Origin of the sequence: Flavobacterium sp. Leaf359, assembly GCF_001423985.1 — a bacterium.
Lineage (GTDB): Bacteria > Bacteroidota > Bacteroidia > Flavobacteriales > Flavobacteriaceae > Flavobacterium > Flavobacterium lindanitolerans.
In genome coordinates, this window is the sequence record NZ_LMPW01000014.1 from 120898 (window position 1) to 178568 (window position 57671).

Genomic DNA, 57671 nt, shown 5'->3' on the forward strand with positions numbered 1-57671 from the left:
CCCTGCCGGAGCCCGCCTCATAGTCCTTCTTGGTGGCCTGCAGCACGTATTCCGTATCGCAGTCCACATCAAAGGAGACTTCTCCATTGGAATCGCTCTGTTTTGTGGCTATCACGTTCTTCCTTGCATCAAGGATCGACACGCCCGCACCCGGTAACGCACGTCCTGTCNACCCGTGCCGTTTTCGCAGATCACAGGGGTAGCGGTCGATATCGTCGCAGTTGGCGCATCGGTAACCTCGATGCTCACGCTGCCCGTCGCAGCCTGTCCGCAGAATGGCGCAACGGCTGAGTTAACACCAACAAGGGTATATGTATGCGTTCCTGCAGTAGGCAATACCTCAAGGATAATAGCCTCGCCTGTAGCGTCTAATATGACTTGGTCAGCCGTACTGTCTAATGTATAAGTAACTGTAGCTCCTGGTTCTCCGGTAACTCTTACCCTCGAAGGGCTGCCAAGACATACCTGGGTGTCTACCGGATGGATAGTTGCTGTAGGGTATGGCCTTACCGTGATGGTTACCGCAGAGGTCAGGTTGTCCTCGCACGGAGGAGTGCTGGTGGTCGATACCTTTACAAGCGTGTAGGTATAGGTACCCGGCGTAAGGGTTGTAGGTAGGCTTATGCTGCCATTGCCCGTTCCGTCAAGAGATACTGTCTGTGATGCTCCCGCTGGATCCGTGTAGGTCACTACCGTGTTAGGCGTTCCCTGAACATTGATTGTAAGAGCAGAACCTTCACAGATTGGCGTATTTGGCGTAGTAATATTAGCTGTTGGCAAACCTCCTACAGTTACAGTAGCCGATCCTGTTAATGGTTGCGTACAAGTAACTCCAGCAGTTGTTAGGGTAGCATCAACTAAAGTATAAGTGTATGGTGAATTTGCCGGAATAACAGCCGGTGTTGTGAAAGTATATACTCCGGTGTTTGTTCCTGTTCCGTCATCAACTAAAACAACAGATACTGTAGCTCCTGTATGGTCAGTATATTGAACGGTAGCTCCAGCTGTTCCTGTAATTGTAATAGTCGCTGTTGAATTTTCACAAATCTGTGCACTTCCGGATATAGTAGCTACAGGCGTAGGCACCAGACGTAAATCAAAGTAATACACATAATAGAATGTAGGATCCGCAATACTTTCTGCCCTAACATATACTCTATCTCCCGTAGTACCAGGATATGATGCTACTTCTGCAGGAGTAAGAGCTGTTGTAACGTCATCAGCATCAGCTTCAGACTCATGGAAAGTTATCGAGAAGTCAGCTGGAAGCGGGTTACCTGCTTCGGCTGCTATTGCAGCATTGATTGCAGGCAATTCATTATTTAAATTAAAATTTTCCTGAAAATCATTATTAACGTCGCACAAAATCATAGGTGCAATTTCCTGCGCATCACAATCTCTTATGATCAAATCAAAAGGAAGAATGTAAGAGCAGTTGGAAATAATATCACGTATTTTAATATATACCGTCTTGGTCATATCTGGCGCAGGTAGTGTATATAACACCGGTGCATCTGTATCAGAAGGATCATAAAACGCTGTATTTATAGGGTTTGCATCATTATTCGCATCCGTAAGATTTTCATAATAATCAATCTCAAAATCATACGGATTCAAATTGTCAGGCGGTCCGGGATCAATTGTACCGAGAACAACATCAGTATTAATACCTATATCAAAAACTCTAGGATTAGTATCAGTAGTACAATGCTTGATATTTTTTGGAGGATATCCTACAGGCTCCCCTACTTTTACAGTAGCACAGTCTGTTGCTGTTAGTGGTGGAATTACAGGATTACAACTTCCAAAAGTAGCTCTAACACAATAAGTAGTAGTTACCGCAGGAGCTACAGTCAAACTTGGACTCGTCCCAATTATTGTACCCGGATTACCCGCTTCATACCATTCATATGTAACCGGAACCAACGGACCGCTTGGAGTAAACCTCCATGCTTCCGATTGAGTATCCGGAACCTGCCATGTACCCGTATTTCTATTTGGGCTTGTTGGTGAATATGCTATAGATCCATCTGCATTTTGAATACCAAGCAAACCATTACCTCCATTCCAACCGGCACAAGATGTTCTCCTTCTTACATGAATTTCAATAATATTGGTAGATTCAAACAATACTATTTGATAAGATTGGTATCCTTGCGTACCAGGAGCACAAGCACCACCAAAAAGCGGCACGTCCTGCCAGTTGGCAACAAATGCCCTACATGGATAGGTACCTACCGTAAAATAGTTAATCGCGGTAGTCGAGGTAGGACCATTCGCGATATTCAAATCTTGCAACATCATGATTGCGCTTTTGTATGGTGGGCCATAACCCGGACCGGAAGGAATCGGCGCATTGAAAGCCCATCCACTGCCACTTTCAGCAGGCACCAAAAGACTCGGCCTATATAAACCTCCAGGAGAATCAGGATGACCCAGAATACTAAAAGTAACAACTCCATTATCCCCTATTAAACAATCACTATATTTTTGACCAAAATAACAAAAGTTAAAAGGTACTGTTTGTTTTCCTCTTAGCGGTACAATTGCCGACCATTTGTCATCCGAAGTAATACTTGTTACATCGTTGACATTATCAGGACTTCTCCATACGAAAGGAGTCTGAGAAATGGTATAACTTGTAGTCTGTCTAGGAACACTGTTAACAGGCGGCGCAGCCGTAATAGTCCTTGTATCGCCTACGTTACAGATAGGCAATGGGGTGTTCGCATTTACGCTGACACAGCCTAAATCCTGGCCGTAACTATTTGTTAACAATAAAGCAAATAAGAATAATAAAAGATAATTCTTTTTCATTTTTAGATTATTTTGAGGAGCGAAATTTACATAAATTTAAGAAATAATTATCTTAAATTTTGAAAATTTTTAAATTTAACATCTATAGAATTTCTTTGCTATTTATTATTTATCTTTGCAGTCTTTAATACGTACTTACCATAATATATAATTTTCAATGACAAATAACGAAGATTTTCTAGACGAAATTGGAGATAACCATATTGCCACAAATGCAAAAAATCCTTTAAGAAGCGATGCCTTTGATATTACAGACGACCAAAAGATCGAGCTTATAAAAAAAGACGTAGAAAACATTCTCCTAACATTGGGGATGGACCTTACTGACGACAGTCTAAAAGGCACACCTAACCGCGTTGCCAAGATGTTTGTTAAGGAGATTTTTGGCGGTCTGAATCCGGCAAAAAAACCTAACGCTTCAACATTCATCAACAATTACAAATACGGCGAAATGCTGGTAGAAAAAAACATCACGGTGTATTCTACTTGCGAGCATCACCTGTTGCCAATTATAGGGAGAGCCCATGTTGCCTATATTTCTAACGGAAAAGTAGTTGGTCTTTCCAAAATGAACCGTATCGTTGAGTATTTTGCAAAACGTCCGCAGGTTCAGGAGCGCCTGACCATGCAGATTGTTCAGGAATTACAAAAAGTACTGAATACGGAAGATGTTGCCTGTGTAATTGATGCCAAGCACCTTTGTGTAAATTCCAGAGGAATAAAGGATATCGAAAGCAGCACCGTTACTTCAGAATTTGGAGGTAAATTTAAAAACGAGGCTACAAGACGAGAATTCCTAGATTATATTAAATTTGACACTCAGTTTTAAGCGACTAATCAAAATAGGCCTTACCCGCTTTAGTCCTGAATTTTAAAATCGACAACCTATGCCATTGTACCAGACTCAAAATCTAAAAATATACAATTCTCTCTCCGGAGAAAAAGAAGTTTTCGTTCCCCTCCATGAGGGCAATGTAGGAATGTATGTTTGCGGACCAACAGTTTACAGCAATGTACATTTAGGAAACGTAAGAACGTTCATGTCATTTGATGTCGTTTTCAGGTACCTGCTTCATCTTGGCTACAAAGTAAGATATGTACGCAATATTACCGATGTGGGACATGTTGTAGATGATGAGGATGAAGGCGAAGATAAGATTGCAAAAAAAGCCCGTGTTGAAAAGCTTGAGCCTATGGAAATTGTACAGCGTTATACTGTTGATTTTCATGAAATTTTAAAGGAGTTTAATTTCCTTCCACCCAGCATAGAACCTACTGCTACAGGCCATATTATTGAGCAAATCGAGATCATCAAAAAGATTATCGAAAATGGCATTGGTTATGTTTCCAATGGCTCTGTTTATTTTGATGTTCAGAAATTTAACAAGACCCATAATTATGGAAAACTGAGCGGCAGAAACATAGAGGACATGATTGCCAATACACGTGAGCTTGACGGACAATCCGACAAACGAAATCCGCAGGATTTTGCCCTATGGAAAAGAGCAGAACCGGAACATATTATGCGATGGCCTTCTCCATGGAGTGATGGTTTCCCAGGCTGGCATTTGGAATGTACTGCAATGAGCACAAAATATCTGGGTAATCACTTTGATATTCACGGTGGCGGAATGGACCTTAAATTCCCACACCACGAATGTGAGATCGCACAAAATGAAGCCTGCACCGGACAAGCTCCTGTAAATTATTGGATGCACGCCAATATGCTTACACTAAATGGCAAAAAAATGGCCAAGTCTACCGGAAACAACATATTGCCAAGAGAAATCTATGCCGGCGGCAGTCCTTTTTTAAGCAAGAAATATGCTCCTTCCGTAGCACGCTTTTTCATGTTGCAGGCACATTACAGAAGTAATCTTGACTTTACAGATGATGCAATCGCAGCCTCTGAAAAAGGCTTTGTAAGATTAATGGATGCTTATGACACGATAAACGAAATCATTCCTTCTGAAAAATCATCGCTTGATATTCAGGCATGGATCGATGCCTGCTATGACGCCATGAACGATGATTTCAATACTCCAATATTAATAGCACAGCTTTTCGAAGCAGTTCGCTATATCAATTTATTAAAAGAAAATAAGGAAACGATTACTTCGGAGGATCTGAAACTATTTAGCAAAACCATTGAAAATTTCTTATTTGATGTTTTAGGACTGACCAACGAAAAATCACTTGAAAATAATGACAAGCTAGACAGTGTTGTCAACATGCTTATAGGCATGCGAAATGAAGCAAGAGCCAATAAGGATTTTGCATTGTCTGACAAGATCAGGGACCAGCTTACCAATCTGGGAATTAATCTCAAAGACGGAAAAGAAGGAACAACATTCTCTATAAACTAACAAATGATGATGAAGCTATTAAGCTTCATCATTTTTTTTAACAGCACTATTGTGAGCCTGAAAAAGCTACTTACCGCTCCTTTTATTCTGCTGATCCGGTTTTATCAGGGCGGTATCTCCCCTTTTCTGCCTTCTTCCTGCCGTTATCAGCCAACATGTTCTCAATACACGATAGAGGCACTGCAAAAGCATGGCTTGTTTAAAGGTGGTTATTTGGGAATCCGCAGAATCCTAAGCTGTAATCCGTGGGGCGGAAAAGGCTACGACCCTGTTCCTGAAAAAGTCTGCAAGCATAAACATTAACGCCTTTTTTTGATTCGATTAAAATCAAATCTTTATTTTTACGGCTAAATTCAGAACTTTAAAATTATGACTACAGCTCTAAACATTGTTTGGAATCCATCAGAAGGCATTGACTTAGGTTTTTTCGTAATACGTTATTACAGCCTGATGTTTGTAATTGCCTTTGTATTAGGATGGTATTTGATGAAAAAGATATATTTGCGAGAAGGCGAATCGATTGAAAAATTAGACACGCTTTTCATCTATACTTTTTTCGCCACATTAATAGGAGCCCGCTTAGGCCATGTCATTTTTTACCAGTCAAAGTTGTTCCGCGAAGATTTCTGGAGTGTCTTTCTTCCATTCAAAACGAAACCACATTTTGAATTTACCGGTTTTTCCGGGTTGGCCAGTCACGGAGCCGCGATAGCAATAATCATTACAATGTATTTTTACAGCAAGAATGTTATCAATCGCCCTCTTTTATGGATTTTGGACCGTATTGTAATTCCTGTGGCCTCTGGCGCCATTTTTGTCAGACTTGGAAACTTTTTCAATTCTGAGATCGTAGGACACAAAACGACTTCTCCCCTTGGAATTAAATTTTTACGGGACAGTATTAAACCTGACGTGGCAATGATTGAAACCAAAACCAACAATGTCAATGATGCATATCACCAAATCGCAACGAATCCGGAATATGCAGCAATATTGCAGCAGGTTGCTCCAAAACACCCGGCACAGCTATATGAAGCGGTTGGCTATGTGATTGTTTTCTTCATCTTATTTTTCTCTTACTGGAAAACACAGGCGAGAGAAAAATCCGGATATCTTTTCGGGCTATTTTTAGTCTTGTTATGGACTGTACGCTTCCTGGTTGAATTCGTAAAAGAAAGCCAGGGCGGAATCGAGGAATCTCTGGGTCTTTTCTCAACAGGACAATGGCTAAGTATTCCTTTTATACTTGCAGGCCTGTATTTTATCTTTACTGCAGAGAAAAAGGTAAATTCTTTATAGCAAATTACTCATCAAATATAGAAAGGGCCATACGGCCCTTTTTTATTGGTTTTTATAAACCTTCAAACTTGCACAACCAAATTTATCAATTTAAAACGAAAAGAACTCTTAAAAAGGCTAATTCACAAACCGAACGCCTTATATATTATTTTCAAATTCAATACCCAGAACAACATATTTGCGTCATGCGCCTTTGCGGGAAAACAGCTTCTCGCAAAGGCGCTAAGACGCTAAGTTTATGAGGAGCGAACCCATGGAGTAAACCTTTCTATCTGCTCTATTCCAACAGATTTTCGGAACTATACAAACAAAAAAAAACCCGACGTATCGGGCTTTTTTTATTTATCTACTGAAAACGTATTATTTGTTCTCAACATTATTGTGCATATCTTCAATTCTCTTGTGTTCAGCATCAGAAATCGAATCACAAAGAACCGGTGTTGCAATGAACAATGATGAGTATGTTCCTACGATAATACCCACAAGCATTGCGAATATAAATCCACGGATAGATTCACCTCCAAAGATAAACATGATAAGCAATACTAAAATCATTGTCAACGACGTGTTTAATGTTCTTGACATTGTAGTATTAACCGAACGGTTTACGATATCATTGAAGCTACCTTTTGTTTTACCTGCAAGGTATTCACGAATCCTGTCGAAAACGATTACCGTATCGTTCATCGAGTAACCGATTACGGTTAGGATAGCCGCAATAAAGTGCTGGTCCATTTCCATGTGGAAAGGCATGAATTTATAACATAATGAATAGATACCTAAAACAAAGATAACGTCGTGCGCTACAGCAGCAATCGCACCTAAGCTGTACTGCCATTTTCTGAAACTAATCATCAGGTAAAGGAATACGATTCCCATAGCTCCCAATACTGCCCAGAATGAGTTCGTTTTAATATCTTTTGCAACAGCAGGACCTACTTTAGAAGAAGATACGATACCTATGGTTTTTCCATCATATGCATTTACGAATTTTTCATAAGTCAAATCCGGTCCGTAATATTTCTTAAGGTTGTCAAACAACATTTTGTTTACTTCCACATCAGCATCAGAGCTTGGGTCATCAATCTTATATTTAGTAACAATTTTAAGCTGTTCTTTATCACCTAATACTTTTGCCTGAACAACTCCGTCAAATACTTTAGTAAGTTCGTCAGATACTTCAGACGCTTCTACCGGCTTTTCAAATCGGATTTGGAAAGTACGACCTCCTTTGAAATCTACACCTTCATCAAGTCCGTTGATAAAGAATGAAGCAACGCTCACGATAACAACACAGCTTGAGAAAATGTAAGTGATTTTCTTTTTACCCAAGAAATCATAATTAAAGTTTGTAAACCAGTTTTTAGACATTGATGTTACGAATGTCAGGTTGTTCTTTCTGGAAATACTCCACTCTAACAAGATTCTCGTAATAAAGATTGATGTAAATAACGACGTGAAGATACCTATCAACAATGTAGTTGCGAAACCTTTGATTGGTCCTGTTCCAAAAATGAATAATACGGCTCCAGTCAAAACGTGAGTCACGTTCGCATCTGTAATAGAAGACATCGCCCCTCTCCAGCTGAAAGAAACTTTTACTGCCTCTTCCAGTGTTTTGCCCATTCGCAATTCTTCTTTTGCTCGCTCGTAAATGATAATGTTAGCATCTACTGCTGTACCCATTGTCAAAACGATACCTGCAATACCAGGCAATGTCAGGATTGCACCAATACTAGCCAAAATACCAAATAGGAAAAGTAAGTTTACTGCCAATGCAATGTTTGCAAACCAACCTGATTTTCCATAGTATACAACCATCCAAAGCGATACCAGTAATAATCCAACTAAAGCTGAAGTAATACCATTATCAATTGCTTCTTGTCCTAATGACGGACCAACAGCATCAAACTGAACGATATCTGCAGAAGCTGGCAATTTACCTGCTCTAAGAATGTTTGCTAAGTCTTTTGTTTCAGAAATATCAAAGTTTCCTGTAATTTGAGAAATACCCCCTGTGATAGCACCACTTGTTACTCCAGGAGCAGAATATACTACGTCATCCAATACGATAGCGATGAATCCTTTTTCAGTGTATGCTTTTCCTGTAAGAGCTTCCCAATCTTTGGCACCTTTGCTGTTCATGATCATTTCTACAGAAGGCTTACCCATCTGGTCGAATTTATCACTTGCGTCAGTTACAACACCTCCGCTCATTGCCGGAGTGTTTTGTCTGTTACCTTTTAATGCGTATAATTCTAAAACCTCTACTTTTTTAGAGTTAGGAGTTTTTGTAGGATCAACAATCTGTTGTTTTAATACATTTATAGATTGAGGCTTGCTCCAAACAAATTTAGCATAACGCTGCTCGCCTGTTAGAAGTGATTTCACTTCCGGCATTTTCAAATACCCATTAATTTTTGCAGTATCTTTCGGAGAATAGTATCCTAAGATAGGACCTTGTCCGTAAGCAGTCATTTTATCAAACAAAGGATTGTTTCCTTTTACTGCAGTAGAATCTTTAGAAGCATCTGTCAACAGATTTCCAAGAGTATCGTTGGCTGTTTTAGGAGTTTCTTTAGTATTGATTTCTTTTTCGGTTTTCTTAAGAACTTCATTAGTAGCCATTAAGAAATTACCCATTTCTTCTATTTTGTACGTTTCCCAGAATTCAAGTTGGGCTGTACTTTGTAATAATTTTTTGATACGGTCAACATCTTTCGCACCCGGAAGTTCAACCAGAATTCTTCCTGACTCACCAAGCATCTGTATGTTTGGCTGAACTACACCAAATTTATCGATACGCTCAGTCAACACTCTAAATGCACTTTCAACAGATTCTTTAACTTTTCTCTTGATAATGGTTTTCACCTGTGCATCAGACATATTGAAGTTAACCTCTTCAAGATTACGGTGTGCAAAAACTTCAGGATCTGCTAATTTTACCGCTCCTTTAGACTCTTCATCAAATGCGATAAAAAAGGCATCGATATAATCCTGATTACCTTGTTGATTTTTATCAGCATTCTCCAAAGCTTTATTGAAAACCGGGTTCTTTGTGTGGTTAGCCAAAGTTTTCAAAACGTCTTTTACAGAAATTTGCAAAATCACATTGATACCACCTTCAAGGTCAAGTCCTTTGTTGATTTGCTTATCAGAAACTTCTTTGTAAGTAAATTTTGTAAAGCCAAGGTTGTAAACATTTTCCTTGCTGATTGAATCAAGATACTTTACTTCTTTTTTCTCATCTCCGTTAGCAAAGGCTTTTGCATCACTCTTAACGCGGTTGGCGACAAATGTGAATGATAGTTGGTAAATACTTACCAATGCAAATAAAATTGCAAAAAATTTAACGAGTCCTCTATTCTGCATTATTACTAAAAATTAATTAAATTTCTTATTCTTGGTGTGTTTAAACAGATAAAACAGACTAAATCAAGCAGTTATCAGACAATAACAACAAAACTTGACTTATTCCCTTTTTTTTAAAACGAGCAAATATATAATTAACCAAAAGATTAACCAATTAATTTGCTAATTATATCATAAAAAAAAGACTGCAAGAAGCAGTCTCTTAATTTATAAGGCAGGAATTACGCCAAAACCGACTTCAAATCGGCATTCATATTTCTTACCGCATCGGCACTTTTAGCCAACAATGCTTTTTCTTTTTCATCCAGGTTGATGGAAAGAATTTCTTCCACACCATTTTTACCTATAATACAAGGAACACCCAAACAAATATCATTTTGCCCATATTCTCCTTCAAGGAATACTGAGCAGGCAATCATTTTCTTCTGGTCATTCAGTATACTGTCAACCAAATAGGCCACAGAAGCACCCGGCGCATACCATGCAGATGTTCCTAAAAGCCCTGTCAATGTAGCACCACCAACCATAGTATCTGCCGCCACTTTATCCAACGCTTCCTGCGAAAGGAATTCAGAAACAGGAATACCATTATAAGATGCCAAACGAGTTAACGGAATCATAGTCGTATCACCGTGTCCGCCAATTACCATAGCCGAAACATCATTAGACGGTTTGTCTAACGCTTTTGACAGGTAGTATCTGAAACGTGAACTATCCAAAGCACCTCCCATTCCGATGATTCTGTTTTTCGGAAGTCCGGTAGCTTTTAAAGTCAAGTAGGTCATTGTATCCATTGGATTTGAAACTACAACTACAATGGTGTTTGGAGAATATTTCAAAACATTTTCTGCAACCGATTTAACGATTCCAGCATTAATTCCGATTAATTCCTCTCTTGTCATTCCCGGTTTTCTAGGAATACCAGAAGTGATTACTACAACATCACTGTTGGCAGTTTTAGAATAATCATTGGTTACTCCGGAAACTTTTGTATTAAATCCTGTATTTGTAGCGCACTGCATGATGTCCATTGCCTTACCTTCTGCAAATCCTTCTTTAATATCTAATAAAACTACCTCACTGGCAATTCCTCTGTAAGCAATCACGTCAGCGCAGGTTGCGCCCACATTTCCGGCACCTACTATTGTAACTTTCATAATAATTGTATTTGTTTATTTGTTGTTGTTTATTTCAGAGTATTAGGCATCGATATTAGCATAGGCCGCATTCTTCTCGATGAATTCACGACGAGGCGGTACCTCATCACCCATCAACATAGAGAAAATACGATCTGCTTCTGCAAGGCTATCAATCGTTACCTGACGTAAAGTTCTGAATTCCGGATTTAGGGTTGTTTCCCACAATTGCTCCGCATTCATCTCTCCAAGACCTTTATATCGCTGCACGCTGGAACCACCACCCATTCTTTCCGTAATTTCATCACGTTGTGCGTCGTTCCATGCATATTCTTTTTTGTTTCCTTTCTTTACCATATATAAAGGAGGTGTCGCGATGTAAACGTGTCCGTTCTCAATCAGCTCCTTCATAAATCTAAAGAAGAAGGTTAATATTAAGGTAGAAATGTGAGAACCGTCGACATCGGCATCACACATGATTACTACTTTATGGTATCTTAATTTTTCAATATTCAAAGCCTTCGAATCTTCGGCCGTTCCTATAGTTACCCCAAGAGCCGTGAAAATGTTTCGGATTTCCTCATTTTCAAAAACTTTATGGTGCATCGCTTTTTCAACGTTCAGGATTTTACCACGCAACGGAAGAATAGCCTGGAAATTTCTGTCACGACCTTGTTTTGCAGTTCCACCCGCAGAATCTCCCTCAACAAGGAAAACTTCACATTTTGCCGGATCCTGTTCTGAACAGTCGGATAATTTACCCGGTAATCCGCCACCGCCCATAACGGTTTTTCTTTGCACCATTTCACGCGCTTTTTTAGCAGCGTGACGCGCTTGTGCGGCCAAAATAACTTTCTGGACGATTACTCTTGCATCATTTGGGTTTTCTTCCAGATAGGCTTCAATCATATCGCCTACGGCCTGGCTCACCGGAGAAACTACTTCTCTGTTACCCAATTTCGTTTTGGTCTGTCCTTCAAATTGAGGCTCTGAAACTTTTACGGAAATAATAGCCGTAAGACCTTCACGGAAATCGTCTCCCGTGATTTCAAATTTCAATTTTTCCAAAAGACCGGAAGCATCGGCATATTTTTTAAGCGAACGGGTCAAACCGGTTCTGAAACCTTGCAAATGCGTTCCTCCTTCGTGAGTATTGATATTATTTACATAAGAGAATATATTCTCCGAGTAGCTGGTATTGTATATCAAAGCAACTTCCACAGGTATTTCACCTTTTTCGCTTTCCATGCTGATTACATGTGAAATGATAGGCTCACGGTTGCCGTCTAAGAAACGGATGTATTCTTTAAGACCTTCATCTGAATGGAAAACTTCGCTCAGGAACTCTCCTTTTTCATCTTTTACTCTTCTGTCTGTAAACGTAATCGTGATCCCTTTGTTCAGGAATGAAAGCTCACGCATACGGGCAGAAAGGGTGTCATATGAAAATTCTGTTGTTTGCGTAAAAATAGTATCGTCCGGATAAAACGTCTGTCTTGTTCCACGTTTTTCCGTCTCCCCGATTTGTTTTACCGGATAAAGCGCTTTTCCTCTTTCATATTCCTGCTCATAAATTTTTCCATCGCGGAAAACGGTAGATTTCATATGATTGGACAAGGCGTTTACAACAGAAACACCTACCCCGTGCAAACCTCCGGAAACTTTATAGGAATCTTTATCGAATTTACCTCCGGCACCAATTTTAGTCATTACAACCTCAAGTGCGGAAACGCCTTCTTTTTTATGAATATCCACAGGAATTCCACGCCCGTTATCTTCAACGGTTACGGAATTATCTTCATTAATGGTAACGGATATAGTGTCGCAATGGCCACCCATTGCCTCATCGATTGAGTTATCGACAACTTCATAAACTAAGTGGTGCAAACCTCTTACACCTACATCTCCAATATACATCGACGGACGCATTCTTACGTGCTCCATCCCTTCTAATGCTTGAATACTATCGGCTGAATAATTGCTCTTCTTGATTTCTTCGCTCATATATAATCTGTCTAAAAAGGTATTTTTTTGTTTAACGAACAAATATATAAAAACAGGAGTGATAATCAGCCACAAAAGGAGATTTTAGCACTTAAGTTATCAACATTTTTAAGGTTTGGCCATTTATTTTTCAACATAAAGCAGGCCTTTTTAAAAAAGCAAAAAGCGCCACCCTAAAGTGAACGCTTTTGCAACAAACAAACTAAACTTTTATTTTTAAATCAGGCTACAGCACCGGTTTTTGATATCGCCGTATCCGCCTGTATGTGGGCCGCATTTGCCCTGCCACTAGGGTCTAAGTTTTCCTGCCATTTCGGTATCCATTTCCTCACGGTCTGTGCCGCACTTAACTGCGGAAAATGCTTATGGAAAATATCGCGGTAGAAGTAGGCTTCTTTCGTTACCGGTGTATTGTATGTAAAACGCTCGGCAGCCTGTTCCATTTGCAAATCTGTAACCCGGGAAGAGCAGTACTCTATCAAGGTGTCAATCCAGCTATAGCCTACTCCATCTGAAAACTGTTCTTTTTGCCTCCATAATACTTCTTGTGGCAGGTAAGGATTTTCAGGCGTGTCAAATGCCTTTCTCAGGATGTATTTTTCAACTCCGTCATATGTTTTTGGCTGCTTTTCTTCCGGACGGATACTGATTGCCAAATCCAGAAATGCCTTATCTAAAAACGGAACTCTTGCTTCCAGCCCATGTGCCATTGTTGACTTATCAGCACGCAGCAAATCGGCAGTAAACAGTTTCTGTACTCTTTCAATAGTTTCCTTTTGAAAATCTTCTGTTGATGGTGCATTTCTGAAATAAAGATAGCCTCCAAAAATCTCGTCGGCTCCTTCTCCAGACAGTACTACTTTCACACCCATATCTGTAATCGCTTTCGAAAGAAAATACATTGGCGTGCTGGCCCGTATCGAGGTTACATCATAAGTTTCCAGATGCCAGATTAGCTTATCCAGAATTTCAATTCCCTGCTCAATCGTAAAATAGATTTCATGGTGGTCTGTGCCTAAAAATTCAGCCACTTTTCGGGCTGCTTTTGCGTCAGGAGCTTCTGCATCCAATCCAATAGAAAAGGAACGCAATCCCTTACCTTTTTCCTTTAATAGTCGTGCCGCTATAGACGATGTTAACGATGAATCAAGCCCGCCGGAAAGCAATACTCCAATGGGCACATCACTCATTAGCCTTTTTCGTGTCGCCTCTGTCAAAGTTTCGCGAATTTTCACCAAATCCAACGCTTCCGTAGCTTTTTCATGGTCTTCATATTCTGGCCTGTAATACTTCACAAAGCCCGTTTTTTGCGTGTAATAATGTCCGGGAGGAAAAGTAGCGAATGTCTTGCACTGGTCTGCCATAGGCTTCATTTCTGAAGCAAAATAAATACGGCCTCTTTCATCAAGTCCATAATACAAAGGTTTCACTCCAACCGCATCTCTGCCTGCTATAAAATCATCACCATCAATGATGACAAAAGCGAAATCACCGTCCAGCATATTCAGAAAATCATATCCGAACTCCTCATACAGATGTACGATTACTTCCGAATCTGATTTGGTTCTAAAAGTATGGTGTTTCAATACCGTATCCCTAAGTTCCTGATGGTTGTAGATTTCACCATTATGAACCATATAGGCTGACCTGGTTCCTTTAATTGGCTGCCTTCCTGAATGGAGGTCAATAATAGATAAGCGTTCGTGGCTTAAGATATGTCCGTTTTCCGTCACATGCAGGTCACTTTCATCCGGTCCTCGATGCGACATTCTTTTGGAAAGCTGCCTTACTAATTCTTCGTCTTTTCCTTTTCCTATAATTGCTAATATCCCGCACATATCTTTACTTTTTAAATTCGTTTATTTTATTAAAGCAAATTTGTGGTTTTTGTTTCATTTATTAAACTATAAATTTGTTTTTAGTTACAAATTAAAATTAAAATAAAAACTTTTTAGCAATTATGAAATTTTATCCATCTGAAAACAGCCCATTTGGTTTATTTCATAAAAAAACCATCCGTTTGGATGGTGATTTAATTTCTTTTTTATTGGACTTCTTCTATCAGGTATTTTGTGCCGTTAATTTCAAAACTATAACCAACCTGCTGTCCCAGAAGCTTATTTCCTAATGGTGATTGCGGTGAGAGTGCAATAATATTTTTCCCTTCTATTTTAATTTTTGGAAGTGCTGCGCTCATGAACAATAAGATTCCGTTTGCTTTGACCACACTTCCCAAGGTAATTATTTTGGTTTCTTTTGAAGCATCAATCTTGTCAAGGACGCCTTTCTGCTCCAGAAATTCTTTTAGCTTGTGATTGAGTTTTTCCTGCTCCAGATGCATCATGGACAGTGCTGTTTCGTGTTTGTCTCCGGCAGAGCCCTTTGCATCATTTTGGGCATCATCTGTCAGGTTTGAAATCATATCCTGAAAGGCATCGATTTTATCCTGTACCAATTGCTTATAATAATTTAGTGTTTTTTCTTTGAGTGTCATTGGGTATTTTTTAGTCGCGGATAAAACAGATGACGCTGATTTTCGCTGATTTCTTTTTGGAATAAAAAAGCCTACAGGTAAATGCAGGCTTTTTGATATTTAAAATTGATTACTTTCTGCCATTCGTCCAGTCTTTAATTTTTTGATTGAAAGAGGAAAAGCCAAACATTTTAGAAACTAATCCTACAGGCATTCCAATAATTGTTCTCAAAAAATCTTTTGGATTTCGTTTATAGTCTTGATAATATCCAAAATAAAAATAAGCAAAGACAAAAGCTATTATGAATATAATCAAAAGAACCTTTCCCATTAAAAATCAAATTTATAGCTTGCCCCCAACAAAACCTGGATTCCTTGTACAGGATAATTTAGCCATTTTTGATAATCCTGACTGGTGAGGTTATTTCCTTTTAGAAAAGCCGTAAGCCTGTCGTTGTATTTATATCCTACATGCATATTCAAATCAAAATAGCTATCCAGGGTAACAGTTTCTAATTCGTTTCTCAACAGGGAAGTGTAGCTAAAAATATCTTTTCTTTCGCCTACAAAGAAAACGCTGGCTCCTGCATACCATTTTTCAGTAATATTGAAGTCAAGGTTTGCCGCTACCTGAAGTTCCGGAAGATTCCATGCTTCCGCCAATTCATCTGTCTTGTAGCTATTGAATGTTCCGTTTATGCCAAAAGAAACGTTTTTAGAAAAATCAGCCTTCAGCTCTCCAAAAAAGCTCATCGTCTTTACATTATCATATAAGACACTGAAGGAGTTCCCAAAAGCATAGCCTTCCTGATTTGGGTTTTCATTATTATATGGATTGCTGAGGAAAACAGCCTTTCCATCTTCATTTTTGTATGAACCTCTAATATTAAAGCTGACATTATTTGCTATTTTTCCTTTTAGACCAACATAGATATCATATTTCTGGTCGGTTGGAGCAATTGCCAGAGTTGGCGACACGAAAAAGTTTTCCTGTGTGAAATCACGGTATGAATTCTGCTTCAGGCTTCCTTCTGCTCCTGCATAAGCTATCATGACATCCCCTACGATTCTGTAGGTAGCCGTAATCTGCGGATAAACAAAGAATTTGTTATCGCTGTTTTCATTATCCATGCTATAAAAAAGCCCGGCTCCCAGGTTGACTGTCAGGTCATCTTGCTGGTATACAAAACTTGGCTGTATACCAATATTGGTAAAGCCATAATTAATAGCTGTTGTACCAAAATAATCTTTTTCAAAAGACCCGCCCAGATAATCCACTATGAAATTTGCATTAATCTTGTTTCCTGAAATTTCAAAACCAACAGTAGGTTTTACATAAAATCTGTTCTCTGAAGAACCGAAAGCATCAGAGAAATGGTTGAATTTCAGGCTTGCTTCTTTAAAGATACTTTCCTTGGCACTGATTCGGCCTCCCAAATAAATATTCTGGTAGGTTTGCTGCGGATCGATACTGTTTATAAGGTCTTGTCTGTCTTGCGGATCAGCCAGATCATTGGCAAAGTCATTTCGCAATCCGTACCAATTATATACCTGGTGCTGATAACCGGCATCTACATTCCAAGAAAAGTCTTTTTGCTGATTCCCATATGTCAGGTCAAGGGATGTATTATAGAATTTGTCATCCAGCAAAAGGTCATCAATACCTCCCTGCGAAGAAAGATGGCGAAGCATTCCTCCCACATATTCGTTACGGTTCAGGTTTTCGGTTACAAACAATTCCGCATTCAGCGTACCATAGTTTCCAACACCCAAAGTCGCATAATTCTTATATAACTTTTCTTGTTTTGCCTTGTCAACAGAAGCAGCCCTTCCTTTTGCCGGCGTAAAAGTAGAAGCTACCGGAAAGGAAAAGATGTTGTATTTGATTTCTTCCTTTTTTGTGTTGTCTTCGTCTTCCAATGGCGGTGTTTCTTTCACTTTAAAAGCATCAGAAATAGTTGGCGTATATGGCTTTACCACGTTTACAACTTCGGTTCCGATATTCTCATCCTTCTTTTGGGCAAAAACGCCTTGCAGGCCAGCGAAAAGAAATAATAAAGCAATCTTATATTGGGTTTTATGTGTCATATTACTTAAATTGTATTTAGAATGAGATGTGATTAATTCTGGATGGATGAGTTGCGTTTGGCTTCTTCTCCTTTAATAATATCCAATTCTTTTTGGGCTTCTTCAATAACGTCCGGATAATCCTTAAAATTTTTAAGGACGCTTTCCAAAATGTAATTTGCCTGGAAGCTGTCTTTTAGTCCGTAGAAATTTTTCGCCATTACAACCAGTCCTTTGGCTCCAAAATATTTATATCCGGAATAGTCTTTGGCCAATTTCTGTACGGCCGTATTTGATGCTTCAAATTTCCCGTCTTTATTTTTGAAATAGGCATCATAAAACAATGCTTCTGCTGCCAGTTCTCCCTTAGCAATGGTCTGCAATTTTGCATAGGCTGCTTTGGCTTTAACCTCGTCGTTGATTTTTATTGCAGAACGTGCGACTATAACCTGGGCATCACTTTTTACCCTGTCGTCTGTTTTCGCATTTGCCAAAACTTTTTCGGCATATACTACCGCATTAGCATAATCTTTTTGCTCATAATACGATTTCATGAGATTGGACTGGGCAAATGTTACGTTTTGCGGATAATCGGCCTCTGCTTCCAATCTTTTCAAAACCGGAACGGCTTTCGCATAATCCGCTTTTTTGAGCAAAATCTGAGACAGCCTTGCAAGTGATTGCTCTGTAAACTCATTTCTTGGTTTTGCAATTACAAATTCATAATTCGGGATGGCATTATTTTCCAAACCATCCGCAAAATAGGATTGTGCGAGATAGAAATTTGCTTTCAGAGAATTGATTCCGTTCGGGAATTTCGCTATATAACCGCTCAATGCTGCAATTGCGGGTTTGATGTTATTCTGAAGATATTGCTTTTCAGCCGCTCCGTATGTATCATTATCCAATTCTGCATCAGACACTTCAACAAAGTCCAGGGTTTTTACCCAGGTAGCATATTCGTCAACTTTTCCTTTATCCAGATAAATCAGCCTTGCTGTCGATACAGCTTCCAAAGCTTCCGGAGTATTTGGAAATTCGGCTACTACTTTTTTAAGTTTGGTTAATGCCTGATCGTCTTTTTCTGCATTATAATACACCAATCCCTGACGCAGGATAGCTTTTGATGTATAGGAACTTTCTCTGTATTCTGCAATCAATTTATCATAGGTCTGAATAGCGCTTTCGGTCTTTTTTTCTGCTACATAGGTGTTTCCTAACTCATAAAGGGCATCGTCACGAAGTTGTGATTTAGGGAAGTTCTTGATAAAGCTGTTGAGCTCTTCAATTTTCTTTTCGTTTCTGGCCACAAAACCATAGCTGATTGCTTTTTGATAAGCAGCATAATCTGCATCAACGCCTTTGATTTCAATAGCTTTGTTATAGGCCTCCATTGCCGGCCAGTATTTTGAAGAAACATAATAACTGTCACCCAAACGCAAATAGGCATCATTCAGACGAACCTTATCGTCTTTTGGACCTGAAATGTAGCTTTGGAAGTTGACTGCAGCCTGATCGTAATCTTTCAGCTTAAAATAGGCATAACCCAGGTTATAGTAAATGTTTTTATTCTCCGGCGTGTTTTTAGCTTCGGCATCACCTAAAAATTGTTTATAAGTAAGCACTGCTTCTTTAAAACTATCCAGAACATATTCTGTTTCTGCTTTCCAAAAAGTGGCACGGGCTGTGAATCTGGCGTTGCTTCTTTCTCCTAAAGATTTCTTAAACATGGCAAGCGCCTCCTGATAATTGCCATCCGTATACAATTCCAAACCTCTGTAAAAAGTAACTTTTTGATAGGCTTCTCTATTAGAAGCTTTATTTTTTTCCAATAATGTCAGCGCCTCTTTGTAGTTTTTTGAGGTGATGTAGGAGTTGATTAGAAGTGTTTCGATTTCTGACCTACTCGGATTGTTTGGATATTTTTCAATAAAACCTTTTAAAACGGCAGGAATGCTCTGGTAAGAGTTACCAATTTCGTAGCTGAGTTTGGCATAATTCAGATAGGCATCTTCCTGAATTTTTGCATCAAATGCCATTTCAGAAGCATTTTTAAAGGCATTCAGCGCTTGTTGCTTCCTGTCGGTTTTTAAGTAGCTTTCTCCTAAATGATAATAGGCATTCTGTGCTACAAAATCTTGTCCGTCAATAATTTTATTGAATTGTGAAATCGCATTTTCGTAGTCGTTTTGCTTGTAGTAAGCATATCCAAGCTGGTAAAAATCGGTATTATTCCATTTTCCTTTTTTCCCTTTGTATTCGTTCAGGTATGGAATTGCCTGATCGTATTTTTTTAAATTGAAATAGCTCTCTCCTATAATTTTGTTCAATTCCGATTTTTCCAAAGCATTTGATTTAGCCATCGCTGCTTTCCCCAATTCTATCGCCTTATCAAATTTGCCCAGTTTGAAATTCATGTCTGCCTGGAAGTAAGACATCTTCTCCTGATATTTTTCTTCACCGGAAACCTCATCAAATAATTTGGTGGCTTTGGTATAATCATCCGACTCATAGGCCATGAAACCCAAATAATACTTTGCCTGAGAACCGTATTCTTTTGAATTCAGCACCTGGTTGAAATAATTTGTAGCTTCTTTTTTATTTCCCGCTGTAAAAAAGGTGTAGCCTTTTTGGAAGTTATATCTTTCTCTGTCATTATTGCTTAACGAACCTTCGTCAACCTTGTCAAACCATTTGAGTGATTGCGGATATTTACCCTGCTCAAAGTAATAATGCGCCACTTCAATATAGGCCTGATTTTGCTTGGTGCTGGTCGGATAGTCTTCTACGAAACTTTCCATCATCTGATCAGCATTAGCCTGATTCAGGCGGATAGCGCAGTTCGCTATATAGTAAGCACAATCCGCTTCGATATCCGAATTCTTATTGCTGTTGTCAGCTTTTACTTTTTCGAAAATAATCTGGGCAGCCTGATACTGCTTGTCGTTATAAAGCGAAACGGCTTTATTGTATTCCGTTAAATCGTTGGTATAAATTGCTGTCTGCTGAGCAAAAACCGGAGCGGTCCCTATAAATGAAAACAACAGAAATAACCTTGAAAGTCTGTGCATTTTTAATGGTTTTGTTTAATATCCAAATATATCAAATTCTTAAGTTTATAACGGAAGCTCTTTTGTGTTTATTGTAAACATCTTTTTTAACATTTGAAGTTTTATGCTATTGCGGTTTGGGAACATTGAAACTCAAAAGAATACAAACTGACAGAAATTAAAAACAACGATTTGCAATTTAATTTTGATAAAGCACGTTAACTTATTACTTTTACAACATAAACAAGATTACTATGTCGCAACCTGTGCTTTTTTTAAGAAACGTAAATATCTATCAGGAGAAAAACCTCATTTTATCGAACGTAAATATTGAAGTGAAACACGGTGAATTCCTTTATATTATTGGAAAAACCGGTTCCGGAAAAAGCAGCTTCATGAAAACCCTATATGCCGATCTTCCGCTTACGGAAGGACAAGGAAGCATTGTAGACTATGACCTGGCGACACTTAAAGAAAAGAACATTCCTTACCTGAGACGTAAAATTGGTATTGTATTCCAGGATTTCAAATTGCTTCCTGACCGAAACGTACAGGAAAATATGATTTTTGTTTTGAAAGCCACAGGCTGGACAGACAAACAGGAGATGCAGGTTAAGATAGAAGAAGTTTTGGAAAAAGTGGGCATGAAGAACTTTGCTAATAAAATGCCGCATCAGCTATCCGGAGGAGAGCAGCAGCGAATTGCGATTGCAAGAGCCTTGCTGAATGACCCGGAAATTATTCTGGCAGATGAGCCAACCGGAAACCTTGATCCGCAAACCAGTGTTGAAGTTATGGATGTATTGCGAAAAATCAATGCAAACGGAAAGACAATCATCATGGCAACACACGATTATGCCCTTTTGATGAAATTCCCTTCCAAAACATTGAAATGTGATAGCGGTTCTGTTTTTGAAGTGGTTCAAAGAACAGTTTAACGGTTTAGGCTATCTAAAATTCCGGATAAGATTTGGGCATTTGTCCTATCATTTAAATATTCTTCCAGTACTGCTTTTTTCTTTTCGCCATCCAAATATGGTTGCGATTTCAGGAAATTAATAAGTGAAATTAATTTCTCTTTTGAATCTGTTTTTATGCAGAAATCCGAGACGATTTCATCATCAATAATATTCTCATTGATAATACAGAAACGGCTCCTGAATAAAGAATTCAGCAATTTAAGCTTGGTACCCGACCTCTGAAAAGAAAGGATTAGATTAATATGTGCCTCGCCCAAAAGCTGTTTCAGCATTTCGAAATCTTTTAAAAATACAAATTCTATATTTTGGGTATTTCCAATCAGTCTCCTTACCATTTTTTCTTTTGATCCTGAGGCTATTACAAGCTTACAATCCAAATCCTTAAAAACCTCGATAAGATATTTCACAACCTTTCGATTGTCGGAAGTCCTTAAATCTCCATGATAAAAAGCATATTTGCCAAATCCTTCTATAATTTCAACTTTTTCATTGCCATGGAAGACGGGAATATAGGATGAGTTGTGGAATCTTGAATTGACATAGTCATTTTCAAACCTGGAAAGCGCCAGAACCTTGTCAAAGTGTTGTAATTTCTTTTCATATGATTCGTACTTTTTGCTTTCCAGAAAATACAAGGCCTTTTTAATCAGATTGTTTTCACTTAAAGCAATTCCCTTGAAATAGTCCTGTTCCAGATTATGCAACCGGACAACTTTCACCCTATTTTTCAATAGGTTATCTTCAAAACAATATGCCGTTTTTAGGCCTTCGTATAAAATAGGGGCATTATTTTTTTTCAGGTTATTTAAAAGTTCCCTGTTGTTTCTGGAAAGTACAGAAAACGGGGTTTTTGAAAAGAAATAAAATGGATTGTGTGAGTTTTTATAGAAATATACTTCTGAAACAATGGCGTCCAATTCCGGGCTTTGTTCAGGCACAGAATTTACAAAACAGTGCAGATAAATCGCATAGCCAATCTCATGCAGTGCTTTTATCTTATAAAAAACTTCGATGGCACCTCCATAATTGGGAGGAAACGGATTGTCAAAGCTAACTATATGAAGTTCTTTTTTCTGCATAGATAAAAACAAAAATACAGTTTTTAGGCTTATTTCAATAAAAAAAGTACTTTTGACAAAAACCTCATAACTTCTTTAAGAATGCCTTTTTTTTCCGTCATCATACCTTTATACAACAAGGAAAACAGCATTAGAAATACGTTAAGCAGCTTATTAGCGCAAACGTTTAGCGATTTTGAGGTTATTCTGGTAAATGACGGTTCTACAGATAATAGTGAAGCAAGAGCCTTAGAAATCAGCGATACCAGAATCCGTTTGTTTACTACAAAAAACCAAGGCGTTTCTAAAGCACGAAACTACGGGATAACAAAAGCTTCCGGCACTTTGGTTGCTTTCCTTGATGCTGATGATTATTGGTTTCCTAACCATTTAGAGCAATTGTCCAATCTGTATAAGATGTTCCCGGAATGTGGCCTTTACTGCACCAACTATGAGCGTTTTTTTAATGCTGACAAAGTGATAAAGCCAAAACATATTGACATTCCTTCCCATCCTTGGCAGGGAATTGTAAAGGATTTTTTTAAGTCGAGCTATATTGACAGGATAGCCTGGACTTCGGCAGTTGCCGTTCCAAGAACCATCTTGAATGAAATTGGAGGATTTAAAACCACAATTACGTTAGGTGCCGGAGAAGATACAGATTTATGGATTCGCCTTGCCTTGCAATATGATGTGGCTTTTGATAATGAAATTTCCTCCAGACACGTGCTTGATGCGGAAAACAGGATTTCGTTGGAAAAAACACTAAAGCGTTCCTATGCGAGACTGGATGAATTTCAGGAAGAAGAGAAACAAAACCCGTCATTAAAGAAATACCTCGACCTTCACAGAGTTTTTTTTGCCATACAGCATAAACTGGCCGGCAATATGAAAACTTACAATTTCTATATGCAATCTGTTGACAAGACCAATATTCCCTTAAAAGCTAAATTGGTAATGGCGATGCCTGTTTTTGTTGCCCGAAAATTCTATGCTTTTAAAAAATATCTTGAGCGCAAAAATATTCTGGTGTCAATTTATGACTGATTTACATATTCTATAAATTGGTCGAATTCCCTGATATAGTCCTCTTCCTGATAGACTTCTGAAGCAATAACAAGGCATACGGCACCAGACGAAAAATTCCCTAATTCTCTCCATGTTGTTGGTTTTATCAGAAGTCCTTTATCGGGTTTGTTAAGTGTAACCACTTGTTTTTCCTTACCGTCACTCAACATTACATCAAAACTTCCTGATAGCGGAATCAATAATTGCATTAATGTTTTGTGTGCGTGACCGCCCCTGTAGGAACTGCTGGGAACATCGAACAGGTAATAAACACGCTTAATTTCAAAAGGAACAACCTCATTTTCAATAACGGCTATGTTTCCCCTGTAATCTTCTATTTTAGGAATTTCAATAATTTCAATATTCATTACCTATTTTATTTTTAAATATTCAAGCCATTCGGCACCTATTTTTTCTACCGAAAAGCGTTCTATGCTTTCAAAGGCATTCTCTCTGCAAGTTGCACGTAATGTCTCATTTTCATTCATTTCATCCATTGCCTTGACAAGGGCATCGAAATTCTGGTCTTCTACCAAAAGTCCATTTTTGCCATTTTCAATCAATTCTCGCGGTCCGGACTTGCAATCAAAGGCCACTACAGGCACACCGCAGGCTAATGATTCTGTTATAATATTGGGCAATCCTTCATTTTTACTTGCCAGAATAGCAAATCGTGCCGATTTCATATACTGAAACGGATTGTTCTGGAAATCCAAAAATACTACCTTGTCTTCAAGTTTTTCAGATTGTGCTACGTTTTGTAAATATTCTTTTTGCGGACCATCTCCAAGCAATACTAACCTGATGTTTTGGGAAGGAAGCCTCGAGGCCGCATATGCCCGAATCAGCTTATCAAATTGCTTATTATTATCGAAAACCATTCGGCCAGCCGCAAAAACATATTCGAAATTCAAATTTATCCTTTCTTTTGACAAGGATACAATTTTATCAATTTCAAGCGGATTATAGATTGTTTTCAAATTTTTATAACCGTATTTGTTCCTGACTTTCTCCTCTATTTCTTTCGATACGCAAACAATTCCATAGGCATTCGAAAAGATATTTTTTGCTAAAAAATTATTTTTAGGGAAATACCAATCCGTATTATAGCTATGAATCATGGGTATATACGGTGCTTTGTAAGCAAATTTCGTTATCAGGAATTCCTTAATCTGGTTGTTTCTGGTTCTTACGTCGATTATATAATCAAATTTATTCTCTTTGATATATCTTTTCAGTATCAGAAACCGCTTCAGATTATTCCATATCCCGTTTCCCTTATCTTTCAGTTTGCCCAGATTTAGTAATTCTCCCGAGAAATCATAAGTCACCTCATCTAAGATTACAATATTATGTACCTCTATATTTTTGCTGGAAAAAAAATTTGACAAAATAGCATGAATCTTTTGCGCGCCACCATTTGAAAGAGTAATTCCTATCAAACATATTTTGGTTTGATGCATCTGTTGCTACTTTTTTAATTATTTTTGAAACAAATATAAACAATTATGAGGATTCTACTCGTTGGAGAATTCAGCCGGTTACACAATTCATTAAAGGAAGGACTTACTGCTTTAGGACATGAAGTGCATATTGTGGGTACCGGAGATGATTTTAAAAGATATCCTGTTGATTTTCCAATTTCTTCAACATTAGTAGCTTCCAACTCCTTACTCCGCTTCTGTAACAGGATTACCCGAAAATTGTTTCGGCTGGACCTTGAAGCCTATGAAAGAGCTTATCGGTTTCGAAAACTACTGCCAATACTAAAAGGTTATGATGTTGTTCAGCTGATTAATTCCAATGCTATAGAAACCTATCCCAAATTGGCGCTAAGGCTTTATGAAAAGCTATTTGCCCAAAACTCAAAAAAATTTCTTTTGATTTGCGGAGACGAGACTCCAATTGTTGATGTCTTACTGAAAAATAATTTGAAATATTCTGTACTCACACCTTATTTCAACAATCCAGCCACCAACAAAAAGTACTATAATTATACGTTGAATTATACCAACAACGAGCAGCGTAAGCTTTTTGATTTTGTACAAACAAATTGCGACGGACTGTTAGTATCCGACCTTGATTATAAAATCCCGATGGAACAGACAGGATTCGATTTCACATTCATTCCTAATCCGATAAATACCGATAAGCTTGAATTTATTCCGATGGAAATCCCATCCAGGATTGTTATTTTTCATGGAGTCAACAAGTATAGCGCTGTCAAAAAAGGAAGTTCTGTTTTTTTAGAGGCACTATCCAAAATAGAATTAAAATATGGGAATAAGGTCGAAATCAGAATTGTCAATAGTCTGCCGTATGACGAGTACCAAAAACACATACGTTCGGCCCATATTATTCTCGACCAGATTTATGCTTTCGACCAGGGTTATAATGCTTTAGAAGCAATGGCATTAGGAAAAGTTGTTTTTACAGGAGCTGAAACAGAGTTTCAGGAATATTATAAACTAACGGATACTGTGGCTATTAATGCTTTGCCTGATGTTGAATCTATAGTACAACAGCTTTCGTTTTTGATTGAAAACCCGGAAGAATTGACTTTGATTGGAAAAAGGGCTCGCCAATTCATTGAAAAAGAACACCATTTTGTCAAAATCGCTGAAATATATACCGAAAGCTGGAATACAACTAACCATTAATTCATGAAAACAATTCAGGCCAATAGCATCTATCGTCTTTTATTCTTTCTTATCCTTGCTGTATATTGTCTTTTCACGGCAAGGTATGGTTTTGAAACATGGGATACGGGGTATATTCCGGGTTACTCCTGGCGAATTGCTAACGGACAGGATGTTTATAAAGATTTTGTATATAAAGCCCCACCGTCGACACTATATTTTCAAGCCATTTTTATTAAAATACTTCCTGAAATTGGCCAATTTTATTTTATAAAAGTCACAAACTATTTGTTGTTTGCTTTACAGGTAGTTCTGGCTGTCAAAAGTTTTACCAATTTTTATCCGCAGCAAATAAAGTTCAACAAATGGGCTTTAATGATACTTGGTCTTGTCATTTCCTTATTAAACTTTACCGCCTATCCATGGCCTACAACAGACGGTCTGTTTTTCTCCGTCATTGCATTGTATATTCTTTCTTTAAGTAAAAAATCAAGCAACCTTCAGCTCTTGGCAATTGCCCTCTTTTGCGTATTATCCTCGCTTACAAAACAGTCCTTTTATTTGATTCCCTTTGGGTTTCTGTTTGCTATAACCTGCTTGCAAGGCATTAAAAAAGGCCTGTTTTTCTTTTTGTATCTGGTTCTTTTTTTACTGCTTTTCCTCTCGTGGGTGGCTTATACCTCTTCGCTACATGAATTTTTAGAGCAGACAACCGGAGAAACTCTTTTTAAGGATCTTCTTTATTCCGGTTTTCTGGATTATATAATTACTTATCCCAGAATCTCTGTTTTTATTCCTTTGCTTATTGTATGCGCTTTTTTATTGTTTTACTTCCCAAAACAGAAACCCCTGACGATTCCAGGATATTTAGAAAACCTGTCAATTGTTTTACTCGTTTTCTCTTTTTCCTTATGCTTTTTCAGAGATTTTTTAATCGCTTCCAGAATTGCAATGCTTTCAACTGTTTTGGCCGTAATCAGTAAGATAATAAAAGATTGGAAGCGTTTTTACTATTTCATCCCCATTCTACTAGTGCTTTTGATTGCCTGGAGCTGTTCTATAAGCATGGGCTATAATTACCCTATCTTCTTCTCGACCGGAATAATCCTTTCAATTACCATTTTATTTGCAGAAGAATTAGGCAAAGTATACAACCAAAAGCTTTTTATCTTTACAGGAAGTATCATTTTAGTATTGGCCTACTCTTCAAATCTAAGACCGTATAGAGAAAAACCCGTTTCAGAATTAAATTATTCGCTTACAGAGGTTTCGCCAAAATTAAAGTATCTGATGACCAATAAAGACACTGGTGAAAAATTGCTCGACCTTAAATCCTTAATCAAAAAATACGGCAATAACTATATTGTAACCCCGAGCTTCCCTATGGCCTATTACGTTTTTAATACCCAAAGCGTACTACCTGCTGATTGGCTTAAAAATAATGAGATAAATAGAAATCCTGAACATATTTTAAAGATTGCTGCAAAAAAGGAAAATTTTATTTTTTTCGAAAAAAGCTTTTTGGAAGGTGAAGAATTTATGTTTGAGAATAGAGAAGATTTTAGCGTAATAGCTATGTATATCTACCGAAATTTCAAAAAGACAGATGAAACAGAGCATTTTATCATCTACAACACTCAAGAAAAAAATGAAATATACCCAACCATAGCAAGGAAATCAGTTCATTAAAAATACTTCCTTTTTTATATTGTAATGGAAGCATATTTTAGAATCCGAAATTAAAAAATAATTTATTTAGATATTTTAATCCTGGCAGTAAAACCGATGCTTCATTTTAATTTTGAAATAAACTCCCAATACCAAAAAATAGAACGCATACGTAAAAGCATTGGCTTTAACAATACCTTCAATACCATAGAAGTCAATAAAAAGGATACTGGACACATATAAAACTCCCAAAGACATGAGTTCTGTTACGATAAAAGCCAATGTCATTTTTTTTGCAAAAAATTCATACCCTAAAATCATCGAAGCTACTTTGAAGGTATCGCCTATAAGTTGCCATTGAAATAAGTCTTCAACCGGTAAAAACTCTTTTGTAAACAGTAATTTAACAATAAAGTCTCTAAGGATATAAATAATTGCAGCGACAAAAATAAAAAGCGGCAAAATTGTTTTGTAGTAGCTGTAAAACACTTTTTTAGTTTCGTGATTGTTGACAGCCATTATAAGTTTTGGAAGGAAATAAACTGTTAGCAATGTTGAAATAAACAACAGATAGTTGGAAGAAATCCTTTCCATTGCAGACCAGTATCCGGCTTGTTCTTCTCCTAACTTTTCAATGACATTATTTCTTATGTTCAGATAAACCAACGGACCAAAGAATCCTGACACAAAAGCCATCAATGAAAATGAAGACAGGTTTCTGATAACGTCAAAATCGAAGTAACGGAAATGGATATATTCCCGCACATTCATCAGTGACCTGAAGTACAAATAGGCAACTATCAAAAGTAGTGCAGGTGTGGCTGCAATCGAAATCAGGGCTCCGGCAATATTCAGCTTCCATATCAGAATCACGGAAATGAGCAATCCGATGATATTTCCAAAAATAGCAATGTAAATTACCTTATGAAATTTCCCGAAACCATTCAGAATGCTTGTAAAAAAAACATTCATCACATAAAACGGAATAGAAATCGCCAGAATTGAAATGACAAAATCATAATTATTTCGCTCTCCGAAAACCTGGTTGTTCCAAAAATTACTAAAGATAAAAAGAGCCAGAGCAAAGAGTACAGAAGACACTAATAAGGCTATAAAAACAGTAGAAATTACTCTTTTCAACCGGTCTTCATCATCTTTGTTTTCAGCAGTATATTTTACAATTCCGTTCTGAAAACCCAAAGTAGTTATTGTTTCGATGGACGAAAAAAAGTTTCGCATATTGCCTACCAGGGCCATGCCCGGAGCTCCTAAAAAAACAGCAACAACCTTTGACGACACTATGCCTATCAGAAGCTTTATGATTACGCTGATACTGTTCAAAGAAGTTACCTTGAATAGCGAAGACCCTACTATTTTCTTTACAGAAACCAATTAGAATTTATTAATTATTTCAATTACATAGCTTACCTCCTCCTCTGTCATTACCGGACTTATAGGTAGACTTAAAGCCTCACGATGGATTTTTTCCGTAATTGGAAATGACAAATCACCCATATAAGAAAGTGCTTTTTGCTGGTGTGGCGGCGTTGGGTAATGAATCAGGGTTTGGATGGTATTGGCGGACAAATATTCCTGTAATTCTTCCCTGTTTGCAGTCCTGATTACAAAAAGATGAAAAACATGGTTTTGCGTACCATCAAAGAAAGGCAGTTTTATCTTATCATTCTTAATTTCTGCCAGATAACGTTCCGCTATTTTTTTCCTTACCGCATTTTCTGTATCCAGATTTGGCAGTTTAACGCTCAAAAAAGCAGCCTGTAATTCATCCAGACGTGAATTTATACCAATATAGTCATGGACATATTTTTTTTCGGAACCATAATTACGGATTGCAAAAATCATCTTTGCCAACGCATCATCGTTTGTTGTGATGGCTCCCGCATCGCCTAAAGCCCCGAGGTTCTTTCCCGGATAGAAACTAAATGCAGCGGCATCGCCCCAGTTTCCTGATTTTTTAGAATGCAGAACAGCACCATGACTTTGAGCGGCATCTTCTATCACAAGCAAATTGTTTTGTTTTGCCAGCGTATTAATTTCGCTCATTGGAGCCAATTGTCCGTAAAGATGAACGGGCAGAATCGCTTTTGTTTTAGATGTAATGGCTTTTTCTACGGTGTTAGGGTCCAGATTGTACGTCTCCAAATCGGGTTCAACCAACACGGGTATCAGGTCTGCCTGAAGCACAGCCAAAATACTGGCGATGTAGGTGTTTGCCGGAATGATTACTTCATCTCCTTTATGGAGTTTTCCTAATTGTATATAGGCTTTAAGAATCAGTACCAAAGCATCCAGTCCGTTTCCAACGCCAATGCAATATTTTGTGCCGCAATAGTGGGCAAAATTAGTTTCAAATGCCTTGATTTCATCACCTAGAATATACCAGCCCTTATCCATGACAGTTTTCATCTTATCTTGAAAAGCCTGTTCATAAGGCTGATTTACTTTCTTTAAATCCAGAAATTTTATCATATCAAAACATTTTCTAGCTTGTCATAATTGGAAGTAGCGATTTCATAAAAATCTTGCGTAAGTGTCCTGGCACCAAAACTCTCTTTCCAGAAAATAAGGCCTTCGTTAAGTTTTCGTCCGTTTTCCTCATTTGAAATACCAAAATCAAAAAATCTTTTATCCTTAAACACTTCAAGAATCAAATGGCTGTATAGAAAATCAAGTGAACCCAGTTCATTTTTTTCATTTTGACCAGAAACATATTGAGGATGTGCAACATTTTTAGAAATAAAAATGGTAGTTCCGGCAACTATCTTTCCTTCAAAATACACATTAAAATGTCGGATATTCTCCGGAAATAAGCGATGGAGTTTTTCAATTTCTTCAACCGTATGAACCGGTTTGGCATCATGTTTTGCAGAAATGTTCGGAATAAGAATTTCATCCCAGAATAGCCTGAAATCAGGCTCTTCTTTTATGGTCAATCCTAATTGTTGTCCTCTGCGTACACAAGCTCTTCTGGCACGGGAAATCTTATGCGGTCTCGAATTATCAATAACAGATAAGGCGTCTCTTCTTGTCAGTTTTGCATCTGCCAAGAACAGGGCATAATTAAGTTCGTCTGAAGGATAGTCAAAATAAATAGACGGCATCATCTTAAAATGGAGTTTCTGTATTCCAGCAGCTTGAAGATATTGCATTATATTTTTTACAATAAGGAGCATCATGGACTGTTTCAATTTTACATCACAGACTATACCTCCATAAGTGAGCCCCTGGTGCGAGAAAACGGTATCTCCCACTACATTTGCCGGCAACACCGCAATCCAGTTTTCACCATCTAAAACCACAAGGGAATAGTCACGAAACCTGTCACTATGATATTCCATAAAATCTCTATGGAACAAAAAGGTAGCATTTTTGGCATTAGCCACAAAAGCATTCCAATTAAGATAGTCTTCTGCTTGATATTTCCTGACAGTATAGTTTCTCACGGCTTGTTTTTATGCTTTGGAAAAGTACTAATTTTTTAGATATGATTGAACCATTCGTTAAAGCTAATTTTATTTTGTTAACATACTCTATTGTAAATAAATAGTATCTTTATATCTTTCAATTGATTATCGGGTGAATCTAAAACTACAAATTAGAAATTTTGTTGTCCTTTTCTTTTTTTCCTGTGCCGCCTTTGCACAGGATGTAGCTTTATTCAGGCAATTCAACGGACGTTATGATTTTACTATCATTGGAAATACATTAAACACCTCCGAGAACAATCTCAATAATTTTTGCACCATCACCACCTCTTCGTCCGCAACCCTAAACATGGGAGCTAACGACGAGATTGAAAAAGCATATCTGTATTGGGCAGGTTCGGGAACCGGCGACTGGAACGTGGTTTTAAATGGTGTTCCCATTACTTCTGAAAGAAACTTCGCCTACTTCCAGAACGACCTTGACTATTTCTGTGCCTTTACAGATGTTACCTCTCAAATACTTTCTACAGGAAACGGAAACTATACCCTGTCTGATTTAGATGTATCTCCCTTTTTAGATGCGAACCATTACTGCAACAATCGTACGAATTTTGCAGGTTGGGCAATTGTAATCGTTTATAAAAATGAAAGCTTTCCGCTGAACCAAATCAATGTATATGATGGTCTGCAAGGTGTTTCAAGAACACAAAATCACCTGACATTAACACTAAATAGCCTGAATGTAATTGACAATGCCGGTTCAAAAATAGGCTTTATTGCCTGGGAAGGTGACGTAAATTTGCCTACCGCAGGATTTACAGAGTCTTTAAAAATCAATGGACACATACTAAGCAATGCCTTAAATCCTGCCAATAATGCATTTAACGGCACTAATTCTTTTACCAATTCCAGAACCCTGTACAATATGGACCTGGATGTATATGAAATCCAGAATTACATTCAGATTAATGATGAATCTGTAGAAATCCAGCTAACATCGGAACAGGATTTTGTAATGATAAGCACTATCCTTACCAAACTGAACAATCAGCTTCCCGATGCCACTATTTCTATAGACAATGTAGCACTGGAATGCAATTCGCGAAGGATTATGGTTGATTATACCGTATATAATCTTGACAGTACAAATCCTTTAATGGCCGAAGTTCCAATTGCAATTTATGCAGACGGAAACCTGATTGAGCAAACCCTGACTGTTCCGCCAATTCCTATTGGCGGCAGCTATAGCGATACTATTTTTCTGACCATACCTGATGAAATTCCAAATGATTTCACTTTAAAATTTGTAGTTGATGATACCGGAAACGGTACCGGAATTGTGACCGAATTAGACGAAATGAACAATGAATTTTCCGTTTCGATTTCTATGCTGGTTTCGCCGGAATTTAATCTGCTTGATAAAATATTGGCCTGTAATGAAGGGCTAAAAAAAGGCACTTTCGATTTTTCACATTACGAAGAAATTGTAAAAGTTGACCCAGACCATATTGTTCATTTTTTTAATTCCCAAGAAGAAGCACAGGCAAACCAAAACCCAATTCCTAACACAAACCATTATGTTGCTTCTTCTACACCAAAAGAAATCTTTGTTAGGATAGAAGATGAAAACTGCTACAGCATTACTTCCTTTTTACTGGACACTAAAAACTGCCCTCCAACAGTTTATAACGCCGTAACGGCTAATGACGACGGGTGGAATGATTTTTTCTTTATAAGAGGACTGAGAGATATATTTGTAAACTTCAAGCTTTCTATTTACAACCGTTGGGGTACTTTGGTCTGGACGGGAAATAACGATACTGAAAACTGGTATGGCCAGGCAACCAAAGGCATCCAAATTGGCGGAAATGACCTTCCGGATGGCACTTATTATTATGTACTTGACCTCAACGACCCTGATTATAAAACACCGCTGACAGGGTATGTATACCTGACAAGATAATTTAGTTTTGCTTTAATGCCGGAAGATACCATTTGAATTTAACAGCCAGAAGTCGTAGCGAAATCATCACGCAGGAAGTAATTACATAAAGGATGTCATTATCCAGATTCCAATGTTTGAGGATAAAAAATAAAATCCCGCCAACAATACAAATCGTGGCATAAATCTCCCTTCTGAAGATTACGGGTATTTCATTACAAAGAATATCTCTTGTTACACCTCCAAAACAAGCCGTCATCGTTCCCAAAGCAATACAGATTATCGGATGAAGATTCGTATCCAATCCCTTTTCAAGTCCGATGAGCGTAAAAACGCCCAATCCTATCGTATCAAACAAAAACAATGAGGTTCGCAGCCTGTCGAGTTTCTTTCTGAAAATGATGGCGAGGAAATAACCTGCTATAATAAAGTAGACATAATTCAAATCACGCATCCATCCCACAGGAGTACGGCCTATTAGCGTATCTCTTAAAGTTCCCCCACCAACAGCTGTCACAAATGCGATAATAAAAACTCCAAAAGGGTCGAGCCTTTTATTCATTGCCGTTAAAGCGCCGGAAAGCGCAAAAGCCATAGTTCCAATTATATCTAAAAGATAAAACATGTGTAGTTTGTGAATTTTTGGATTTGGGATTTATGATTTATGATTTATGATGTGAGATTTATGATTTTTGACTTTCGACTTTTGACCTTCGACTTTCGACTTCCAACTTTCGACTAACCACTATCAACTATTCGCTACATTTTCTGCGTATAGTAATTATAATCTTTTAAAATCGTTTTAATGAAATCTTCATCATTACCTGACTGGTTTCTGATTCCTGTAACATCTTCGATTTTTGTCTTCAATCGCGTAATCATATGATAATCTTTGTTTGCCCTTGCGCTATTAAAAGTTTCTTTAATAATTCGGGCGTCGTTGTCGCTTAATTTTATAACCAGAGGATAAGTGGGTACATAGCTGACATCAATTTCTTCCAAAATGGTATGGTTAATATTAATGTTATTTTTTAGCGTAATAACCGATGTTCCTCCAGCCATATCTCCTAACCTTTGCGATTTTTCACTGGCTATTATGCTAACCAATCCTACTATACCACTGCTAAAACTGACATCAATTATTCTAAAAAGCCATCGCATAAGATAGTCTCCGAAAGAAGCCTGATAACCGTCTATTTTTACCACTTTAATTTTAAGCAGCCTTTTGCCTAATGTTTGTCCTTCAAGCAGACTCTCCAAAAGAAGCGAATAAAAAGCAACCGGCATGTAAAACAGCACCAATATTGAAATTCGAGACCAATCATCCATCTTATCCATGAGCTTATTGATTCCCAAACCGTAAAAAAACACAGAATATATGACAATCACATAAGCCGTTTTCACCAAAAAATCAAGGAGATAAGCCAAAATCCTGTCACCTATTGAAGCCGCCGTAAAATTAATATTGACATTTTGAGTCGTATTTATAGATAATTGTGTCATATTTTATATTTTAGCTTCCAATGAGAGAAATTGCATTCATAAAGCAAAATAAAGAAAAATGGCTTGATTTTGAACAAGCAATTTTCGGTAAAGCTAAAAAAAATCCTGATGAAATGGCCAGTTTGTATATACATTTGGTCAACGATTTGTCTTATGCACAAACTTATTATCCTAAAAGCAAGACCGTTGTCTATCTTAACTATCTGGCAGCACAGATTTACCAAAAAATTTACAAGACAAAAAGAACAGAAACCAATAGGTTTGTCTACTTTTTTTCTACAGAAGTTCCGTTACTGGTTTACCAATACCGAAGATATGTTCTGTATGCATTCCTCCTTTTCTTTCTGACTACTGCAATTGGTGTTGTTTCGGCCAAATATGACCCCGATTTTGTAAGGCTTATTTTAGGGGATAATTATGTCAATAAAACTTTGGGAAATATCAAAGATGGCAACCCCGTCGCTATTTACAAAGACGGAAGCAATTGGGGTATGACAATTGGAATCACGCTAAACAACTTATATGTCGGCCTCAGATGTTTTCTCTATGGTATTTTTGCAGGACTTGGAACTTTTTACATACTGATTCAAAACTGTATTATGCTGGGTGCTTTTCAATATTTTTTCTATGAACAGGGCGTGTTTTGGGAAAGTGTAAGAGGAATATGGATTCACGGCTCAATGGAAATTTTTGCCATTGTTATTGAAGCTGCTGCCGGATTTATTTTAGGTGCTTCGATATTATTCCCAAAGACCTATTCCCGGATGACTTCGTTTAAAATAGGATTTAAAAACAGCTTAAAAATCTTTTTAGGAACAATGCCTTTTACTATTGGGGCCGGAATCCTGGAAGGCTTTGTAACCCGCTATTCACTCGAAATGCCTAACTGGCTGAATGTGTTTATCATCTTATCTACCTTATCCTTGATTTCTTTTTATTTCCTCATATTTCCTTTTATAGTCAATAAAAAAATACACTCCGCCAAATGATAACCTTATTCAAGAAAAGAAATTTTAACGACTACCTTAACGACACTTTCTCCTTTTTCAAAAAAGACGGAAAGCATTTCCTTAAAAACTATTTTGTCATCAACGGGATTTTCCTGCTGCTGTTAGTGGTTTTTATTTATTTTCTATCGAAAATTTATTTTGAGGCTATTTTTTCTACATTCGAGAATACCAATACAGGATACAATCCTATAGAAAAGCTTTTTAATGAAAACCTGGGATTGTTTATCACTTCACTTGTCGGATTTATACTGCTTTCTCTTTTTCTCTCATTACTGAATTTTGCTTATCCGATTGTCTATCTTGACCTGTATGATAAAAATTCAGGAAGTAGTTTTGACACCAGAGATATAATAAACGGCCTAAAAAACAAAACCGGAAAAATTCTCTTATTCTTTATTATTTCCCTATTTGTAATAATTCCGGCTGTGGCAATCTTATTTATTGTCTTGCTGTTTCTTTCATTCATTATTATCGGAATACCGTTGATGATAATTGCACTTCCGGCCATTTCCAGTTTGATTACATTAACATTCTTTGATTACCTGAATACTGACAATGGTTACTTCACTTCACTAGGTAATGCCATTAGTTATCTAAAAAAACAGTTTTGGCCAATTGTGGGCGTTACCATGCTTATGTATATGATTATTCAGATTATACTAACCATCTTTTCAATGATTCCGTATGTAATTGCAATGGTTCTGCTTTTCTCTTCAATTGAAAGCGGCTCAACCGCACCTACACAGGATGCCTTCTCCACTTTTGGAATCCTGATGACCATATTATTTGTCATCGCAATTCTGGCTAACTACATATTAAACAACCTCCTAATTGTCAATCAGGGCTTGATTTACTATAGCCGAAGAGAACATGATGAAAACAACTCCACCTTTGGTGAAATTGACACTATCGGAACAAATTTTGAATAAGCTGCTTTACATATTTTTATTTTTCTTCTGCCTGAATACTTTCGGACAGGACTCACTTTCTGTTGCCAAAACGGATTCGGTTACCGTAGCTTCAAAATTTTCTGAAAAAGATATTATTATTGACTCCACAAAAATAAAAGAACGTTCTTTTTCCAATTTTAAAGAAAAATACAGCGATTCCAGTTTTGATTATGAACCAAAATCCAAAGAAAAAAGCGCATGGGAACGTTTCAAGGAGTGGCTCGCCTATTGGTATAATAAAATTTTCAGCCTGGGCAATGACGAAGCTTCAATGTCTGCCGTCGAATTAATCCTAAAAATACTTGCAGTCATTGTCATCCTGTTTGTAATCTACCTCATCGTAAAAGCAATTATGAATGACGAAGGACAATGGATATTTGGAAAATCTTCTGACAAGAAAGTCATCCATTATGACGAAATTGAAAAGAACCTCCATCTGGTAGATTTTGAAAAACTGATAAAAGAAGCGGTAAAATCGGGTGAAAACCGTTTGGTAATACGCTATTATTATTTGTGGCTTCTGAAAGAACTCGCTTCAAAAGAAATAATCGAGTGGGATATCGAAAAAACAAATTCTGACTATCTCTATGAAATAAAAAACGAAAAGCTCAGAAACGACTTTGCCTATCTTTCTTACCTGTACAACTATATTTGGTATGGTGAGTTTGAGCTAGGGGAAGAAACGTTCTCTCAAGCAATACAATCGTTTGAAAAAACAATAAAAACTTTATAATGAACAAGACTATCAAAATATATATCGTGTTTTTGGTACTGCTTTTGGTAGGCATTGTTTATATTGACGTGACCCGTCCAAAGCCCATCAACTGGACACCAACTTATGACATTAAAGATAAAATCCCTTTCGGGTTGTATGTCTTTAATGAGGAGGCTCCTGCCTTATTCGGACAAAAAGTTAATCGAATTACAGAGACTGCCTATCAATATTTTGAACCAAAATATGATTATGACAGTCTTGTAAATACATATACTATTCGCGGAACGATTCTGTCTGTTTCTGACCAATATATGATTGACGACGAATCAACACAAGAACTTTTATACTTTGCCCAACATGGCAATAAAATTTTTATCAGTTCAAAATCATTTCCTCAAAAATTGATGGACAGCCTAAAATTTAGCTATTCTTCAAAATTTATGGGTCGGGATACTATTTTCACCTCATTGGCCAACCCGCATTTGGGCAAGAAAAAATACGATATTTCCGTAGGTGCCGGAAATTCCTATTTTGAAAAAATTGACACTTTAAATACGACAGTACTCGGATATCATGAAAACACAAAGGAAAAACTGGTCGATTTTATAAAAGTACCTTATGGCAAAGGGGAATTCTATCTGCATACGCAACCTGTTGTATTCACCAACTATCATCTTTTAAAAGACAATCATTCGGAATATGCCGCCAAGGTCTTAAGCTATACCGATGGTGAAGTATTCTGGCTTTTAAAAAATCAGTCGGGAGAAATCGTTTCAGGTTCCCCAATGCGTTATATCCTGAGTCAACCGGCATTAAAAGCGGCATGGTATATTTTCTTGCTTGGTATGATTGTTTTCTTCATATTTAATGCAAAAAGAAAGCAACGAATCGTCCCAATTATAAAACCTTTGGAAAACACTACTGTAGACTTTACAAAGACCATTGGCAACTTATATTTCCAGGAAGGAAATCACGATAACATAATTGAAAAGAAAATCATATATTTCCTCGAAAAAATAAGAAACGATTATTTGTTGGACACAACAGTTCTGGATGAAAATTTTGAAAAGAAACTCCAGCAAAAATCTGGCAAAAAAATAGAAGACATCCAAAAGGTAGTCTATCTTATCAACCAACGCAGAAAGAGTTACCATCAAAGTATTGAAAGCGACCTGATTGCCTTGAATACAGCCATTGAGAAAATTCTCGCCAAAGAAAAAAACAGTCAAGAAACATAATCCAATTACAAAATGGAAGAAAATACAGCACACAATCCGAATGTAAATCCAATTGAGAATGTAAATTTTCAATCCCGAATAGATTTGAGCCAGCTACAGGAGAGTATCGAAAAAATCAGGGCAGAAATCAGTAGCGTCATTGTAGGACAACACAAAATGATTGACCAGCTTTTGGTTGCCATTCTTTCAAACGGACATGTCCTGTTGGAAGGTGTGCCCGGAGTTGCCAAAACAATCACCGCAAAATTGGTTGCCAAAACCCTAAACATTGGTTTCAGCAGGATTCAGTTTACGCCGGATTTGATGCCATCAGATATTTTGGGAACTTCTGTATACGACTTAAAAAAGTCAGAATTTGAATTCAAAAAAGGGCCTGTTTTCTCCAATCTTGTCCTCATTGATGAAATTAACAGGGCTCCTGCCAAAACTCAGGCCGCTTTGTTTGAGGTTATGGAAGAGCGTCAAATTACGATGGACGGAATTACTTATGATATGGAAGCACCGTTCCTGGTAATTGCAACCCAAAACCCTATCGAACAGGAAGGAACCTACCGACTGCCGGAAGCTCAATTGGACCGATTCCTGTTCAAAATCAACATTGACTATCCAAAGCTGGATGAAGAAATCCTTATCATCCAGAAAGAACACCAATTACAAAATCATGGAAAATTGGATAATATCCAAACAGTATTATCTTCAGAAGAAATCCAGAAATATCAATCTTTGGTAAAGCAGATTATTGTTGAGCCGCAACTTTTGGAATATATCGCCAAACTGGTTATCAATACGCGTGAAAATGCTTTCCTGTACTTGGGTGCTTCGCCTCGTGCTTCTATTGCCATCTTAAACGCTGCAAAAGGATATGCAGCAATCCGCGGAAGAGATTTCGTAACGCCGGAAGACATTAAAGAAGCCGCTATTCCTGTTTTACAACATAGAGTTATCGTAACTCCGGAACGTGAAATGGAAGGCATCACCAGTATCGAAATCATCAAACAGGTCATCGAAGCCATCGAAATTCCAAGATAATTTAAAAGTTACGTCCGTTGAAACTGCTTAAAAAATTATACATCAACAATTTCTTTTTTTACGCGCTGATTGGCGTGGGATTCTTGTATTGCGTTGCCTTTATTTTTCCGGCACTTTACAACGCCGCCAGCTATTTATTGCTGATACTTTTAGGCTTTCTGGCTCTTGATATACTGATTTTGTTTAGCGCCAAACATGGAATCGAAGGCACCCGAATCGCACCCGAAAAACTGTCAAACGGAGATGAAAATCCTATTGGAGTTACAATAAGAAACTACTACACCTTTCCTATTGGCGTAAAAATCATAGACGAAATTCCGGAACAGTTTCAGATTCGCAATTTTGGAATAAAAAGAAGAATCAAGGCCTCCTCACAGGACGATATCCAATATTATCTTCGTCCAACTTCAAGAGGTGAATATGTATTTGGAAATCTGAACATTTATGTATTCTCACCGCTAAGACTCGTTTCCAGAAGGTTTACATTCAATAAAAACCAGATGGTTCCTACTTATCCGTCGTATATTCAATTGCGAAAATATGACCTGATGGCATTTTCCAACAATTTATTCCAATATGGTGTAAAGAAAATCAGGAGAATTGGCCATACAATGGAATTTGAACAGATTAAAGAATATGTACAGGGCGATGATATCCGTACGCTGAACTGGAAAGCGACCGCCAAGAAAAATGCTTTAATGGTCAACCAATTCCAGGATGAAAAATCGCAGTCTATTTATATGGCTATTGACAAGGGACGTGTCATGAAAATGCCCTTTAACGGACTCAGCCTGTTGGATTATGCCATAAATGCAACACTGGTTCTGTCCAATGTCATTTTAAAAAAGCAGGACAAGGCCGGAATGTTTACCTTTTCTAAAAAAGTAGAAAACCGCGTTGCTGCCGAAAGGCGCTCTTCGCAGATGCATCAAATTCTTGAAAATCTTTACAATGTCAAAACTGATTTCTTTGAAAGCGACTATAGCCGCTTGTATGTCGATATAAAGAAAAATATCAACCACAGAAGTTTAATCATTCTGTATACTAATTTTGAAACGCTCGACAGTTTGCACCGCCAACTTCCTTACCTGAAAGGAATTGCTAAAAACCATTTATTGGTGGTTGTATTTTTCCAAAACACAGAATTAAACGATATTATCAACTCGAAAGCAGTCACTATACAGGAAGTATATGATAAGGTAATTGCTGAAAAATTTGCATTTGAAAAACGACTGATTGTAAACGAACTGAAAAAATATGGAATCCACTCCGTATTGACCCAGCCTGAAAACCTGACTTTAGATACAATTAATAAATATCTGGAGATTAAGGCAAGGGGAATCTTATGATTTGGGATTTTTGATTTAAGATTTTTGATTTAGGACTTTTGACTTTCGACTTTTGACTTCAGAACTTTTGACTTCAGAACTTTTGACTTTAGATTTTTGATTTAGTACCTTAGCAGCTTAGAAATCCAGAATCTTGAAACAAATCACTTCAGTTCAGAATCCATTTATCAAATCGCTGGTACTGCTTCAGGAAAAATCCAAAGCACGGAAACAGACCGGAACGTTTTTAATTGAAGGCCACAGAGAAATTGAACTGGCCCAAAAAGGCAGTTATGAAATAGAAACGATTTTATTTCTGCCTGAAATCATTTCCGAATACGACGCCAAAAAACTTTCCGGCTCTGCAGAATTGATTGAAATCAGCAAAGATGTATACCAGAAATTGGCCTACCGTGATACTACAGAAGGCATATTGGCGATAGCAAAATCAAAAAATCTTTCCCTTTCAGAATTGAATCTGGGTAAAAATCCGTTGATTTTAATTGCTGAATCTCCTGAAAAGCCTGGAAATATTGGCGCTATGCTACGAACTGCCGATGCTGCAAAGCTAGATGCCGTAATCATTGCCAATCCAAAAAGCGATTTATACAATCCCAATATCGTACGTTCCAGCGTTGGATGCCTGTTTACAAACCAGATTGCAACGGGAACTACCGAAGAAATTATTGCTTTCCTAAAAGAAAAAAACATCAGTATTTATTGCGCTACCTTGCAGGATTCAACGGGCTATCATACTCAGAATTATACAGCCCCAACTGCATTGGTTGTAGGAACGGAAGCCACAGGATTAACACAGGAATGGCGCGACAATTCAACTCAAAATATCATTATCCCAATGCAGGGAGCCATCGATTCGATGAATGTTTCTGTTGCAGCAGCCATCTTGATTTTTGAAGCAAAAAGACAAAGAGGATTTTAATTAATTACGAATTATGAATTTTAAATTAGGTTTCTTAGCTACTTTTTTAATAAGCACCAGCATTTATGCGCAAATCACACCAACTCAAATCGACGAGGTTGTTGAAAAAACCATAAAAACATTTGATGTTCCGGGTATTGCCGTAGCTGTTGTAAAAGACGGAAAGATTGTTCATGCCAAAGGTTATGGCGTAAAATCAATAATTACGAAGCAAAAAGTGGATGAAAACACACTGTTCGGAATTGCTTCCAACAGTAAGGCATTTACAAGTGCAGCACTGGCAATGCTTGTAGACGAAGGCAAAATCAAATGGGATGACAAAGTCGTCAAATACCTTCCTGATTTCAAAATGTATAACGACTACGTTACCAATGAATTTACGGTTCGGGACCTGTTGACACACCGTAGTGGCCTTGGACTTGGGGCAGGCGATTTGATGATATGGCCTGACGGTTCAGATTTCACAGCCGAAGACATTATCGAAAACATCCAGTACCTAAAACCGGTTTCCGGATTCAGGGCAAAATACGATTATGATAATCTTTTATACATCATTGCCGGAGAAGTAGTGCATAAGGCCAGCGGACAAACATGGAATGAATTTGTAGAAAACAGAATCATAAAACCGCTGGGCATGACCAATACGGCTTCTTCATGGGTAAGGCTAAAAGATACATCCAATGTTATTGTCCCTCACGTGCCGATTGATGGAAAACTAAAAGTCATCTCACGCTATAAAAACCAACTGTTTGACGCCGCCGCAGGTATTTATTCCAGCGTAAACGACATGAGCAAATGGGCAATTATGCAACTGAATAAGGGAAAATATGGCAGCGGGCAGAAAATATTCTCGGAAAAAGAACATGCCGAAATGTGGACGCCACAAACATTGATGCCTAATAAACCCGTTCCTCCTTATAATTCACTTTTTAAAGCCTATGGTTTGGGCTGGCAACTAAATGATGTTAAAGGAAAAATGCAGGTTTCACATACAGGAGGTCTGGAAGGAATCGTAACCCAGGTAACCCTGATACCAGAACTTCAACTTGGTATCATTGTTTTTACCAACCAACAATCAGGAGCCGCTTTTTCAGCCATAACCAATACAATTAAAGACAGTTATCTGGGAATGGAACCTTTTGACCACGTCAAATATTTCAGTGACAGGGAAAAAGCTTCAGGAGAAAAAGCAGACAAAGTTACAGACGAAGTATGGCAAACTGTCGCAAAAAACAAAAACCAGAAAATCGACACCAAAAAGTATATCGGAACCTATAAAGACAATTGGTTTGGCGAAGTTGCCATCACTGAAAAAAAGGGAAAAATGTATTTTGCTTCCAAACGTTCACCTCAACTTAAAGGCGAAATTTTCTTTTATAAAGACAATAATTTCGTAGTAAAATGGGATAATCGCTATTTTCATGCAGATGCCCATATCTTCTTTGAAAAAGACAATGCAGGATTTACCATGAAGCCAATTTCTCCTGCCACAGATTTTAGCTATGATTTCCAGGACCTTAACTTTTTCAGAATAAAATAACGAAGACCTATTCAATTGTTTTTCAGTATACAAAAACCGCCCCATTTGGAGCGGTTTTTGCTTTTATACAAAGAGGCAAAAAAATTGCAAATTCAAAAACTTTATTTTACTTTTAGTCAATAGCTAACAAACATCAGAAACGCCATGGTAGAGATTGATTTAGAACAAGAGAACAAGGCAATTGCGAGGGAATACAAAGAGCTTTTACGAATCAGTTACCAAACATTGTCGGAAGATGACAAAAAACTAATCCGTAAGGCTTTTGATGTGGCTGTAGATGCCCACAAGGACCAACGCAGGAAATCTGGCGAAGCCTACATCTTCCACCCTATTGCCGTGGCTAAAATTGTAGCTTCGGAAATTGGTTTGGGCGCAACTTCTATTGCCGCAGCACTAATGCATGATGTAGTTGAAGATACCGATATTACTGTAGAAGACATTGAAAGAATGTTCAATCCGAAGATTGCAAAAATCGTTGAAGGATTGACCAAAATAGCCCAGGTAAAAACCGATAATGAAATCTCGATGCAGGCGGAAAACTTCCGCAAAATGCTGCTCACCCTAAACGATGACGTACGCGTTATCCTTATCAAGATTGCCGACCGTTTGCACAACATGCAAACCATGGAATCAATGGTTGATTATAAGCAGGCAAAAATCGCATCGGAAACTCTTTATATTTATGCACCGCTGGCCCATCGTTTGGGATTATACAACATTAAAAACCAGCTGGAAGATTTAGGTTTGAAATATACAGAACCTGAAATCTATAACGACATTGTCAGCAAAATAAAAGAAACCAAAGAGCAACAGGACGAATACATCAAGTCTATTTCTGATGTATTGAAAGAATCGCTTGATGCCGAAGGAATCGACTATATCATCAAAGGCCGTCCAAAATCCATTTTCTCCATCCGGAAAAAAATGCTTGCCCAAGGTGTGAGCTTTGATGAAGTATATGATAAATTCGCTTTGAGAATTATCTATAAGGCTACTCCGAGCGAAGAAAAATTCCTCGCCTGGAAAATATATTCCATCGTAACCGACCATTATCGTCCGAGTCCGAGCCGTTTGCGCGATTGGATTTCCTCTCCAAAATCAACCGGTTACGAAGCTCTTCACATTACAGTAATGGGACCTAAAGGGCGTTGGGTAGAAATTCAGGTGCGAAGCGAAAGAATGGACGAAATTGCCGAAAAAGGCTACGCTGCACACTATAAATACAAACAAGGTGGTTCTGAAGAGCACGGTTTGGATACCTGGCTGAATCTTTTAAAAGAAGCCCTGGAAAATGCCTCAACCAACGCAGTTGACTTTGTAGAAGATTTTAAACTGAATCTTTATTCTAAAGAAATTTATGTCTTCACGCCAAAAGGAGAAATCAAGTCGCTTCCTAAAGGTGCAACATCACTGGATTTTGCCTTTAGTATTCACTCCGAAATTGGAATCAGGACGCGCGGAACCAGAGTTAACGGAAAATTAGTCCCGTTGAACCATGTACTGAACAGTGGCGACCAGATTGAAGTCATTACCTCACCAAACCAAAAACCCACATCACATTGGTTGGATTATGTAACGACATCACGTGCCAAAACCAAAATCAAAAACGTTCTTAACGAGAATACAAAGAAAATTGCAGAAGACGGAAAAGAATTACTGACCCGAAAATTACGTCATTTAAAGGTCAACATGACCGAAACAACTGTAAACGAACTGGTCAATTATTTCAAGCTGAAAACCAGCCTTGACCTTTTCTACCGTGTGGGAATTGGGGCTATTGACAACCAACAGCTCAAAGATTTCGCTGCCCAGAAGAGCAATACGTTTATGAATTTCTTTAAGAACAAAATCAAACGTACGCCTTCAAGCAATCCGGAAACCATTAACAAACCGGAAATCAGCAATAATTACGACATGCTGGTTTTTGGAAAAGAACAGGACAAACTGGATTATAAACTGGCCACCTGCTGTAATCCGATTCCCGGCGACGAAGTTTTTGGATTCGTAACCATCAATGAAGGAATAAAAGTCCATAAAAAAGACTGCCCGAATGCCATTAGCCTGCAATCAAACTATGCCTACAGAATCATCAAAGCGAAATGGATTGATTCGTCACAGCAGGAATTTAAAGCCATATTGAACATTACCGGAATGGATACGCTTGGTTTGACCAACGAACTGACCAAAGTAATTTCCAACAACATGCACGTAAACATCCAGAGCATTTCGCTTAGTGGTGATGCCGGTATTTTTAACGGACAGGTTGTGGTTATCGTACAAAACAATACCATTCTGAAAAAACTGATTGAAAACATCAAAAAGATTGATGGAATCGATAAAGTCACAAGAATTAACAAGAATTAAAATCGGAATCGAAGCCATTTACAAATCAAGAAAACAATCGTTTTTCTACACTAAAAAGTTTTAATATTTTTTTAGGTAAAAATCAACAAACGAGAAACTTGATACTTGAAATAAAATGATTTATCTTTGCAGGATATGACACTAATTTCCGTAGATAACAATAAAAATCAAGAGATTGTAAAAAATGTTTTTACAAAATATCTTGAAACAAAAGGACATCGCAAAACTCCTGAGCGCTATGCTATTCTTCAGGAGATTTATGATAATGAAGAGCATTTCGACATCGAATCTCTTTATATCAAGATGAAAAACAAAAATTATCGTGTGAGCAGGGCTACGCTTTACAACACGATTGAACTTTTATTGGACTGTGCCCTGGTAAGAAAACACCAGTTCGGACAAAATCAGGCACATTACGAAAAATCCTATTTCGACAAACAGCACGACCATATCATCATGACAGATTCTGGCGAGGTGATAGAGTTTTGCGACCCGCGAATCCAAAGCATCAAAAAAACTATCGAAGAAATTTTTGATATCGAAATTCACAATCACTCCCTTTACCTTTACGGAAACAAAAAGACTACACCTAAAGAATAAATAAACAACAACTAACAACAAAAAAATGACCGTAGATTTACTACTCGGCTTGCAGTGGGGCGACGAAGGCAAAGGAAAAATTGTTGACGTTCTCACTTCAAAGTACGATATTATTGCCCGTTTTCAAGGCGGACCTAACGCAGGACACACGCTTGAATTTGATGGAATCAAGCACGTTTTGAGAACAATTCCTTCAGGAATTTTTCATAAAAATTCAATCAATATTATTGGAAACGGAGTCGTAATCGACCCGGTTGTTTTCCAAAAAGAATTGGAAGGCCTGGCAAAATTTGATATTGATATCCAGTCACGATTGATTATCTCAAGAAAAGCACACCTTATTTTACCAACACACCGTTTACTTGATGCTGCTTCGGAAGCATCGAAAGGCAAAGCAAAAATTGGTTCAACCTTAAAAGGAATCGGGCCTACTTACATGGACAAAACCGGAAGAAACGGTCTTCGTGTGGGCGATATTGAATTGGCTGATTTTAAAGAACGATACAGAGCATTGGCTGACAAACATGAAGCCATGATTGCTTTTTATGATGTTGACCTGCAATATGACCTAAAAGAATTGGAAGATGAATTTTTCGAATCGATTGAAGTCTTAAAAACGCTACAATTCATCGACAGCGAAGAATATATCAATAAGGCCATGAAAGAAGGCAAATCAATTTTAGCAGAAGGAGCGCAAGGCTCACTTTTAGATATTGATTTCGGAACTTATCCTTTTGTTACTTCTTCAAATACAACAGCAGCAGGAGCTTGCACGGGACTGGGAATCGCTCCTAATCGCGTAAAAGAAGTGTTTGGAATTTTCAAAGCCTATACAACAAGAGTTGGAAGCGGTCCGTTTCCTACCGAACTTTTTGACAAGGACGGTGAAACAATGGCTAAAGTTGGAAACGAATTTGGTTCTGTTACGGGTCGTGCCAGACGATGCGGATGGTTGGATTTGGTAGCCTTGAAATATGCTATACAAGTCAACGGAGTAACTGCTTTGTATATGATGAAAGGCGATGTGTTATCCGGATTTGATACGCTGAAAATCTGTACGGCTTACAATTACAAAGGAACTGAAATTGACCACCTTCCTTACAATATCGAACCGGAAAATGTTTCTCCCGTGTATGTGGAGAAAAAAGGATGGAAAGCAGACCTTACCGGAATGACTACCTATAACGAACTTCCTTCAGAATTAAAAGAATACGTCGAATTCATTGAAAATTTTGTAGAAGTGCCAATTAAAGTCATATCCGTTGGCCCTGACAGAAAACAGACAATTTTAAAATAAGAACAACGCCTTGATAATTTCAAGGCGTTTTTTGTTTTTATAGATTTAATAAAATTCTTCCAATGCTTAATCTGCCGCTGTTAAAAAATTATGCCACAGATTTCGCAGATTCCCACAGATAAATTTCTAAAAAAATCCTTTTAATCCTTTAATCTGTGGCAACTCTAAAAATCACACTTTAGATTTCACAGATTCTTACAGATTTATCCCATACAAAGTCATTCAATCCTGACAATGTGAAGCAAATTATAAAAAAATCTGCCTAACCAGATTTACTTTCAATTGATTACACAAATAATTCTTAATTAAAAATCAGATATGGAGATTTTAATTAAATTTGAACCAAAATTCCATCCATTGAAGAAGAACTTTTTATTTCTTGCAAGCTTTTTTATACTACTGAGTTTCAATACGCTGCTGGCACAGGCTCCACCAAAAAAAATCATAGTAGAGAATTCCGACTTTGTCGATATCCAACAGGAAGAAATTCCCGGGGCTATCCGATACAGAGGAAACGTGAGAATCCTGCATGATGGTGTTAGGATGACTTGCAACACAGCCTATTTGTTCCAAAAAGAAAACTATATAAAAGCTTTTGGTGATGTAAAAATGAATCAGGGCGATACCGTATTTATGGACAGCCGTTATGCTGAATACCAGGGTAATATAAAATTTGCCTTCGCTACCGGAAACGTAGTAATGCGTGACCCGAAAATGACACTGACAACTGATACCATTAATTTCGACAGGAGAATCCAACAGGCTTACTATACTACCTACGGAACCATAAAAGACCAGGAAAATACTTTAAGGAGCAAATCCGGAAGATATTACCTTAATGAAAAGAAATTCCAGTTCCTGACTGCTGTTACCATAACAAACCCGAAATATGTAATCAAGTCAAACCATCTTGATTACTATTCCAATTCGGGTCATTCCTATCTGTTTGGTCCTTCAACAATTACCAGCAAGGAAAACTTTATCTATACCGAAAAGGGATTTTATGACACTAAGAAAAATTTTGCCCATTTCGTCAAAAACTCCTATATCAAATACGACAACCGTCTTATAAGAGGAGATAGTTTGTATTATGACCGGAACCGTGAATTTGCTTCGGCAACCAATAATGTTAAGATAACAGATTCGATTAACAAAGGAGTTGTTCGGGGGCATTATGGTGAAGTCTACCGGAATCAGGATTCTTTAGTCATGACCAAAAGAGCCGTCGCCGCTACCCTCATAGAAAAAGATACACTTTATGTTCATGGGAAAAAGCTGATGGTTACCGGAAAACCGGAAAACCGTATTGTTCGTGCTTTTAATAACGTTCGATTTTATAAAATTGACATGAGTGGCAAATGCGATTCCTTACATTCGAATCAAAAAAACGGACTGACACAATTAATTGGAAGACCGGTTATCTGGAATGGAGAAAACCAATTGACGGGAAAGGTAATCCATCTCATTTCAAATCCTGAAACTGAAAAACTGGATTCACTCAAAGTATTGACAGATGCCTTTATAGCTTCAAAAGACACTTTAGGCGCCGGCTATAATCAGGTCAAAGGTGTTAATTTATATGGCAAGTTCCGGGACAACAAATTATATGAAGTCGACCTCGTTAAAAATACAGAAAAGCTTTATTATGGCTATGACAAAGGACAATTGGTTGCTATTGACAAAGGAATCAGCAGCCGTATCCATCTGGAACTGGAAGACAACAAAATTACGACTGTAACCTCTTTTACAAATCCTGAAAGTGAAAGTTATCCTGAAAAAGACCTTCCTGAAAACGCACGGAAACTGAGAGGATTCCTCTGGCGGGGCGATGAAATAATAAAAACTAAAGACGATATATTTCCTCCCGAGGAAAACGAAATCCATGAAAAAATACTAAAACAGAGCAAAATTGACAAAGCCAAGGAAGATACTCCTATGGAAGTCCGCAAAGAAACTCTGGATTACGACAAGAAAAAACCTGAGAAAAAGCTGGAGAAAAAAGCAAAAACTCAGTAATGCCACTACCATAATGCAAATAAAATGAATAAAGATTTTCAAAAATACCAGGCACAAACTTCCCCTTACCCGCTTGGAATGGAAGTTTCTCACGCCATCGGTTCTTATATATACGACACAAACAATAAAAAATATCTTGACTTCGTAGCCGGAGTATCGGCCTGTACATTAGGCCATCAGAACAAAAGAGTCAATGATGCCATAAAAAACCAGCTCGACAAATATTCACATGTTATGGTATATGGCGAATATTCTCAAAATCCGGCTGTTGAGTTTTGCAAATTATTAGCTTCACTCTTACCTAAGCCGCTTGAAAAAACCTATCTGGTCAATTCCGGTACAGAAGCCACCGAAGGCGCTTTAAAACTGGCCCGAAGAGTTACAGGACGCAGCCAGCTTATTTCATGCAATAATGCTTATCATGGCAATACGATGGGCTCTATGAGCGTTATGGGATTTGAAGAAAGAAAACGGGCTTTCCGTCCGTTAATTCCTGATGTCGATTTCATTACATTCAACAACGAAGAAGACCTTAAAAAAATCACTACAAAAACGGCCGGAATCATATTGGAAAGTATTCAGGGCGGCGCCGGATTCATTCAGCCTGAAAATGGGTTTTTGAAAAAAGTAAGAGAACGGTGCACGGAAGTAGGTGCCATGATGATTATAGATGAAATCCAGCCGGGTTTTGGAAGAACCGGAAAACTATTCGGTTTTGAAAACTATGACGTTGTACCCGATATTATAATTTTAGGTAAAGGAATGGGTGGCGGAATGCCTGTAGGCGCTTTTACGGCTTCGTCAGAAATGATGGATTTATTAAGTGACAATCCAAAACTTGGGCATATTACAACCTTTGGAGGACATCCTGTCATAGCGGCCGCAAGCCTTGCTACGCTTCAGGAAATCACGGAAACCGACCTGATTCCGCAAACACTTGAAAAAGAAAAGCTTTTCCGTTCGCTTTTGGTACATCCTTTGATAAAAGAAATAAGAGGACGTGGATTAATGCTGGCGGCAATGACAGAAGATGCTGAAATAACAAACCAAATCATCCTGAAATGCCAGGACAAAGGACTTATCCTATTTTGGCTGCTGTTTGAAGGAAAAGCAATCCGGATTACGCCTCCTCTGACCATTTCTGAAGAAGAAATCAAAGAAGGCTGTGCCATTATGCTAGAAGTAATGGATGAAGTGTATTCTGCTCTAAAAAAACTAGGATTTAACAATAAAAATCCGTAACTTACAGAGAGGAGTTTTGTTAATTAAATTGTTCACAACAATTTTAGCCCAACCTCGACAAAAGATTTACGTTCCCTAAATTTATTAAGGATAATTTTAAAAACAAAGAGTATGCATTTGAGTCACGATGAAGAAGATTATAATTTATCCTTGTCCAAGTTCGAATCCATGTTGAAAACCAACAAAGTTCTCTTCTTTGATTCGGAAGAATTTGAAGAAATTATTCTTCACTACCTGGATATGGGTAAAGCGTCTCTGGCCAAAAAGGCCTTAAAATTAGCGCTTGAGCAGCACCCTCGTTCTACAGGCTTAAAACTAGTACAAGTAGAAATGTTGGTATATGATGACAAGCTTGAAACTGCTGAAAAGCTTTTAAATGAACTTTACGCCATTGAACCTCAAAACGAAGAAATTTTTATCCAAAAAGCCAATATTTATTCCAAGAGAGACAATCACGAAAAAGCGGTAGAATTATTACAGGAAGCCTTAAAGCTTACGGATGATTATGCTGACGTTTACAACCTGATTGGAATGGAATATCTTTTTATGGACAATCTGGAATTAGCGAAAGAGAATTTTATTAAATGTCTGGAAGAAGATGTGGAAGACCAGGCCGCATTATATAATGTAGTGTATTGTTTTGAATTTTTAGACCAAAACAAGGAAGCTATTGCTTTCCTTGAGAAATATATTGACCGAAATCCTTACAGTGAAATCGCCTGGCATCAAAGCGGAAGACTTTACTACGGATTGCAGGATTATGAAAACGCCTTACGTTGCTTCGATTATGCTTCAATGATTGATGACGAATTCATGGGTGCTTTTATGGAAAAAGCAAAATCTTTGGAGCGTCTTAAACGTTATGAAGAAGCGATTGAAAGCTATAACAGGACCATCGAACTGGATGACCCTACATCGTATGCCCTATTGCGAATTGGAAAATGTTATGAGAAATTAGGCAACAAGCCTTTGGCTCTGAAATATTTTCATAAAACCGTACATGAGGACCCGTTATTAGACAAGGGGTGGATTGCGATTACCGATTTCTATGTAAGACAGAAAAACTATCAGAAAGCCTTGTTTTATGTCAACAAAGCTATCGGGATTGACAACGAAAACAGATTATACTGGAAACGTTATGCCACCATCAACAGAGCTTTGGATTTTCTGGAAGAAGCCGAAATGGGATACCGAAAAGCTGTAGAGTTTGGAGATTATGAATTAGACACCTGGCTGTATTGGATTGACATCTTGCAAAATCTGGGTGAATATGATGCTGCTATACACACGTTATTGCAGGCTTCAGAATATTTCCCTGAAGAATTCCAATTGGAATACCGCCTGGCCGGACTGTATTTTGCAGAAGGAGACGAAGCCAAAGGAAAATTCCATCTGAGTAACGGTTTGCGTGTAAGTTTTGAAAATCACACCATTTTGGAGAACCTGTTTCCAGATGTTTGGGCAAGAGAAGATGTCCAGGAAATGATTAATAAGAAGTAGACAATACCAAACATAACTTTTAAAGCCTGACAAAAATGATTAATTTCGCTTTGTCAGGCTTTTAATTTTGGTTATATGGAAATCACTCACTTATTTGGACTTCTTGGAAAAAACATCGCATACTCTTTTTCAAAAGGATATTTTACAGAAAAATTCAAGTCCTTAAATCTGAAAAACTACGATTATGTAAACTTTGACATCCCGTCTATTGAAGAATTTCCAGATATCATTAAGAATAATCCCAACCTAAAAGGGATGAATGTGACGATTCCGTACAAAGAATCCGTACTTCCCTATCTGGATAAGATTTCCAGAAAAGCAGAAAAGATTGGCGCAGTCAACACTATAAAAGTCACCCGAAAAGGAAATTTAAAAGGCTATAATACCGATTACTATGGTTTCAGGAAATCGTTAGAACCTTTATTGGAACCCCACCACAAAAAAGCCTTGATTCTTGGAACAGGAGGCGCCTCAAAAGGCATTGCCTATGCATTAGAAGAGCTCGGAATTTTATATACTTTCGTTTCCAGAGAGGCAACAGGCGAAAGTATTGGATATAATCTGGTCAATGCCACCACTTTTGACAACCATCAAATTGTAATCAATTGCACACCGCTTGGTACATCGCCAAATACTGATGCCTTTCCTCCTATTCCTTATGAGTATTTTACGCCAAAACATATTGCTCACGACCTGATTTATAATCCTGCGGAAACTATCTTTCTTAAAAAAGCAAAAAAACAAGGCGCAACGATTAAAAACGGTTTGGAAATGCTACAGTATCAGGCCGAAAAATCATGGAAAATCTGGAATCGATAAGTTTAAAAAAAATAAAAAACAAATCGTCAGAATCTGAAACAGCTCTATTCGCAAAAAAAGAATAACCCGGAAAATCGAGTAAAATATTGGTTTTTCTTTGAATTTTCAGATGCCTTTACTATCTTTCCAAACGAAAGTATTACCAACCATAAACATTTAATGATGTTAGAAGAAAAGAATGATAACCTGCATGAAGCAGATGGAAGTAACGAAAATGAAGCACAAAATGTGTCTCAAAACGAAAATTCGCAAATTGAAGAACCAACCGAAAACAACGCTGACGCTACAGAAGTAAGTTCAGACGATGCAAATGATGTTGTTTCAGAAACTACGGATGCCATAGAAATTTCTCCGGAAGAACTGGAAGAAACCGTTGTTGTGAGTGACAACCAAAAAGCTTTGGATGCCATAGCTGACTCCAATGCTGAAGAAAGCGAAGACGAAACACTAAAAGAGCGTCATGAAATCCCAATGCAGGATTATGAAGCAATGGACATGGAATCGCTTGTAGCAGAACTGGAAAAACTTGTTGCTGTAGAAAAAGTAATGTCTGTGAAAGACCATGTAGAAGAGCTTCGTTCTGCTTTCCTATCCAAATACAACCACTTTATTGAAGAGAAAAGAGAAGAGTTTCTGGCTGAAAATCCGGACACAACAGAAGATTTCCACTACCATCTTCCATTGAAAATCAAATTTGACACACTAATTAATCAATATAGAGACAAGAAAAACACACATTTCAAAAGCCTTCAAAACAATCTAAAGGCAAATCTGGATGTACGTTTGGCTATTGTTGAAGAACTTAAAGAATTAATCAATCCACAGGAAAATATCAAGGACACGCTGAAGCATTTCAATGAATTGCGTGAAAGATGGAAAAATGCCGGTCCTATTCCAAGAGACAAATACAACCACGTTTGGAATAACTATCATTTCCATGTTGAAAATTTCTATGATTACCTGCATCTTGACAGAGAAGCCAGAGATTTGGACTTTAAGCACAACCTTGAGCAAAAGCAAAGAATCATTTCCCGTGTTGAAGAACTTGTGAATGAGCCGGATGTTAACAAGGCATTCCGCGAATTGCAAGACCTTCATAAAATCTGGAAAGAAGATATAGGCCCGGTTTCAAGAGAACACCGTGAAGCAATTTGGAACACATTTAGTGAACTGACTAAAAAAATCCATGATAAAAGAGAATTACTGTTCGAAAAACAAAGAGGTACAGAACAGGAAAATCTGGAGAAGAAAAAAGAGATTATATCAAAAATAGCAGAACTTGCCAAAGAAAAAGTCGAAGCACACTCTTCATGGCAGGCTCAAATTGAAAAAGTTGAAGCTTTACGCAATGAGTTCTTTGCCACCGGAAAAGTTCCTGCTGATGTTAATGAAGAAACCTGGTCTGCCTTTAAAAATGCTGTCCGTGACTTCAATGCACTGAAAAACTCTTTCTATAAGGATATTAAAAAAGACCAACAGGAAAACCTGAACAAAAAAATGGCTTTGGTGGAAAGAGCCAAATCATTAAAAGACAGTGAAGATTTTGCAGCAACCACTCCTGTAATGAAACAAATTCAGGAAGAATGGAAGCAGATTGGCCATGTTCCAAGAAAATATTCAGACAGTATCTGGAAAGAATTCAAAGAAGCGTGTAATCATTATTTTGACAAACTTCATGCCCAGAGAAATGAAGTAAATTCAGAAGAACTGGAAGCATTTGAGAAAAAGAAAGCTTATCTTGAAACCATCAGGGATTTTGAATTGACAGGCGAACACAAAGCAGATTTGGATGCTATCAAAGCACATATCGAAAACTGGAAAGGCTTTGGGAAAGTGCCACACGCCAGACGTCATATTGAAGGAAAATTCAATAAGATACTGGATGCCTTGTTCGACAAGCTTAGCCTAAGCAAGAAAGATTCGGAAATGGCGCGATTCAACAGCAGAATTGACCAGCTTTCCAGCTCTGACGATAGCAGAAAATTAGAGAATGAGAAAATCTTCCTGATTCGCAAAATTGAAGAAGTACAACAGGAAATTTTCCAGCTTGAAAATAACATTCAGTTTTTTGCCAATGCGAAAAAAGACAATCCGATGGTGCTTGAAGTAAAGAAAAATATTGAAAGACATAAAGAAAGTCTACAGATGTGGAAAGAAAAGCTGAAACAGGTCAGAAACTTAAAAACAGAATAAAATTTTCAGATAAAAGCCCCGCAATTGTGGGGCTTTTCATTGATTGATAGTATTTAAAAACCGTATTCCTTTTATTCCTCTCGGATAAAAGGTATCTTTGCGCGATGAAATGGATTAAAAACATCACCGTGTTTTTTATTTTCCTGGTTTCTCTCTTTTTTAGTCAAACGGAGGAAGCGAAGGCTTTTGGCGCTACATCCATTCCTCAAAATAAAAAATCAATTGAGCAGGTTGATTTTCTCAAGGCTTCTGCCTTTATCAATCAGGAAATAAGCATAAACTCCATTTCAAACCCAAGAGCAGACCTTCCTACCTATGCCAAATGGTTTGAATTTTACTACGATGTAAGTTTTTCAGGATTCAGCACCTGCAAAGCTACTGCAGCTTTTTTGAAACAAGACATCAACCGATGCCTGAATGTTTCCATCTTATTATTTCCCTTCCATTTTTTCTGGTGATTTTATTCTGTTGAATTAAAATCGAAAGGCTGTAAAGTATTACAGCCCACAATTACTATTTATTAAATTAAAAAAAATGGATACAGCATCTCTAATTATAGGGTTGGTGCTAACATTGATTTGCGCCGTACCTTTAATCTATATTGCCAACAATCAGGCAAAAAACAAAAAGAAAGTAAAAGAAATTTTTAATCATTTCCGTCAGGGAAAATATGATTTTTCAACAAAGGAAACCCATTACAAGAAAATCTATTCACTTGACAAAACCAATAAAGGCTTTTTATTTATTGACCTGAATAAAGAAAATGACAGAGCTTCTTTTGTTGATTTAAGCGAAGTTAACTCTTGCAGGATTGAAGAAACATCTTCAGGGAATAATGATGACAAAATAATATTTACGTTCAAATTAAAAAACGGAAATACAACCACAATCGTACTGTACGATTTAGAAACGGATAAATTAGGAAAAGCCTATTGGCAGGAAAATGAACAAATAGCCAAAAAATGGCAATTGATTGTTGAAAATACTATCTAAAGGTTAGTTGTGTTAATTATAATTCATTTGAAAGGGCTGTCTATTTTTAGGCAGCCTTTTTATTTCTATATAACTCTCATAGTCATAAAGACACATTAATATAACAAACTGTTTATATTTGTAAATATACAAGCCTGATAAATTTTATAAAAGCCAAATAATCATGAGACGAAAGTTTAAACACCTTTCTTATTTCCTTTCCACTGGAATATTTCTGTTCCTGAGTTGCCAGACTGAAGAAATCCCAGTAACAGAAGATTGGCAGAAGCCTATCCGGCGTGCCAAAAAAGTATCTTTTTCTACATTCAAGCAACTGACTGGTCTTTCCGATTTCAACACAACTTTCACGCTTTCCAAAAACAAGGGTCTGTCAACAAAACACATTAATGGAAGTTATACGTCCGAAGATTTTATTGTAGATACGGATCAAATCATCCAAACCATATCAGGTGGAAAAACTTCTTATGCCTTCCTAATGACTCCCAAGAATGGAGAAAAGGAAGATAGTCGGTTCTATCTTATTGTATATGACAAAGAAGGAAACTGGTTGGATATGGTTATTCAATCAGATGTTTTTATAGATGCTGATGGGAATCCAAATGAAACCGGCTTCCGTGAAATTTATGCGAGCGCTGCCAGAGGAACGGGATGCACTACGGTTTTCACATGGGTTATTAAATGCAATCGTAAAGGTAAATGTGCCGATGGCGTGTGTGATCGATGTTCCATATGTCTCAAAGCAGGCAGCGAGAGAATCTGCGGAAATGATAAGGAAGACTATCTCGATGGCGGATGGACAAAACCATTACAGCCAGACACTGGCGGTGGTGGTAGTCCAAATCCGGAAACAGATTCTGATGAGGAAACGGTTGTAAATTTGCCAATACAAACTATAATTCTGAGAAACGATCCTTGTAAGGACTTAAAAGAGAAGTCTGAGAATATTTCATTTAAAGAGAAAATGGAAGAACTAAAGGGAAAGGCTGCCACACAAAATTTTGAATCTGCC

General features: G+C 37.6%; 45 protein-coding genes (1 of these 45 running past the window's edge). 29 read left to right on the forward strand and 16 right to left on the reverse strand.

The features are described 5' to 3' along the window. Positions 1-2974 precede the first annotated feature (2974 nt). From folE to lgt, 4 genes are all read left to right on the forward strand, one after another. On the forward strand, positions 2975-3646 hold the full coding sequence (gene folE, locus ASG38_RS15000) for a GTP cyclohydrolase I FolE (protein WP_056072861.1): 672 nt from the start codon (positions 2975-2977) through the stop codon (positions 3644-3646). A gap of 58 nt (positions 3647-3704) precedes the next feature. Further along, positions 3705-5183 (forward strand): cysteine--tRNA ligase, encoded by a 1479-nt coding sequence (gene cysS / locus ASG38_RS15005; protein WP_056072865.1) that lies wholly within the window; start codon positions 3705-3707, stop codon positions 5181-5183. 9 nt (positions 5184-5192) lie between these two features. Next, positions 5193-5486: a membrane protein insertion efficiency factor YidD gene (gene yidD, locus ASG38_RS15010; protein WP_056072867.1), complete on the forward strand. Its 294-nt coding sequence runs from the start codon at positions 5193-5195 to the stop codon at positions 5484-5486. Positions 5487-5552: 66 nt separating this feature from the next. Further along, positions 5553-6482 (forward strand): prolipoprotein diacylglyceryl transferase, encoded by a 930-nt coding sequence (gene lgt, locus ASG38_RS15015; RefSeq protein WP_056072870.1) that lies wholly within the window; start codon positions 5553-5555, stop codon positions 6480-6482. Positions 6483-6842: 360 nt separating this feature from the next. Here the strand turns inward: lgt and secDF are convergent, their stop codons facing one another. The 8 genes from secDF to ASG38_RS15055 form a co-directional block, all read right to left on the reverse strand. Continuing rightward, positions 6843-9854: a protein translocase subunit SecDF gene (secDF, locus tag ASG38_RS15020; protein WP_056072872.1), complete on the reverse strand. Its 3012-nt coding sequence runs from the start codon at positions 9852-9854 to the stop codon at positions 6843-6845. 221 nt (positions 9855-10075) lie between these two features. After that, complete coding sequence (gene mdh, locus ASG38_RS15025; RefSeq protein ID WP_056072875.1) at positions 10076-11011, reverse strand: malate dehydrogenase; 936 nt, start codon at positions 11009-11011, stop codon at positions 10076-10078. Positions 11012-11053: 42 nt separating this feature from the next. Continuing rightward, positions 11054-12994: a DNA topoisomerase (ATP-hydrolyzing) subunit B gene (gene gyrB / locus ASG38_RS15030; protein ID WP_056072878.1), complete on the reverse strand. Its 1941-nt coding sequence runs from the start codon at positions 12992-12994 to the stop codon at positions 11054-11056. Positions 12995-13215: 221 nt separating this feature from the next. Beyond that, positions 13216-14832 (reverse strand): asparagine synthase B, encoded by a 1617-nt coding sequence (gene asnB, locus ASG38_RS15035; RefSeq protein WP_056072881.1) that lies wholly within the window; start codon positions 14830-14832, stop codon positions 13216-13218. Between the two features lie 206 nt (positions 14833-15038). Continuing rightward, positions 15039-15488, reverse strand: a complete 450-nt coding sequence (locus ASG38_RS15040) for a hypothetical protein (RefSeq protein WP_056072884.1) — start codon at positions 15486-15488, stop codon at positions 15039-15041. 109 nt (positions 15489-15597) lie between these two features. Further along, the gene (locus ASG38_RS18065) at positions 15598-15798 is read right to left on the reverse strand and encodes a hypothetical protein (RefSeq protein WP_056072886.1); all 201 of its coding nucleotides are present in this window, start codon (positions 15796-15798) and stop codon (positions 15598-15600) included. After that, positions 15798-17555, reverse strand: coding sequence for a hypothetical protein (locus ASG38_RS15050; RefSeq protein WP_056072890.1), 1758 nt, complete (start codon positions 17553-17555; stop codon positions 15798-15800). Before ASG38_RS15050 ends, ASG38_RS18065 begins: the two co-directional genes overlap by 1 nt. 32 nt (positions 17556-17587) lie before the next feature. Beyond that, a complete protein-coding gene (locus ASG38_RS15055) occupies positions 17588-20605 on the reverse strand; it encodes a tetratricopeptide repeat protein (RefSeq protein ID WP_056072893.1) in 3018 nt (1005 codons plus the stop codon). A gap of 233 nt (positions 20606-20838) precedes the next feature. Between ASG38_RS15055 and ASG38_RS15060 the strand changes: the two genes are divergently transcribed. Then, entirely contained in the window at positions 20839-21522 is a 684-nt protein-coding gene (locus ASG38_RS15060; RefSeq protein WP_056072895.1) for a cell division ATP-binding protein FtsE, read from the forward strand. On the opposite strand, the gene ASG38_RS15065 is transcribed toward ASG38_RS15060, so the two are convergent. Continuing rightward, positions 21519-22643 (reverse strand): hypothetical protein, encoded by a 1125-nt coding sequence (locus ASG38_RS15065; protein WP_056072899.1) that lies wholly within the window; start codon positions 22641-22643, stop codon positions 21519-21521. The genes ASG38_RS15060 and ASG38_RS15065 overlap by 4 nt on opposite strands. Positions 22644-22724: 81 nt before the next feature. Between ASG38_RS15065 and ASG38_RS15070 the strand changes: the two genes are divergently transcribed. Next, entirely contained in the window at positions 22725-23669 is a 945-nt protein-coding gene (locus ASG38_RS15070; RefSeq protein WP_056072902.1) for a glycosyltransferase family A protein, read from the forward strand. Here the strand turns inward: ASG38_RS15070 and ASG38_RS15075 are convergent. Beyond that, complete coding sequence (locus ASG38_RS15075; protein WP_056072905.1) at positions 23660-24058, reverse strand: FdtA/QdtA family cupin domain-containing protein; 399 nt, start codon at positions 24056-24058, stop codon at positions 23660-23662. The genes ASG38_RS15070 and ASG38_RS15075 overlap by 10 nt on opposite strands. A gap of 3 nt (positions 24059-24061) precedes the next feature. Then, positions 24062-25132, reverse strand: coding sequence for a glycosyltransferase (locus tag ASG38_RS15080; protein WP_162239709.1), 1071 nt, complete (start codon positions 25130-25132; stop codon positions 24062-24064). Positions 25133-25198: 66 nt separating this feature from the next. Here ASG38_RS15080 and ASG38_RS15085 point away from each other — a divergent pair, with 66 nt between their 5' ends. Together ASG38_RS15085 and ASG38_RS15090 are read left to right on the forward strand one after the other, a co-directional pair. Further along, the gene (locus tag ASG38_RS15085; protein ID WP_056072911.1) at positions 25199-26350 is read left to right on the forward strand and encodes a glycosyltransferase; all 1152 of its coding nucleotides are present in this window, start codon (positions 25199-25201) and stop codon (positions 26348-26350) included. Between the two features lie 3 nt (positions 26351-26353). Further along, a complete protein-coding gene (locus ASG38_RS15090) occupies positions 26354-28018 on the forward strand; it encodes a hypothetical protein (RefSeq protein ID WP_056072914.1) in 1665 nt (554 codons plus the stop codon). 75 nt (positions 28019-28093) lie between these two features. Here ASG38_RS15090 and ASG38_RS15095 read toward each other — a convergent pair whose 3' ends face one another. Beyond that, on the reverse strand, positions 28094-29296 hold the full coding sequence (locus tag ASG38_RS15095) for an O-antigen translocase (RefSeq protein WP_235498605.1): 1203 nt from the start codon (positions 29294-29296) through the stop codon (positions 28094-28096). Between ASG38_RS15095 and ASG38_RS18325 the strand changes: the two genes are divergently transcribed. Next, a complete protein-coding gene (locus ASG38_RS18325; RefSeq protein ID WP_235498607.1) occupies positions 29214-29393 on the forward strand; it encodes a hypothetical protein in 180 nt (59 codons plus the stop codon). The two genes, ASG38_RS15095 and ASG38_RS18325, sit on opposite strands and share 83 nt — an antisense overlap. Here ASG38_RS18325 and ASG38_RS15100 read toward each other — a convergent pair. Both ASG38_RS15100 and ASG38_RS15105 read right to left on the reverse strand, forming a co-directional pair. Further along, entirely contained in the window at positions 29390-30487 is a 1098-nt protein-coding gene (locus ASG38_RS15100; protein WP_056072920.1) for a DegT/DnrJ/EryC1/StrS aminotransferase family protein, read from the reverse strand. The two genes, ASG38_RS18325 and ASG38_RS15100, sit on opposite strands and share 4 nt — an antisense overlap. Further along, entirely contained in the window at positions 30484-31461 is a 978-nt protein-coding gene (locus tag ASG38_RS15105) for a GNAT family N-acetyltransferase (protein WP_056072923.1), read from the reverse strand. The genes ASG38_RS15100 and ASG38_RS15105 overlap by 4 nt, the downstream gene beginning before the upstream one ends. Positions 31462-31594: 133 nt before the next feature. Between ASG38_RS15105 and ASG38_RS15110 the strand changes: the two genes are divergently transcribed. Further along, a complete protein-coding gene (locus tag ASG38_RS15110; protein ID WP_056072926.1) occupies positions 31595-33406 on the forward strand; it encodes a gliding motility-associated C-terminal domain-containing protein in 1812 nt (603 codons plus the stop codon). A 1-nt stretch (position 33407) separates the two neighbouring features. On the opposite strand, the gene ASG38_RS15115 is transcribed toward ASG38_RS15110, so the two are convergent. Further along, complete coding sequence (locus tag ASG38_RS15115; RefSeq protein WP_056072929.1) at positions 33408-34010, reverse strand: trimeric intracellular cation channel family protein; 603 nt, start codon at positions 34008-34010, stop codon at positions 33408-33410. Between the two features lie 134 nt (positions 34011-34144). After that, entirely contained in the window at positions 34145-34888 is a 744-nt protein-coding gene (locus ASG38_RS15120) for an RDD family protein (protein WP_056072931.1), read from the reverse strand. A gap of 20 nt (positions 34889-34908) precedes the next feature. Here ASG38_RS15120 and ASG38_RS15125 point away from each other — a divergent pair, with 20 nt between their 5' ends. From ASG38_RS15125 to ASG38_RS15215, 19 genes are all read left to right on the forward strand, one after another. After that, positions 34909-35877, forward strand: a complete 969-nt coding sequence (locus ASG38_RS15125) for a stage II sporulation protein M (protein ID WP_056072934.1) — start codon at positions 34909-34911, stop codon at positions 35875-35877. Continuing rightward, positions 35874-36827, forward strand: coding sequence for a hypothetical protein (locus ASG38_RS15130; protein WP_056072937.1), 954 nt, complete (start codon positions 35874-35876; stop codon positions 36825-36827). Before ASG38_RS15125 ends, ASG38_RS15130 begins: the two co-directional genes overlap by 4 nt. Next, positions 36820-37581: a hypothetical protein gene (locus tag ASG38_RS15135; RefSeq protein WP_056073039.1), complete on the forward strand. Its 762-nt coding sequence runs from the start codon at positions 36820-36822 to the stop codon at positions 37579-37581. The genes ASG38_RS15130 and ASG38_RS15135 overlap by 8 nt, the downstream gene beginning before the upstream one ends. Further along, positions 37581-38801 (forward strand): DUF4350 domain-containing protein, encoded by a 1221-nt coding sequence (locus ASG38_RS15140; protein WP_056072940.1) that lies wholly within the window; start codon positions 37581-37583, stop codon positions 38799-38801. The genes ASG38_RS15135 and ASG38_RS15140 overlap by 1 nt, the downstream gene beginning before the upstream one ends. Positions 38802-38813: 12 nt before the next feature. Beyond that, positions 38814-39830: a MoxR family ATPase gene (locus ASG38_RS15145; protein WP_056072942.1), complete on the forward strand. Its 1017-nt coding sequence runs from the start codon at positions 38814-38816 to the stop codon at positions 39828-39830. 17 nt (positions 39831-39847) lie between these two features. Further along, positions 39848-41179, forward strand: a complete 1332-nt coding sequence (locus tag ASG38_RS15150; protein ID WP_056072945.1) for a DUF58 domain-containing protein — start codon at positions 39848-39850, stop codon at positions 41177-41179. Positions 41180-41312: 133 nt separating this feature from the next. Further along, the gene (locus ASG38_RS15155) at positions 41313-42098 is read left to right on the forward strand and encodes an RNA methyltransferase (protein WP_056072948.1); all 786 of its coding nucleotides are present in this window, start codon (positions 41313-41315) and stop codon (positions 42096-42098) included. 13 nt (positions 42099-42111) lie between these two features. After that, the gene (locus tag ASG38_RS15160) at positions 42112-43638 is read left to right on the forward strand and encodes a serine hydrolase (protein ID WP_056072951.1); all 1527 of its coding nucleotides are present in this window, start codon (positions 42112-42114) and stop codon (positions 43636-43638) included. 144 nt (positions 43639-43782) lie between these two features. Then, on the forward strand, positions 43783-46002 hold the full coding sequence (locus ASG38_RS15165) for a bifunctional (p)ppGpp synthetase/guanosine-3',5'-bis(diphosphate) 3'-pyrophosphohydrolase (RefSeq protein WP_056072953.1): 2220 nt from the start codon (positions 43783-43785) through the stop codon (positions 46000-46002). 135 nt (positions 46003-46137) lie between these two features. After that, positions 46138-46602, forward strand: coding sequence for a Fur family transcriptional regulator (locus ASG38_RS15170; protein ID WP_056072956.1), 465 nt, complete (start codon positions 46138-46140; stop codon positions 46600-46602). Between the two features lie 25 nt (positions 46603-46627). Continuing rightward, the gene (locus ASG38_RS15175; protein WP_056072958.1) at positions 46628-47899 is read left to right on the forward strand and encodes an adenylosuccinate synthase; all 1272 of its coding nucleotides are present in this window, start codon (positions 46628-46630) and stop codon (positions 47897-47899) included. 318 nt (positions 47900-48217) lie between these two features. After that, positions 48218-49915, forward strand: a complete 1698-nt coding sequence (locus ASG38_RS15180; protein WP_082482238.1) for an OstA-like protein — start codon at positions 48218-48220, stop codon at positions 49913-49915. 24 nt (positions 49916-49939) lie between these two features. Beyond that, positions 49940-51157, forward strand: a complete 1218-nt coding sequence (locus ASG38_RS15185) for an aspartate aminotransferase family protein (protein ID WP_056072961.1) — start codon at positions 49940-49942, stop codon at positions 51155-51157. A gap of 111 nt (positions 51158-51268) precedes the next feature. Then, positions 51269-52657 carry a lipopolysaccharide assembly protein LapB gene (locus ASG38_RS15190; RefSeq protein ID WP_056072964.1) on the forward strand — a complete coding sequence of 463 codons (1389 nt, stop codon included), beginning with the start codon at positions 51269-51271 and terminating at the stop codon, positions 52655-52657. 75 nt (positions 52658-52732) lie between these two features. Continuing rightward, the gene (locus ASG38_RS15195) at positions 52733-53476 is read left to right on the forward strand and encodes a shikimate dehydrogenase (protein WP_056072967.1); all 744 of its coding nucleotides are present in this window, start codon (positions 52733-52735) and stop codon (positions 53474-53476) included. A 162-nt stretch (positions 53477-53638) separates the two neighbouring features. After that, positions 53639-55669 carry a DUF349 domain-containing protein gene (locus ASG38_RS15200; protein ID WP_056073044.1) on the forward strand — a complete coding sequence of 677 codons (2031 nt, stop codon included), beginning with the start codon at positions 53639-53641 and terminating at the stop codon, positions 55667-55669. A gap of 104 nt (positions 55670-55773) precedes the next feature. Then, the gene (locus tag ASG38_RS15205; protein WP_056072969.1) at positions 55774-56127 is read left to right on the forward strand and encodes a hypothetical protein; all 354 of its coding nucleotides are present in this window, start codon (positions 55774-55776) and stop codon (positions 56125-56127) included. Positions 56128-56203: 76 nt separating this feature from the next. After that, complete coding sequence (locus tag ASG38_RS15210) at positions 56204-56662, forward strand: hypothetical protein (protein WP_056072972.1); 459 nt, start codon at positions 56204-56206, stop codon at positions 56660-56662. A 163-nt stretch (positions 56663-56825) separates the two neighbouring features. Beyond that, a protein-coding gene (locus ASG38_RS15215) for a hypothetical protein (protein ID WP_056072975.1) crosses the window boundary here: on the forward strand, positions 56826-57671 show its 5' portion. It continues 540 nt past the right edge of the window; 846 of the gene's 1386 nt are visible here — the first part of the coding sequence; it begins with the start codon at positions 56826-56828; its stop codon lies beyond the right edge, outside the window.

What these genes read in the sequence shown, in the direction of transcription:
- lgt (WP_056072870.1), top strand. Translation starts at nt 5,553, where the DNA reads ATGACTACAGCTCTAAACATTGTTTGGAATCCATCAGAAGGCATTGAC.
- ASG38_RS15190 (WP_056072964.1), top strand. Translation starts at nt 51,269, where the DNA reads ATGCATTTGAGTCACGATGAAGAAGATTATAATTTATCCTTGTCCAAG.
- secDF (WP_056072872.1), bottom strand. Translation starts at nt 9,854, where the DNA reads ATGCAGAATAGAGGACTCGTTAAATTTTTTGCAATTTTATTTGCATTG.
- ASG38_RS15120 (WP_056072931.1), bottom strand. Translation starts at nt 34,888, where the DNA reads ATGACACAATTATCTATAAATACGACTCAAAATGTCAATATTAATTTT.
- ASG38_RS15115 (WP_056072929.1), bottom strand. Translation starts at nt 34,010, where the DNA reads ATGTTTTATCTTTTAGATATAATTGGAACTATGGCTTTTGCGCTTTCC.
- ASG38_RS15100 (WP_056072920.1), bottom strand. Translation starts at nt 30,487, where the DNA reads ATGATAAAATTTCTGGATTTAAAGAAAGTAAATCAGCCTTATGAACAG.
- ASG38_RS15065 (WP_056072899.1), bottom strand. Translation starts at nt 22,643, where the DNA reads ATGCAGAAAAAAGAACTTCATATAGTTAGCTTTGACAATCCGTTTCCT.
- ASG38_RS15085 (WP_056072911.1), top strand. Translation starts at nt 25,199, where the DNA reads ATGAGGATTCTACTCGTTGGAGAATTCAGCCGGTTACACAATTCATTA.
- ASG38_RS15195 (WP_056072967.1), top strand. Translation starts at nt 52,733, where the DNA reads ATGGAAATCACTCACTTATTTGGACTTCTTGGAAAAAACATCGCATAC.
- ASG38_RS15075 (WP_056072905.1), bottom strand. Translation starts at nt 24,058, where the DNA reads ATGAATATTGAAATTATTGAAATTCCTAAAATAGAAGATTACAGGGGA.
- ASG38_RS18325 (WP_235498607.1), top strand. Translation starts at nt 29,214, where the DNA reads ATGGACGAAAAAAAGTTTCGCATATTGCCTACCAGGGCCATGCCCGGA.
- asnB (WP_056072881.1), bottom strand. Translation starts at nt 14,832, where the DNA reads ATGTGCGGGATATTAGCAATTATAGGAAAAGGAAAAGACGAAGAATTA.
- ASG38_RS15200 (WP_056073044.1), top strand. Translation starts at nt 53,639, where the DNA reads ATGTTAGAAGAAAAGAATGATAACCTGCATGAAGCAGATGGAAGTAAC.
- ASG38_RS15070 (WP_056072902.1), top strand. Translation starts at nt 22,725, where the DNA reads ATGCCTTTTTTTTCCGTCATCATACCTTTATACAACAAGGAAAACAGC.
- ASG38_RS15040 (WP_056072884.1), bottom strand. Translation starts at nt 15,488, where the DNA reads ATGACACTCAAAGAAAAAACACTAAATTATTATAAGCAATTGGTACAG.
- ASG38_RS15090 (WP_056072914.1), top strand. Translation starts at nt 26,354, where the DNA reads ATGAAAACAATTCAGGCCAATAGCATCTATCGTCTTTTATTCTTTCTT.
- yidD (WP_056072867.1), top strand. Translation starts at nt 5,193, where the DNA reads ATGAAGCTATTAAGCTTCATCATTTTTTTTAACAGCACTATTGTGAGC.
- mdh (WP_056072875.1), bottom strand. Translation starts at nt 11,011, where the DNA reads ATGAAAGTTACAATAGTAGGTGCCGGAAATGTGGGCGCAACCTGCGCT.
- ASG38_RS15145 (WP_056072942.1), top strand. Translation starts at nt 38,814, where the DNA reads ATGGAAGAAAATACAGCACACAATCCGAATGTAAATCCAATTGAGAAT.
- cysS (WP_056072865.1), top strand. Translation starts at nt 3,705, where the DNA reads ATGCCATTGTACCAGACTCAAAATCTAAAAATATACAATTCTCTCTCC.
- folE (WP_056072861.1), top strand. Translation starts at nt 2,975, where the DNA reads ATGACAAATAACGAAGATTTTCTAGACGAAATTGGAGATAACCATATT.
- ASG38_RS15160 (WP_056072951.1), top strand. Translation starts at nt 42,112, where the DNA reads ATGAATTTTAAATTAGGTTTCTTAGCTACTTTTTTAATAAGCACCAGC.
- ASG38_RS15210 (WP_056072972.1), top strand. Translation starts at nt 56,204, where the DNA reads ATGGATACAGCATCTCTAATTATAGGGTTGGTGCTAACATTGATTTGC.
- ASG38_RS15175 (WP_056072958.1), top strand. Translation starts at nt 46,628, where the DNA reads ATGACCGTAGATTTACTACTCGGCTTGCAGTGGGGCGACGAAGGCAAA.
- ASG38_RS15050 (WP_056072890.1), bottom strand. Translation starts at nt 17,555, where the DNA reads ATGACACATAAAACCCAATATAAGATTGCTTTATTATTTCTTTTCGCT.
- ASG38_RS15205 (WP_056072969.1), top strand. Translation starts at nt 55,774, where the DNA reads ATGAAATGGATTAAAAACATCACCGTGTTTTTTATTTTCCTGGTTTCT.
- ASG38_RS15170 (WP_056072956.1), top strand. Translation starts at nt 46,138, where the DNA reads ATGACACTAATTTCCGTAGATAACAATAAAAATCAAGAGATTGTAAAA.
- gyrB (WP_056072878.1), bottom strand. Translation starts at nt 12,994, where the DNA reads ATGAGCGAAGAAATCAAGAAGAGCAATTATTCAGCCGATAGTATTCAA.
- ASG38_RS15140 (WP_056072940.1), top strand. Translation starts at nt 37,581, where the DNA reads ATGAACAAGACTATCAAAATATATATCGTGTTTTTGGTACTGCTTTTG.
- ASG38_RS15130 (WP_056072937.1), top strand. Translation starts at nt 35,874, where the DNA reads ATGATAACCTTATTCAAGAAAAGAAATTTTAACGACTACCTTAACGAC.
- ASG38_RS15185 (WP_056072961.1), top strand. Translation starts at nt 49,940, where the DNA reads ATGAATAAAGATTTTCAAAAATACCAGGCACAAACTTCCCCTTACCCG.
- ASG38_RS15125 (WP_056072934.1), top strand. Translation starts at nt 34,909, where the DNA reads ATGAGAGAAATTGCATTCATAAAGCAAAATAAAGAAAAATGGCTTGAT.
- ASG38_RS15060 (WP_056072895.1), top strand. Translation starts at nt 20,839, where the DNA reads ATGTCGCAACCTGTGCTTTTTTTAAGAAACGTAAATATCTATCAGGAG.
- ASG38_RS15165 (WP_056072953.1), top strand. Translation starts at nt 43,783, where the DNA reads ATGGTAGAGATTGATTTAGAACAAGAGAACAAGGCAATTGCGAGGGAA.
- ASG38_RS15180 (WP_082482238.1), top strand. Translation starts at nt 48,218, where the DNA reads ATGGAGATTTTAATTAAATTTGAACCAAAATTCCATCCATTGAAGAAG.
- ASG38_RS18065 (WP_056072886.1), bottom strand. Translation starts at nt 15,798, where the DNA reads ATGGGAAAGGTTCTTTTGATTATATTCATAATAGCTTTTGTCTTTGCT.
- ASG38_RS15055 (WP_056072893.1), bottom strand. Translation starts at nt 20,605, where the DNA reads ATGCACAGACTTTCAAGGTTATTTCTGTTGTTTTCATTTATAGGGACC.